The 43,704-nt window shown below is 71.1% G+C and carries 37 protein-coding genes; 1 reads left to right on the top strand and 36 read right to left on the bottom strand.

From position 1 onward, the window contains the following. Window positions 1–34: 34 nt before the first annotated feature. The 29 genes from sbnB to DMH12_RS16285 all read right to left on the bottom strand — a co-directional run bounded on the left by sbnB (window position 35) and on the right by DMH12_RS16285 (window position 30,424). A complete protein-coding gene (gene sbnB / locus DMH12_RS16145) occupies window positions 35–1,033 on the bottom strand; it encodes a 2,3-diaminopropionate biosynthesis protein SbnB (protein WP_125492274.1) in 999 nt (332 codons plus the stop codon). A 79-nt stretch (window positions 1,034–1,112) separates the two neighbouring features. Beyond that, window positions 1,113–1,907: an FkbM family methyltransferase gene (locus DMH12_RS16150; RefSeq protein WP_125492275.1), complete on the bottom strand. Its 795-nt coding sequence runs from the start codon at window positions 1,905–1,907 to the stop codon at window positions 1,113–1,115. A gap of 90 nt (window positions 1,908–1,997) precedes the next feature. Beyond that, complete coding sequence (locus DMH12_RS16155) at window positions 1,998–3,359, bottom strand: condensation domain-containing protein (RefSeq protein ID WP_125492276.1); 1,362 nt, start codon at window positions 3,357–3,359, stop codon at window positions 1,998–2,000. A 5-nt stretch (window positions 3,360–3,364) separates the two neighbouring features. Beyond that, window positions 3,365–4,348, bottom strand: coding sequence for a 2,3-diaminopropionate biosynthesis protein SbnA (sbnA, locus tag DMH12_RS16160; RefSeq protein WP_125492277.1), 984 nt, complete (start codon window positions 4,346–4,348; stop codon window positions 3,365–3,367). A 26-nt stretch (window positions 4,349–4,374) separates the two neighbouring features. Further along, window positions 4,375–4,665: an acyl carrier protein gene (locus tag DMH12_RS16165; RefSeq protein ID WP_125492278.1), complete on the bottom strand. Its 291-nt coding sequence runs from the start codon at window positions 4,663–4,665 to the stop codon at window positions 4,375–4,377. Then, window positions 4,662–6,467 (bottom strand): acyl-CoA dehydrogenase family protein, encoded by a 1,806-nt coding sequence (locus tag DMH12_RS16170; protein WP_185832347.1) that lies wholly within the window; start codon window positions 6,465–6,467, stop codon window positions 4,662–4,664. The genes DMH12_RS16165 and DMH12_RS16170 overlap by 4 nt, the downstream gene beginning before the upstream one ends. A gap of 50 nt (window positions 6,468–6,517) precedes the next feature. After that, complete coding sequence (locus DMH12_RS16175; protein WP_125492280.1) at window positions 6,518–10,108, bottom strand: AMP-binding protein; 3,591 nt, start codon at window positions 10,106–10,108, stop codon at window positions 6,518–6,520. A gap of 160 nt (window positions 10,109–10,268) precedes the next feature. Continuing rightward, window positions 10,269–10,982: a 2-hydroxychromene-2-carboxylate isomerase gene (locus DMH12_RS16180; RefSeq protein ID WP_125492281.1), complete on the bottom strand. Its 714-nt coding sequence runs from the start codon at window positions 10,980–10,982 to the stop codon at window positions 10,269–10,271. Continuing rightward, a complete protein-coding gene (gene fabG, locus DMH12_RS16185) occupies window positions 10,979–11,746 on the bottom strand; it encodes a 3-oxoacyl-[acyl-carrier-protein] reductase (protein WP_125492282.1) in 768 nt (255 codons plus the stop codon). Before fabG ends, DMH12_RS16180 begins: the two co-directional genes overlap by 4 nt. Window positions 11,747–11,758: 12 nt before the next feature. Then, a complete protein-coding gene (locus tag DMH12_RS16190) occupies window positions 11,759–12,256 on the bottom strand; it encodes a 3-hydroxyacyl-ACP dehydratase FabZ family protein (protein WP_125492283.1) in 498 nt (165 codons plus the stop codon). Next, on the bottom strand, window positions 12,253–12,720 hold the full coding sequence (locus DMH12_RS16195) for a 3-hydroxyacyl-ACP dehydratase FabZ family protein (RefSeq protein WP_125492284.1): 468 nt from the start codon (window positions 12,718–12,720) through the stop codon (window positions 12,253–12,255). Before DMH12_RS16195 ends, DMH12_RS16190 begins: the two co-directional genes overlap by 4 nt. Next, window positions 12,717–12,983, bottom strand: a complete 267-nt coding sequence (locus tag DMH12_RS16200) for an acyl carrier protein (RefSeq protein WP_125492285.1) — start codon at window positions 12,981–12,983, stop codon at window positions 12,717–12,719. Before DMH12_RS16200 ends, DMH12_RS16195 begins: the two co-directional genes overlap by 4 nt. A gap of 95 nt (window positions 12,984–13,078) precedes the next feature. Continuing rightward, window positions 13,079–14,194, bottom strand: coding sequence for a beta-ketoacyl synthase N-terminal-like domain-containing protein (locus tag DMH12_RS16205; protein WP_125492286.1), 1,116 nt, complete (start codon window positions 14,192–14,194; stop codon window positions 13,079–13,081). Window positions 14,195–14,237: 43 nt separating this feature from the next. After that, a complete protein-coding gene (locus tag DMH12_RS16210) occupies window positions 14,238–15,053 on the bottom strand; it encodes an SDR family NAD(P)-dependent oxidoreductase (protein ID WP_125492287.1) in 816 nt (271 codons plus the stop codon). Continuing rightward, on the bottom strand, window positions 15,037–16,125 hold the full coding sequence (locus DMH12_RS16215; protein WP_125492288.1) for a beta-ketoacyl synthase N-terminal-like domain-containing protein: 1,089 nt from the start codon (window positions 16,123–16,125) through the stop codon (window positions 15,037–15,039). The genes DMH12_RS16210 and DMH12_RS16215 overlap by 17 nt, the downstream gene beginning before the upstream one ends. Further along, entirely contained in the window at window positions 16,122–17,324 is a 1,203-nt protein-coding gene (locus DMH12_RS16220; RefSeq protein WP_125492289.1) for a beta-ketoacyl synthase N-terminal-like domain-containing protein, read from the bottom strand. The genes DMH12_RS16215 and DMH12_RS16220 overlap by 4 nt, the downstream gene beginning before the upstream one ends. Next, window positions 17,321–18,295 (bottom strand): thioesterase family protein, encoded by a 975-nt coding sequence (locus tag DMH12_RS16225; RefSeq protein ID WP_125492290.1) that lies wholly within the window; start codon window positions 18,293–18,295, stop codon window positions 17,321–17,323. Before DMH12_RS16225 ends, DMH12_RS16220 begins: the two co-directional genes overlap by 4 nt. After that, a complete protein-coding gene (locus DMH12_RS16230; protein ID WP_125492291.1) occupies window positions 18,292–19,185 on the bottom strand; it encodes an alpha/beta fold hydrolase in 894 nt (297 codons plus the stop codon). The genes DMH12_RS16225 and DMH12_RS16230 overlap by 4 nt, the downstream gene beginning before the upstream one ends. Next, on the bottom strand, window positions 19,182–20,249 hold the full coding sequence (locus DMH12_RS16235; RefSeq protein ID WP_125492292.1) for a beta-ketoacyl synthase N-terminal-like domain-containing protein: 1,068 nt from the start codon (window positions 20,247–20,249) through the stop codon (window positions 19,182–19,184). Before DMH12_RS16235 ends, DMH12_RS16230 begins: the two co-directional genes overlap by 4 nt. Continuing rightward, the gene (locus tag DMH12_RS16240; RefSeq protein WP_125492293.1) at window positions 20,246–21,418 is read right to left on the bottom strand and encodes a beta-ketoacyl synthase N-terminal-like domain-containing protein; all 1,173 of its coding nucleotides are present in this window, start codon (window positions 21,416–21,418) and stop codon (window positions 20,246–20,248) included. The genes DMH12_RS16235 and DMH12_RS16240 overlap by 4 nt, the downstream gene beginning before the upstream one ends. Next, window positions 21,415–22,689, bottom strand: coding sequence for a beta-ketoacyl synthase (locus DMH12_RS16245; protein WP_125492294.1), 1,275 nt, complete (start codon window positions 22,687–22,689; stop codon window positions 21,415–21,417). Before DMH12_RS16245 ends, DMH12_RS16240 begins: the two co-directional genes overlap by 4 nt. Window positions 22,690–22,767: 78 nt before the next feature. Beyond that, the gene (locus tag DMH12_RS16250; RefSeq protein ID WP_125492295.1) at window positions 22,768–23,037 is read right to left on the bottom strand and encodes an acyl carrier protein; all 270 of its coding nucleotides are present in this window, start codon (window positions 23,035–23,037) and stop codon (window positions 22,768–22,770) included. Window positions 23,038–23,126: 89 nt separating this feature from the next. Then, window positions 23,127–23,984, bottom strand: coding sequence for a helix-turn-helix transcriptional regulator (locus tag DMH12_RS16255; protein ID WP_260474224.1), 858 nt, complete (start codon window positions 23,982–23,984; stop codon window positions 23,127–23,129). Between the two features lie 352 nt (window positions 23,985–24,336). After that, window positions 24,337–24,522 carry a hypothetical protein gene (locus DMH12_RS16260; RefSeq protein ID WP_125492297.1) on the bottom strand — a complete coding sequence of 62 codons (186 nt, stop codon included), beginning with the start codon at window positions 24,520–24,522 and terminating at the stop codon, window positions 24,337–24,339. Between the two features lie 251 nt (window positions 24,523–24,773). Further along, window positions 24,774–25,967, bottom strand: a complete 1,194-nt coding sequence (gene tuf / locus DMH12_RS16265; RefSeq protein ID WP_125492298.1) for an elongation factor Tu — start codon at window positions 25,965–25,967, stop codon at window positions 24,774–24,776. A 169-nt stretch (window positions 25,968–26,136) separates the two neighbouring features. After that, window positions 26,137–28,263: an elongation factor G gene (gene fusA / locus DMH12_RS16270; RefSeq protein ID WP_125492299.1), complete on the bottom strand. Its 2,127-nt coding sequence runs from the start codon at window positions 28,261–28,263 to the stop codon at window positions 26,137–26,139. A 39-nt stretch (window positions 28,264–28,302) separates the two neighbouring features. Then, on the bottom strand, window positions 28,303–28,773 hold the full coding sequence (gene rpsG / locus DMH12_RS16275; protein ID WP_003974303.1) for a 30S ribosomal protein S7: 471 nt from the start codon (window positions 28,771–28,773) through the stop codon (window positions 28,303–28,305). A 2-nt stretch (window positions 28,774–28,775) separates the two neighbouring features. Further along, window positions 28,776–29,147 carry a 30S ribosomal protein S12 gene (rpsL, locus tag DMH12_RS16280; protein WP_003948652.1) on the bottom strand — a complete coding sequence of 124 codons (372 nt, stop codon included), beginning with the start codon at window positions 29,145–29,147 and terminating at the stop codon, window positions 28,776–28,778. A gap of 218 nt (window positions 29,148–29,365) precedes the next feature. After that, a complete protein-coding gene (locus DMH12_RS16285; RefSeq protein WP_260474225.1) occupies window positions 29,366–30,424 on the bottom strand; it encodes a glycosyltransferase family 2 protein in 1,059 nt (352 codons plus the stop codon). A gap of 101 nt (window positions 30,425–30,525) precedes the next feature. On the opposite strand from DMH12_RS16285, the gene DMH12_RS16290 reads away from it, so the two are divergent. Beyond that, on the top strand, window positions 30,526–31,818 hold the full coding sequence (locus tag DMH12_RS16290) for a hypothetical protein (protein WP_185832348.1): 1,293 nt from the start codon (window positions 30,526–30,528) through the stop codon (window positions 31,816–31,818). A 21-nt stretch (window positions 31,819–31,839) separates the two neighbouring features. On the opposite strand, the gene DMH12_RS16295 is transcribed toward DMH12_RS16290, so the two are convergent. The 7 genes from DMH12_RS16295 to DMH12_RS16330 form a co-directional block, all read right to left on the bottom strand. Continuing rightward, entirely contained in the window at window positions 31,840–32,241 is a 402-nt protein-coding gene (locus tag DMH12_RS16295; RefSeq protein WP_125492301.1) for a DUF3592 domain-containing protein, read from the bottom strand. A gap of 132 nt (window positions 32,242–32,373) precedes the next feature. Further along, window positions 32,374–36,273, bottom strand: a complete 3,900-nt coding sequence (locus DMH12_RS16300) for a DNA-directed RNA polymerase subunit beta' (RefSeq protein WP_125492302.1) — start codon at window positions 36,271–36,273, stop codon at window positions 32,374–32,376. A gap of 97 nt (window positions 36,274–36,370) precedes the next feature. Beyond that, window positions 36,371–39,856 carry a DNA-directed RNA polymerase subunit beta gene (gene rpoB, locus DMH12_RS16305; protein ID WP_125492303.1) on the bottom strand — a complete coding sequence of 1,162 codons (3,486 nt, stop codon included), beginning with the start codon at window positions 39,854–39,856 and terminating at the stop codon, window positions 36,371–36,373. 588 nt (window positions 39,857–40,444) lie between these two features. Beyond that, the gene (gene rplL / locus DMH12_RS16315; protein ID WP_125492304.1) at window positions 40,445–40,834 is read right to left on the bottom strand and encodes a 50S ribosomal protein L7/L12; all 390 of its coding nucleotides are present in this window, start codon (window positions 40,832–40,834) and stop codon (window positions 40,445–40,447) included. Between the two features lie 117 nt (window positions 40,835–40,951). Beyond that, the gene (gene rplJ, locus DMH12_RS16320) at window positions 40,952–41,482 is read right to left on the bottom strand and encodes a 50S ribosomal protein L10 (RefSeq protein ID WP_114533307.1); all 531 of its coding nucleotides are present in this window, start codon (window positions 41,480–41,482) and stop codon (window positions 40,952–40,954) included. Between the two features lie 295 nt (window positions 41,483–41,777). After that, entirely contained in the window at window positions 41,778–42,701 is a 924-nt protein-coding gene (locus DMH12_RS16325) for a DUF6612 family protein (protein WP_260474226.1), read from the bottom strand. Between the two features lie 141 nt (window positions 42,702–42,842). Continuing rightward, window positions 42,843–43,685, bottom strand: coding sequence for a hypothetical protein (locus DMH12_RS16330; RefSeq protein WP_125492306.1), 843 nt, complete (start codon window positions 43,683–43,685; stop codon window positions 42,843–42,845). Between the last annotated feature and the right edge of the window lie 19 nt (window positions 43,686–43,704).

Here is a 43,704-nt window from a genome sequence, read left to right on the forward strand (position 1 = left end):
GGGCGAAGGAGCCCGGGCGGTGGTGCGGGGGTGCTCAGGCGGGCAGGAAGTCCTCGACGCGGACGCCCCCACCGCGCCGCTCGGCCTCCGCCCGCACGAACTCGGCGAGCGCCACGTCCAGGACGCCCAGACCGAACGGCGAGAAGACGACGGGGCGTGCGGACTCCCGGCGCAGCGTCGCGGAGCCGCGCAGGAGGGCGCCGATCGAGGCGGTGACGAAGCCGCGGTCGCCGGTGAGCTGCTGAGCGAGGTCGAGCGAGGTCCGCTCGCGGCAGACGTGGTCGGCGTCGTCGACCACGTTGAGCGCGCCCAGGATCGCCGCGGGTGTCAGGTCCCGCAGCGAGACGTGCAGCACGGTGGTGTCCGGACCGCAGGCGGCCAGGTCCATGTGCGGGGCCGCGGCGGTGGTGGCGAGCGACACCAGGCGGTGCTCACCGAGCGCCGCGTCCAGGTCGGTCACGGCGTGAGCCTTCACCCCGGGCGCGGCCTCGGCACAGCGCTCCGCGAACGCCTCGGCGCGGGCGGGGTCGGTGTCGTACAGGGCGGCCTCGCGCAGCTGGGGCAGGGCGACGGCGAGGAAGCGGAGGATCTCCAGGCTGATCACGCCGCAGCCGATCAGCAGGACGGAGTGCGGCGGCCGCTCGGCGGTCAGCCGCGCCGCCGCGAGCGCGGCACTCGCCGCGGTCCGCCGCGCGGAGATGACGGCGCCCTCGACCAGTGCGACGGGGCGGCCGTCGGTCAAGGAGTTGAGCAGGAGGGCGGCGCTGGCCCGCTCGGTGCCGGCCGCGACGTTGCCGGGGAAGGACGCGATCCACTTCATCCCCGCGGCCGGCCGTTCGCCGCCGAGGTAGGCCGGCAGTCCGATGATCCGGTCGCGGGCGTGGTGCTCCTCGGGGAAGCGCAGGAACGTCGAGTGCGGCAGCGAGGTCAGCCCGGCGTCGTGCAGACGGTAGGTGTCGGCGACGAGGTCGATGATCTCCGCCTCCCGGCCGGACAGGATGTCCGTCACGTCGGTGCGTCGGAGGATCAGCATGGGTTTCCCTCTCTGCCGGGTCGGGTGGGTGGGGCCTGACGGTGATGGAGCGATGGTGGGTTCCGGTGCTATATGCGCCCTATACGTCCCGCACGGCCTCGACGTCGTACAGCGGGGTGCCCGCGAGCAGCGGGTCCTGACCGACGCGGACGTCGAACCCCTGCGCGCCCAGCAGGTCCCGTACGGCGTCCAGGCGCCCGCCCTCGTCGTGCACCTCGGCGACCACGGCGCCCACGAGCGGCCAGTGCTCCCGCTCCACACCGCGCAGCACGTCCAGTTCGGCGCGCTCCACGTCGACCTTGAGCAGGTCGACGCGGTCGACACGGTGGCGGCGCAGCAGTTCCGAGACGGTGACGACGGGCACGGTCAGCTCGACGCCCTCGTGCAGCCCGTCGAGCAGTTCGGCCGCGTCCTCGGCGTCGATGCCGCTGTTGCGCAGGAAGGCGAGGGTGATCCCGTCGTCGGCCTGCCGGTCCGCGTACAGGCCCGAGTTGCCGGGTGCCTGCGGGTAGTAGGTGAAGCTCAGGTGCCCGGCCCGGTCGCCGACCGCGGTGCGTTCCGCGCGCCACCGGGCGGTGCCGGCGTGTTCGGCGAGGTTGCGCTCCAGACAGGTGTGCAGGGCGGGCGCGGGCTCGGCGGCGATGATCCGCAGGCCGGGCCGGGCCCGCGCGCAGTGCAGGGAGAGCAGGCCGATGTTGGCGCCGACGTCGACGAGGGTGTCGCCCCCGCGCAGTCGCCGGGCCGCACGGTGGTACGTCCCGGGCGGGAGCATCTCCCGCCACATGGCCACGGCGGCCGGTCCGCTGGTGCACCACACCGACGGGCCGTCGGGCAGTTGCTGCCGTTCGGCGCCCGCCGCTGTCCGCTCGTCCATCTCTTCCCCCTCTCGGGGCCGGCGGCCCCATGGTCGTGCCCGGCTGCCGGCGTGCCGTCGGCACGGTGACCGGCCCGGCTCGGGCGCCGCTCAGGGCGCGTCGGTGCCCGGGGCCGAGCCCAGAGCCAGCAGAAAGTCGAGGTCGTCGCCGGCGACGAGCGCGACGTCGGCCGCGGGAGTGTCGGGCGCGTCGAGGGACGTCTCGACCAGGCGCCGCCAAGTGGCACCGAACCGTTCGACGGTCGCGGCGTCGAACAGGTCGGTGTTGTAGCGCAGTACGGCGCGGAAGCCGCGGGAGTCCTGCAGCACCTCGACGGTCAGGTCGAGCTGGCCCTCCTGCTGCGGCACGTCGCACAGCTCGGCGCGCAGCCCGCCCAGACGCACCGTTCCCGCGTACAGCCCCTCGACGGGCAGCCGGTCGGCGGCGACGAGCGTGCAGGAGATCCGGAACAGGGGTCCGCGCGCCGGGCCGCCGGGCAGCAGCTCGACCGGCAGCCGGACGTGGGCCAGGCCGGCGCGCAACTGTCGCCCGGCCGACTCGGCCGCCTCCAGGACGGTCGTCGTGGGGGTGAGGCGGGCGGCCACCGGCAGCGCGTTGACGTAGTAGCCGACGGCCTCCCTGGTCCCGGGCGTGAGGCGGGTGGTGGCCGGGCAGCCGATGAGGAAGCCGTCGCCCGCGCCGGAGCGGTAGAGGGCCGCCTGGAACGCGCCGAGCAGCCAGGCGAACGGTGTCAGACCCCGGCTCGCCGGGACCTGCCGCAGCCTCGCGGCCGTCTCCCCGTCCAGCACGAATTCGTGCGTGGCCCCGGTCAGGGTCCGCTGCGGGGGGCGGGGCCTGTCGGTGGGCAACTCCGCCGCCCGGAGGCCGGCGCACACCGACCTCCAGTGGGCCGCGGCCCGCCGTCCGCGCGCGGAGGCCACGAAGTCCCGTTCGGCGCGGACGTAGGCGTCCCAGTCTCCGGCCGATGCCGTCCCCACCGGCCCGCTCGCCCCGGTGCGGGCCCCGTACTCGGCGAACAGGTCCCGTACCAGCAGCCACTGCGAGGTGGCGTCGCTGACGATGTGGTGCGTGGTGGTGACGAGGACGGCGTCGGCGGCGGCGCGACGCAGCAGTACGGCCCGGAAGGCGCCCTCCTCGGCCAGCCGGAAGGGCTCTTCCCCAGCGAGCCGGGCGAGCCGGAACAGCTCCCGATCGTCGGCTTCCGGCGTCTCGCGCACCACCAGGCGCACCGACCCGGGCGGCAAGGTCTCCCGGGCGGGGCCTTCGCCGGTGGCGGGGAAGCGGGAGCGCAGCAGTTCGTGCCGGGCCGCGATCGCGGTGAGCGCGTCCTGGAGGACGTCGGTGCGCACCGGGTCGCGCAGCCGCACCGCGAGCACCACGTTGTACGCGGAGCTGTCCGGGTCCAGCTGGTGGGCGAGCCAGAGCGCTTCCTGCCCGGCGGAGAGCGTCATGAACGTCAGTCCTTCCACAGGTGTGAGACGTCGCCGAAGTTCTCCCGCACCCAGGAGTCGGAGTAGATGGTGTCGAGATAGCGGTCGCCGCCGTCGGGGAAGACGAGGACGCAGTTCGAGCCCTCGGGTATGCGATGCCGGATCTTCCACAACGCGGCCACGGTCGCCCCCGACGAACCTCCCGCGAGTACGGCCTCCCGCGCGATGAGGCGCCGGCAGGCGACCACACACTCCAGGTCGGAGATGTGCACGACCTCGTCGGCCGCCGAGGGTTCCAGCAGCGGGGGCACCACCGACGCGCCGTGCCCCGGGATGAGCCGCTGGGTGGACTCCAGCCCGAAGATGGCGCTCCCCAGGGCGTCGACCGCGACGACCTTGGTGTCCATACCCCGGGCGGCGATGTGGTCGCGGCAGCCGCGCAGGGTGCCGAAGGTGCTCACGGAGGCGAAGAGGTAGTCCACCCTGCCGTCGAGGCTCTCCTCGATCTCCCGCATCGTGGTCTCGTGCGCCTTGGGATTGAGCAGGCTGGCGTACTGGTTGGGCCAGTGGGCGTTGGGGGTCGAGGCCACCAGCTCCCGCACCCGGCGCAGCCGGTTCGGGAGGTACTCGCCGGTCACCGGGTCGCGTTGGGTGACCACTTCGACCTCGGCGCGGAACGCCCGCAGAATGGCCAGGTTCTGTTCGGTGGTCTTGCCGTCGACCACACAGATGAACCGCAGTCCGAAATAGCGGCAGATCTGGGCGAGTCCGACGGCCAGGTTCCCGGAGCTGGATTCGATGATGACGGACCGGCCGGGTTCCACCTCGCCGCTGCGGATCGCCGCGAGCAGCATGCCCAGGGCGGACCGGTCCTTGATGCTCCCGCCCGGATTGAATCTCTCGATCTTCCCGAAGACCCGGGAGCCGAAATCGGGCAGCAGCCTCTCGAGCTCCACGAGCGGGGTGTTTCCTACGGTCGACAGAATGCCTGGGAATACTTTCTCGGGCACGACTGCCCCTTCCCGGATAGTCACTGCTACGCCCGTCCGCCGGCGGCCAGTTCGGCCGCCAGGTGGGCCGTGATCGCGTCGACGGTCGGGTGGTCCCACGCCATGGTCGGCTCGACGACGAGGCCGAAGCGGTCCTCCACGTCGCCGCAGAGGGTGAGGGCGTAGACGGAGTCCAGCCCCATCTCGGCGAGGTCCGCGCCCTCGTCGACGTCGGACGGCGAGCGCTCCAGGTAGTAGGCGACGCGGTCGACGAGCCAGGCGCGGACCGCTTCGGGGGCGGTGCCGGCGTCGGTGGTGGTGGTGGTCGTGTCGGTCATGAGTCGACTCCTGTGTCTGGTGTCTCCCGGCGGGCGAGCCGGGTGCGGAACAGATCGAAGGTGCGGGCGTCCTCGTGGCGCGCGGCCAACTCGTCGTAGAGGGCGTCGGCGACCGGGGCGGCCGGCCCGCGGCCGGTGCCCAGCCGCTCGGTGAGCCGCCGCAGCGCCGCGGTGACCCACAGCGGATCGGCGAGGAAGGGGTCGGTGCCGGGATCGGCCGCGCGGTGCACTCCCAGGCAGGCGGCGGCCGCCAGCAGCAGGACGTACCGCTCGGCCAGGAGGAAGGCCCGGCGGCCCGCCACCGGCGTGCGGTCGCGCGGGGGGAGTTCGCACGCACGGCGGGCCAGGTCACCGAGCACGCCCACCACATCGTGTGCCAGTGCGGCGAGTTCGGTCAGTTCTGGGCGTTCCGCGGCTTCGGCGGCGAGTTCGGCGGCGAACACCGGGAGCCACGCGGTCAGCCCGTCGGTGCCGCGCGAGGTCAGTTCCAGGCGTCCGAGATCCAGAGCGGGCAGAGGATCGTGGAGCCGGAACAGCCCGTCCGGGGCCCTGTACGCGGCCGGGTCGCACTCCAGCGCCGGGCGCCAGGCACGCTCGGCCAGCCGGGGCAGCTGGGGCACGATGTTCGACAGGCAGACCGCCGCGCTCGCGTGGGCCAGGGCGACCACCGGCAGGTCCCGCGCCATCTTCTGGAACCCGGCGTACGGGCCCTCGCGCAGGAAGCTGCGGGCGCCCAGCAGCACGCCGAGCCGGTAGGAGCTGTCCTGGAGCAGCTTGGGGACGAGGTACTTCACGGCCGCCGAGCGGACGTTCGCCTCCTGCGGTTCCAGGTGCAGGGAGCGCGCGGCGACCATGGACAGCGCGTCGCAGACCAGGAGGTCGGCGAAGGCGCCGGCCAGGGTGGCGCGGGCCGGGGGCAGGGCGCTCACCGGGGCGCCGTACAGCCGGCGACGGCGGGCGAAGCCGAGCACCGTGCGCAGTTGGCTGTCGCCGACGCCGACCACCATGCCGGGCAGCACGCACCGGGTGACCTGGAAGACCTTGAGCACCGTCTCCATCGCGCCGCCCTCCCGGCCCAGCAGGGCGCCGGCCGGCACGGGGCAGGACTCGAGGGCGGCGCCGCCCAGCAGGCAGCCCCGGACCCCCGAGGTGGGGTACCGGGCGGAGCGGTCGATCCGGTCGGCGGGTGCCGCGTCGAGGTCCACCAGCAGGTGGGAGTGGCCTCGGCTGCCCGGCCGGTCGTCGGTGCGGGCGAACAGGACGGCGGCCTCGGCCCGGCCGATGTTGTTGACCAGCTGCTTGCCTCCGTCCAGGAGGTAGCCGCCGCCGGGCGCGGGCCGGGCGCTGAGGCCGTGCCGGGCGAAGTCGCTGCCGTGCTCCAGTTCCGTGTAGGCGGCGACGATCCGGCCGCCCCCGCCGAGCAGACCGGCGGCCCGGCGCCGCTGTTCGTCGCTGCCGTCCGCCCAGATCGGCAGCCCGGCGATGAAGCTGGTGACGCCGTATCCGATGCCCAGGGAGCAGTCCCGCCGGAAAAGGGTGCGCATCAGCAGCGCGAACCGGTCCGCGCGCTCCAGTCGCCCGCCGAGGGCGGCGGGCACGAACTCCGCTCCGAGCCCGAAGCCTGCCAGCGCCAGCTCCCCGTCGGCGAGCAGTTCGCCGCGCTCGTCGGCGGCGAGGACGGCCGCCGTGCCGAGCGGGTTGGCCGGGTCGTCGGGGTCGCCGAGCAGTGACTCCAGCTGCTCGGTCCGGCGCAGGGCGGCGTCGGGCGCCCCCCGCTCGCCGGGCGCCGGCAGGTCCGTCATGACCGCTCCTCGGTCGGGCCGCTGATCATCGGATGGCTGAGGGAACCGGGTCATGCCGCGCCCTTCGTGGTGCCGGTCGGGTCGGTGGCCGGCCGGTGGGACGGGGACGCGCTCTCGGCCAGCGGGCAGTGCAGGAGGGAGAACAGCAGGCCCTGGTCGGCCTGGTGGTTCAGCGCCGGCAGCAGCGCGTCCAGGGCCGGGCCGTCGGCGTCGTCGAGGTCGGGGCGCCCGTCGAGGCGCCGCAGCACGCGGGCCAGGACGGCGTCGAGCCAGGCCGCGTCCCGCCACAGCGGACCGTGCGCGCGGCCGGTTCCCTCGTTCGCCAGCCACAGGTGCAGGCTCGCGGCGCCCGCGTACACCAGGGCGTAGCGGCGCGCTGCCTCGAACGCGGTCTCCGGTACGGCCCGTGCGGTGTGCCGGTGCGCGGCCATCTCCTCGTGCAGCGCGTGGGCCACGGCGAGCAGTTGCCGGGCCCGGCCGGCCGTGGCGGGCGGCGCGGCGGCGGCGACCCGCCGTGCCGCCTCGGGCAGCGACTGCACGACACTGGCGCCGGACCTCGAGTAGAGGGTGAGCCGTTCGTGGTCGAGAGCGGGTGGGGGCCCGTCGAGCCGGGCGGCCGCGGCGACCGCACCGTGGTCTGCGAGCCCCTTGCGCCATCCCCGCGTCAGCACGGGGAACTGGTTGATCACGGAGCTGAGGTTGACGGCCGTGCTGCCGTCGAAGATGCCCACGACGCGGTGGTCGCGCTCCAGCTTCTGGAAGGCCCCGTCGGCGAAGTCCGCCGTCAGCATGGCGCGGGCGCCGAGCAGGGAGCGCAGCGCCGCGATCGCCTCGTCGCCGAGGGTGGGCACCAGGTACTTGACCACCGCCGACACCACGCTCTGCTCCTCGGTGAGGGTGTGCGTGGACCGGGTGGCGACCAGGCTCACCGCCTCCATGGCGAGCAGGTCGGCGTAGGACTCGGCGAGGGTGCGGGCGGCGTGCGGGAGCCCGTCCAGCGAGCGCCGGTACAGCCGGTGGCCTCGGGCGAAGCCGACGGCGACGCGCAGGGCGTGGTCGGTCATGCCGAGTGACATGGCGGAGCAGAGCGTGCGGGTGATCTGGAACCCCTTCAGGACGATCTCCAGCCCCGCACCCTCGGCCCCCACCAGCGCGTCCTCGGGCACCTCGGCCGCCGCGAACGCGATCCCGCTGATGTCCGCGCCCCGCACCCCGTGCGTGGGCACGTGCGGCAGCGCGCGCCGGCTGCCTTCCGGCAGGCTTCCGACGTCGACGAGGAAGAGGGAGAAGCCCCGGCTCCCGCCCTTGGGGGCGGTCCGCGCCAGGACGCACACCAGCTCCGCCCGCGAGGCGTTGTTGATGAGCCACTTCTCGCCGTCCAGGCGCCAGCCGCGCTCGGTGCGTTCGGCCGTGAGGCCGCCGGCCAGCAGGTCGCTGCCGTGCTCGCGTTCGGTGACGGCCAGGGACACGACGGCTCCGCGGGCGACCCGTCGGCCCAGGTCCCCGGCCTGCCCGGGCCGGCCCGCCACCCAGACGCAGACGGCACCCAGGTAGGTCTTGGCGTGGGCGAGCGCGGAGGTGAAGTCGCGCCGCGACAGAACCCGGATCAGCTGGAGCAGCTCCTCTCCGGAGCGCAGCTCGCCGCCGTACTCGGCGGGCGCGAACCAGCGGGGTACGCCGAGCAGGTCCAGTTCCCGGCAGATCTCCGCGGGGAAGGCCTCCGCACGGTCGAGTTCGGCGACCCGCCGGTAGGAGAACACCCGGTTCCCGTCCCGCGGGTCCCCGAGCCTCGTCTCCAGCTCGCGCGCCAGTGCCAGCGGGTCCCAGCCCTCCCCCGCCGCGGCGAGCGGCACGCTCATCCCGTGCTCGGTCCCCGAGGCGGGTCGGGGCGGACGCAGCGCGGCGCGCAGATCGGGGGACAACTCCTCGTGCAGAACGTCCAGCGCGCCGGTCTCGAAGAGGTGCCGCATCCGCGTCCGCTGGATCTTCCCGCTGGTGGTACGGCGGATCCGGCCGGGCTTGACCAGCACGACCGCGCCGATCCGCGCGCCCAGCAGCCGTCCGAGCCGGGCCCGCGCGGCACGGGCCAGACCGGCGAGTTCCCCCGCCGCGCGCCCCCTGCCGCGGACCTCTTGGACGGCGACGATCTCCTCCCCGCCGCCCACGGTGTCCGCCGCCCTGCAGCCGAACACGGCGGCGGGCAACTCCGCGAAGGCCGGGTCCAGTTCCCGCATCTCGCGCTCGATGTCGTGCGGGTAGAGGTTCCGGCCGTGCACGATGATCATTTCCTTCAGCCGGCCGGTGACGTACAGCTCGCCGGCGCGAAGCGCCCCGAGGTCGCCGGTGCGCAGGAAGGGGCCGTCACCGGCGGAGGTCGTGGCGCGGAAGGTCCGTTCGCTCTCCTCGGGCCGGTTCCAGTACCCGAGCGCGACGCTGCCGCCGCGGATCCAGATCTCCCCGACCCGGCCGGCGGACAGCTCGCGCCCGTCGGAGGGGTCCACCACCCGCACGTCGAGTCCCCGCACGATCCCGCTGCCGGCCAGCTCGCGCGCCGGGACGCCGGGTCCGGCCGCGCGCACCTCGCCGGCGGCCAGGGCGGCGGAATCGGCCCGCAGGACGGCCGGCGGCTCGTCGGCGGAGGTGCCGGAGACGAAGAGCGTGGCCTCGGCGAGTCCGTAGCCGGGCAGCAGTGCGGCAGGCGCGAACCCGGCGCCCGCGAAGCGGTCGGCGAACCGTCGCAGGGTCGCGGCGTCGACGGGCTCGGCTCCGTTGCAGGCGTAGCGCCAGCGCGAGAGGTCCAGCCCCGCGGTCTGCTCCTCGGTGAGGCGGCGCGCGCACAGGTCGTAGGCGAAGTTGGGCGCGCAGCTGATCTGCGCCCCGTGCCGGTCGATCAGCCTCAGCCAGGAGACGGGCCGCTTGAGGAACTCGGTGGAGGACATCAGTACGGCCGTGCCGCCCAGGTGGAGCGGGGCGAGCATCATGGCGATGAGGCCCATGTCGTGGTGGGCGGGCAGCCAGCTGCACCAGGTCATGCCGCCGTGCCAGCCGTGGCTGTCGCGCAGCAGCCGCAGGTTGTGGACCAGCGCGCCGTGCGGCACCATCACGCCCTTGGGGTCGCTGGTGGATCCGGAGGTGTACTGCAGGAAGCACAGATCGGTCCCCGTGACGGCGGCTTCCCGCCAGGTCCCGGCGTCGCCGTCCCGTTCGGCCGCCTCCACGGCGACTGCGGCCCGCCCCGGCAGGGCGTCCCGCTCACCGGCCAGCCAGCGGTGTACGGCGCCCAGCCCCGCCTCGTCGGTGAGGACGAGCCGGGCACCGGTGTCTTTCGCGATCGCGGTGGTGCGGGACTCCTGGCGACCGAACCCGCCGGGCAGGGGCACCGGGACGGGCACCGCACCGGCGTAGAGGCAGGCGAGGAAGGCCCGGATGAACCCGGTGCCCGGCGCGCAGGCCACCAGCACCCGGTCCCCGGCCCCGACCCGCTCCGCGACCCACTGGGCTCCGCTTCGGGCCCGGAGGTCGAGCTCTGCGTAGGTCAGCGCCTCCTCGTCCTCTCCGGCGCAGAACCGGACGGCGTCGTGCCGCGGGGCGGCGGCCGCCCGGCGGCGCAGCACACTGACGAAGCTCTCGAAACCGGTCACCCCAACTACTCACCCTCTGCGGCTGGTTGCGCCGCGCTCGCACAGCAGCGGTATCGAGGCCCAGCCAAGCGGGGAACGCTATGCCGTTCCTATACGGAATCCCGGGCCGGGACGGGCCGCGGGGCGCCGCCTGAGCACGACGGCGCGGCCGTGGAACGGCTCACCCGCACCCCCCGGCGTGGCCGTCGTCGACGGACACGACCGGCCGGGCGCCCTCGGCGGGCCCGGAGGACGCCGCGGACCCGGCGAGAGCCGTCAGGAAGGCCGGCAGCCGGTCGACGCCCCAGTACTTGTCGTAGTGGTCCACGAAGAACGGCACCCCGAACACCCCGTCCCGCTCGATGTCCAGGAGCACCCGCACGCCCTCCGCGCGCATCCGCGGATCGTCGGCCGCCGAGGCCAGCTCCTCCCCGTCCAGGCCCAGCTCGACGCCGAACGCCCGGATCACCTCGCGGTCGCAGATGTCCTGGCCCAGCTCCCACCGCGCCCGCGCGGCGAGCGCGATGTACTCCGGGCCGCGCCCGTACCGCGCGGCGACCAGGTAGCCGAGGTGCGGCACCTCCCACACGGGAGAGCGGTCCACGGGCCAGCCGAAGACGAGGCCTCGCTCACGGGCCAGCCGGCGTACGTCCTGGAGGATGTACCGGTGCTTGTGCGCCGACATCGGCGTGTACGGGAACGCCCCGCCGGCCTCCGCGAGCATCTTCAGACTCAGCTCGTCCGGTTCGAAGAACGGCACCCACTCCAGCGAGTCCGCCACACCCGGGTGGCCGTCCAGCAGGTCCCGGTACGCGAGCCAGGAGTAGGGGCTGCGCAGCGAGAAGTAGAAGCGGGGCGGCCGGCGCCGGCGCCGGCCGGTGACCGCGCCGCTCACAACGCGAGACCGCCGTCCACCTGGAACACCTGGCCCGTGATGTACGCGGCCTGGTCCGACACCAGGAAGGAGACCACGGAGGCGACGTCCTCGGGGGTACCGAACCGCTTCAGCGCGATCCGCCCGCGCATCTCCTTCGCCGTCTTCGCCGGCAGGTCGGACGTCATGTCGGTCTCGATGAAACCGGGCGCCACCGCGTTGGCCCGGATCCCGTGCCGCCCGGCCTCCTTCGCCAGGGACCGGGTGAACCCGATGATCCCGGCCTTGGACGCCGAGTAGTTGGTCTGGCCCGCGTTGCCGGCCACGCCCGCCACGGAGGACAGGGTGACCACCGCGCCGCCACCCCGCCTGATCATGGGGAAGGCGATCGCCCGGCACAGGTTGTAGGTGCCGTCGAGGTTGGTCCGCAGGACCGCGTCCCAGTCCTCGTCCGGCATCAGCACCAGGGGCTGGTCACGGGTGATGCCGGCCGAGGTGACCGCGGCCGAGGCCGGCCCCAGTTCCTCCTCGGCCGCGGTGACGAAGTCCCGTACCTGCGCACGGTCCGTCACGTCCACCCGCCGGGACAGCACCCGTCGTCCCAGCCTGCGTACCTCCTTCTCCACCAGGGCCGCGGCCTCGTGGTCGGCGCGGTAGCAGAAGGCGATGTCGTGGCCGTCCCGGGCAAGCCGTTCGACGACCGCGCGGCCGATGCCGCGCGACCCTCCGGTGATCACTGCGACCCGTTGGCCCGGGCCACCCGGGGCATCAGTCACTGCGGACATCACGTCGTCTCCTCACACGTTCAGCAGGGCGGGGGCGGGCAGCAGTTCGGTGACATCGCGCAGGGCCACCACGAACGAGCCGACGCGCAGCGCCTCACGGCCGCCGACGCATGTCTCGCCGGTCAGGATCGCCGTCTCGCCGACGGCCTTCACCAGGCGGACCCGGTGCTCCAGGACCTCCCCCGGGTGGGCGCGGACGCCGAAGACCACGTCGTTGATGGAACCCGCCAGTTCCACCTTTCCGGCCAGCACGTCGGGGTTGGGTGCCTCCCAGACCGAGAGCAGCACCGCGGACTGCGCCCACGACTCGACGACCAGGGAGGTCGGGTAGGCGTAGTCGGCGGGGGCGGCGTCCCGGCCGAGCGGGGCGTAGCAGGGCTCGTTGCCGGAGATCGCCTTGAGCGCCGTGAGGCGGCGGCCCGGTTCCACCTCCGTCACCCGGTCGACCAGGAGGAGTTCCCCCCGGTGCGGGATGGTGCTCTTGATCCGGTCGAGGCCGTGCGCGGTCACGAATCGCTCTCTTCCCGTACGGTTCCGTTCCCGGTGCCGTGGTCGTCCGCCGGGCCCCGGCGGTAGCGCAGGCGCAGATCGGCGACCTTGCCGCGGTTGGTGGCCACGGCCGCCCTGACCAGCAGCTCGGCCGCGGTCTCGGTGAGGCTGACGTCGGCGAGCACCCGGTCGCCGGGAAAGACCGGGCGGTGGAAGCGGCACCGGTCCATGGCGACGAGCGCGACGTCGGTGTCACCGTCGGCGACGGCCTCCCCGGCCTCCTCCGGCTCGGCGGGCCGCGTGCGGGCCCACTGCCGCACCGTGCGGTCGGCGGCCTCGATGAGGAGGACGCCGGGCAGTACGGGGAAACCCGGGTAGTGCCCGTCGACGACCGGGCCGTCGGTGGGGGCGTCGAAGACGGTGACGGCACCCTGCGGTCCGGTGCGGATCAGTTCCAGGTCGCCCAGCGGTGTGGCGGCGCTCATCGTGTCCCTCCGAGCTTGCCCTGCAGCAGGTCGTAGGTGCCCTGGAGCGTGGTGATCGCGGACAGCTCGTTCTCGGCGAGCCGGACGCCGTACTCCCTCTCCAGGCGCACGGTGATCTCCAGGGCCATGAGGGAGTCGACGTCCAGGTCGTCCACGAAGTGGGCGTCGTCGGTGACGTCGGCGACTTCGAGGTCCAGGACCTCGGCGACCAGGTCGCGCAGCTGTTCCTTGTCGAGCGCGGATGCGGTGCTGGTGTCGGTCATGGGGACACGCGTCCTTCCGGGTGGTGGTTGGCATACGAGAGGGGAGCGAGAAGACGACGTGGAGGCGGCGGACGCGTCACGCGGACGCGCCGCGCTCACCGGTCGCCGGTGCGCAGCACGGCCGCGCCCGCCTGGCCGTCCGGGTCGAGGGAGGTGACGAGCACCGGCCGGTCCGCTCCGGCGCCGAGGGCCGCGGCCAGCTGGAGCGACGCCGAGGCCGCGCCCAGGTCGCCGACCAGCCGGCGCAGCCGCAACCGGGGCGGCCGGTGCTCGCCGAAGAGGCCGGCGAGTGCCGCGTCCTCCCGGGCGCCGAGGGGACCGCCGGAGTCCGACGGCACCAGCAGTTCCACCTCCTCGGGCCGTACGTCCGCTTCCTTGAGCGCCTCGCTGACGGCCCGCGCGACCGCCTCGCCGGCGCGTTCGGGGTCGGAAAACGCCCGGAACCGGGCACCGAGGAAGGAGGCGAACGGAACGCGTCCGTGGGCCCGGGCGCGGGAGTCCGTCTCCAGCAGGAACAGCGCGCAGCCCTCACCGAGCGGTCCGACCGGCCGACCGTGGGGTCCGCCGGTGCGTGCCCGGTACTCCAGCCAGGCGCGCTCGGTGGAGAACTCCTCCACCGCCCCGCACAGGACGGCCTCGCAGTGCCGTTGCCGCAGCAGCCGGGCGGCGTAGTTCAGGGCCAGCAGGCCGGTCACCGCACCGCCCGCGACCGTGGTGTTCGGCCCGCGCAGGGTGTGCCAGATGGCGCTCTGGCCGGCGGCGCGGTTCATCACCGTGTTCGGGAAGAGGGCGGGGTCCACGTGGAAGGGCTTCTCGCCGGTCAGGGAGTCCCGGGTGAAGTCCATGATGCTCTGCACGCTGCCGTGCCCGGTGCCGAGCACCATGCCCACCGCCTCCGGGTCGTCCTGGGCCAGGCCCTCACCCGCCCGGTCCAGCAGCAGGCCGGCGGTGGCCACGGCGAGACCGGTGGCCCGGTCCATGGCGCGGGTGCCCTTGCGCCCCAGCACCGCGCGCGCATCGAAGTCCGGTACCAGACCGGCCCGTTCATAGGGGCCGAGGCTCGCCCCGCCGTCGGCGGCGCGCACCGCGTCGCGCGCACCGCGCACGCCCTCGGCGAAGGCCTCGGCACCGAGCCCGTACGGGGTGGCGGCGGACCAGCCGGAGACGACGAGGGTGTCCGGGGCCGCCTCGGTGGCAAGAGTGGCGCTCATCGCTGTCTGCTCCTGGATGTCGTAGGGAAGAACGGTCCGTGGTTCAGCCCCAGGCACCGGCGGCGGCGTGCAGTTCCGCCCCGTCGACGCCGATGGTGTTGCCGGTCAGCCACGAGGACTCGGTACGGGACAGCAGCGCGACCGCGTCCGCGACGTCCTCGGGACGGGTCAGGCGGCCGTGCGGGTTGTTCTGGGCGGCGCGCTCGACGTAGCCGGCGTGCTCGGGGATGCGCCGCAGGGCCGGGGTGACGGTCGTGCCCGCCCGCAGGGCGTTCACCGCGATGCCGCGCGGCGCCAGTTCGCAGGCGAGCTGGCGGACGTGCGACTCCAGGGCGCTCTTGGCCGCCGACACCGCGCCGTAGCTGGGCAGGTGCTGCGAGGTTCCGGCGCTGGTCATCGCGAACACCTTCGACCCGGCGCGCAGCAGGCCGGCTCCGACCAGGTCCTGCGTCCAGTAGGCGAGGCTGTGCGCCATGACGTCCAGGGTCATCTCCAGCTGCCGGGCGGTGAGCCGCTTGTCCCAGCCGGGCCGGGGGGTGAAGGGGACCAGGGAGCCGAAGGCCAGGGAGTGGACCAGGACCCGGATCCCGCCGGACGCGCCGGTGCGTTCGGTGAGTTCGGCAACGAGCTGGTCGCGGGTGGTCCGCGCGGCGGCGTTGGCGTTCACGAAGTGCGCTTCGACGCCCAGGCCGCGGATGTCGTCGGCCAGCCGGGCGACCTCGTCCGCGCGCGTCGCGGTGTCGAAGTGCACGCCGGCGACGTGCACGCCCTCACCGGCCAGCCCCAGGGCGATGGCGCGGCCGATCCCGCTGGAGGCCCCCAGGACCAGGCACCAGCTCCCCTCAAGCGACTTCAGCATGTTCCGACTCCTGTGAGTGGTGGGACGGTCCGGGGCTGACACGGACCAGGGCGACATGACCGGCGCCGCTCGCGCATACGACGAGCCGACGGCGGGTGTCCCGCGCACGGACGGCGCGGGCGACGGCGAGCGCGGGCCCCAGGCAGCCGGTCCGGCGACCCGGGTGCAGGGCACCGCCCGCGTGGCCGCCCTCCGAAGCGGAGGACCCGAGCCCGGCGACGGCCACGGCGACCGCCTCGGACACGGGTGAGTCGTCCAGATCCAGCCGGAGCAGCGGCGGCGCGGACCCGCCGGGGGCGGCCCCCTCCGGTGGGACGAGCAGTGCGGCGAGGGCGTCCGTGAGAACCCGCCCGGCCCGTGCCCTGCCCTCCGCGCGGTCCAGCGCGGAGGGGGGCAGGAACAGCGACCGGGCCCGCAACGTGGCCGCCACGGTGGCCCCGCGCGCCCGTGCTCCCGCGACGGACTCCAGGGTGAACACCCCGGCCCCCTGCTCACCGGGCCGGCCGGGGCCGGCCGCGGCGCGGGTCGGTGGCGGTTCCTCGACCGCGGCGAGGACCAGGCTGTCGCACCGGCCGGCCGCCAGGGCGAGCGCGCCGGCGGACAGGGCGTCCAGCGCGGCCGTGCGCGCGGTGGCGACGGTCAGCGCGAATCCCGTCAGCGACAGCTCCGCGGCGATCCGGTTGCCCAGTACGTTGACCGCGAAGTACGGCGCCGAGGCGGGGGAGATGCCGGCCGCGCCCTCCTCCAGCACCACCCCGTCCATGGCGTCGAGGAGTTCGGCCGGGCCCGCGTTGGTCGCGAGCAGCAGGGCACGCCGGTCGGCCGGCACCGCCTGCGGACGGCCGCCGTCGTCCAGGGCGGCCCGTGCCGCGGCCAGCGCGTACTGGGCCGCCGGCGGCAGATACCGGTACCCGCGGGGGCCGAGCCGCGCACGGTGGTCGAACCACTCGCAGGTCCCCGGCACGGCGGCACCGCGGGCATCGTCGGCCGCTTCGGGCGTGTCGCCCCAGGGAGAGACGATCCCGACCCCGGTGACGGCGAGTTCGGCCCCCGCCCGGCAGGACGTGTTCACCGCGGTTCACCTCCGTCCTCTCCGGTGGGCCCGGCCGCCAGTACGAGCGAGGAGTTGTTCCCGCCGAACCCGTAGGCGTTGACCAGCACCCGCCGCGCCGAGACCGGCAACGGCACCGCCGCACCCTGCGGCAGCGACACCCCGCACTCGGGGTCTTGCTCCTTCAGCGGCACGTTGGGGGGGATCTCGCCGTGCCGCAGCATCAGTGCCGCCGCCACGGCGGCGAGCGCGGCGGACGCCCCGCCCGTGTGACCGAGCAGCGCCTTGAGGCTGTAGAGCGGTACCCGGGCCGCGCGTTCGCCGAGGACCGTGTGGAGCGCGCGGCTCTCCAGGACGTCGCCCAGGCGGGTCCCGGTGCCGTGCGGGACGACGCAGCCGAGGCCGCCCGCCCCCCGGTCCCCGAGGGCTTCCCGCATGGCCCGCACGATCTGCTCGCCGTCGGCCCGGGGTGCGGTGGGATGCCCCGCGTCGCAGCTCCACGCGGCTCCTTCGAGCCGCAGCACGCCGCCCTCCCGGCCCGGCACCACCGCCGCACCGCGCCGCCTGGCGTGCGTCGCCGACTCGAGTACCACGACGCCGGCGCCCTCCGCGAACACCGTCCCGTCGCGGTCCGCCTCGAAGGGCCTGCACCGCTCGGGGTCGACCGCGCCCAGCCGGTTGAAACACCCGAGGGCCACCCGCGAGTACGCGTCGGAGCCCCCCGCGACGACGAGGTCCGCCTCCCCCGCGCGCACCAGGTCCGCCGCGAGGCCGAGCGCGTAGCCGGCCGCCGCGCAGGCGTTGGCGACGTCGTGGACGGCCGCGAACAGCCCCAGTTCGGCGGCGAGCGCGCCCGCGAGCCGGAACGGCGGCTGCCAGTGCGCACCGCCGCGCCCGCGTTCGTTCCCGCCCGGCTCACCCATGCAACTGCCCAGCACCACCGCGGTGCGGGCGGCGGCGAGCGAGTCGGCGTCGAGGCCCGCGTCGGCCAGGGCCTCGGCGGCGGCGAGCGAGGCGAACCGCGTCGCCCGCTCACCCGCCAGGTCGGGGTCGGGCACCAGGTTGATCAGCGGCAGGTCCATGCGCGCGTACGGGTCCGCCGGCCGGTCGGGCAGACGGGTTCCGGCCGCCGTCATGGCACGCCACAGCGTGTCCGCGCCGGTCCCGTGGCAGGTGACCGCGCCGACCCCGGCGACCAGGACCTCGACCTCCGCGCTCATGTCGCCCGACCCTCCAGGGCCGCGTTCATGCGGTCGTCGAAGGAGACCAGGGACCAGTCGCGACGGTTCTCGATCACGGCGTACCCGTGGGTGATACGGCCGGTCGCGGTCTGCACGAGCCGGCCGTCCCGGACCACGTACGTGTCCATGCGGGAGTCGTAGGTGAAGCCCTTGAAGACGCTCTCGACGGTGAGGACGACGTACAGGTCCTCCTCCATGCGCGCCTCGTCCAGGATGGTGATCCGTGAGTGCGGCACCACGGGGATCCAGTTCTGCTCGTCCAGCAGCGTCTTGATGGAGACACCGCGGTCGGCCACGAGCCGGTCCTTGGCCTCCTCCATGAGACGCAGGTAGCCGGACATCTGCTGGCGCTCGGTGAAGTGGCAGTACCAGTAGGGGATGCGGAACTTCCAGGCGTACGCGTTCCGGCCGGCCGTCAGCTCCTTGACCAGGTCGTCCGCGGCCAGGTCCACCTCGGCCGGCTCCGGTGTCCACCCGGGCGCGGCGGAGAGCCGGCCCACCGCGAACGGCGCGAGCGCCTCCGGAACCGGCTCCTCGCCGCCCCCGCGCGGATCGAGGCGGAGCTGGACCTTCACGGTCGAGGTGACGGCCTTGAGCAGCGTGTCCCGCCGCACGTGCAGCGTGACGGCGAACGTCAACTCCCCGTCCTTGGCCCTGCGATGCGGCCGGACCTCCGCCACGGCGGTGTCGTCGATGTGGAAGGCGTGCAGGATGCGGGTGTCGATGTCGACGATGTCCGTGCACAGCCCGTACACCTCGTACAGCGTGCCCGGGGCGGTCCCGGCCTGCCGCAGATGGTTCAGTACGGCTTCCTCGACGAGGTAGTTGACGTGCTTGAAACCGATCCAGGTGCAGATGTTGGAGCCCTCGTAGCGGGGGCGGATCTCCAGACGGCTGGGTTCCCTCAGCGCGAGGACCGAGGCGGCGAGGTCAGCGGGGTGGGTGGTCACGTCGACTCCGGTACGTAGAGGTTGGGTGCGAAAACTTGGAGGGTGGGGCGGGCACACGGGACGGTGTCGCCCGCCGGGGCACCGAGGCGTCCCGGGAAGACCTCGGCCAGGAGCCGGTGCACCGCTTCGGCGAAGCGCTCGGGCTGCTCGGCCATGGCGAAGTGACCGCACCCGTCGAACAGCCCGAGCCGTCCGTCGGGCAGCGCCCCGGCGAGCGCCCGCGCGTCCCGGACCGGCGCGGCGAAGTCGTCCGTGCCGGCCACGACGAGCACCGGCAGCCGCAGGGCGGCCACGTCGAGCCACGGACTGCGCAGGTACGCACCGAAGAACTGCTGCCAGCCGTACGGGCCGATCCGGTCCCGGACCCGCATCGCCATCGCACCGCGCAGATCGGGCGGCACCCGGTCCCCGACCCCGATCCGCAGCCCCTCTTCGAGGATGCGGTGGAAGCCGCCCAGGTAGTACTGGGCGTCGTCCCAGGTGAAGTCGTCGGGGTCGCTCCGGTGGAAGGGTGCGACCACCACGGCGGTGCGGGGTCCGGGCCGGTCCCCGCCCCGGGCGAGCGCCTCCAGGGCGGGGCCCGCGGCGAAGGAATGCGCGACCAGGGCGTCCGCCCCGCCGGGCACGCCCTCCAGGGCCTGTTCGACGTGGTCGGCGGGGTCGCCGTGCAGACTCCACCCGGGGTCGCCCTCGGCGCCCCAGGGCAGGACGGCCTCCCAGAGTTCGACGCCGTCAGCCGCCAGCGCTGCGTAGGCACCCCACACGGAGGTGCTGCCGGCCAGCCCGTGCAGGAGCAGCACCCGAACCGGGGTGTCCGTGCCGCGCGCCCGGCGCCGCAGGCGCACCACGGTCCGGCGGTGCCCGCCCGGGCCGAGCGGCCCGCCGGTCATCGCGTGCTCCCCGCGAGCGGGGACACGACGGGCCGGGGCGCGGTCAGGATCAGCGCGGCGGCGGCGTCGTCGCCCCCGCCGTCCCCGGTGCCCGCGCTGACCAGCACCACGTCGTCGGCGGGACGGCCGCCGTCGCCCGACCGGTCCGCCAGCCACACCGAGGCGGCCGCGGCCTGGAGGACGCCGAGCGCACCCGAGCAGGGTCCGTACCGCGCCGACAGGTCGTGGACGGGCGCCGTGCCCGCCGCCGCGCCGAGCCCGGGGGCCGGGGCGCGGACCCCCGCGGGGTGTTCGGGAACGCACCACAGTCCGACCGGGCCGGGGCTCAGCGTCCGCACCTCGGCGACGGCGTCCGCGTGCCGGCCGCGCCGGGCGTAGGGGCCCACGGCGGCTCGGGCCCGCGCTCCGCGTGCCCCGGCCGATACGGCCGACTCGACCACCAGCGCGACGGCACCGTCGAAGAGGCCGGGCTCGTCCGGGTCCGCGTCCGGCGTGCCGGTGACGTGCCGGACCGCCGCGTTGTCCGGCTCGACCCCGACGACCAGGACCCGCTCCGCCCGCCGTGCCGCGACGAGCAACCCGGCCCAGTGGACCGCGTCCAGCCCGGAGGTCGGCCCGTTGCACAGGGTCAGGTTGGCCCCGCGCAGGCCGTGGGTGATCGCGACCCAGGAGGCCACGACGTTGCTGGAGGTGGCGGGCAGCATCATCGGGCTGGTCGCCAGGTAGGTGTCGTCGGCGATGGTGCGGACCGTCTCGCAGACCGTGTCGACGTTGCCGTAGTTGGTGCTGGTGACGACCCCCACGCTCTCGCCGGGCACCGTGAGGTTTCCGGCCTCGTCGGTCAGCCCGGCGTCGTGCAGCGCGTCCCGCGCCGCGACCATCGCGAGCCTGGTGGCGCGGTCCTTGTAGCGGACGCCTCGTCCGGTGAGCCGGGAGGCCGGGTCCGGCGCCTCGCGGTGCCCGACCGGCCGGGGGCCGCAGAGCCCCTCGGGTCCGGCCAGGCCGCGCACGGCCGTCCCCAGCCCGGTGATCACGGCGGTGGCCACGGTGCCGGCGTCGTTCATCGGTCCGCTCCCTGGACGTCGTCGGAGATGTCGACCACCGCAACCGCGTTCAGCCCGCCGAACCCGAACGAGTCGACCTGCGCCAGCCGCAGCGGCTGTCGGGGCCGCTCGGCGGCGCCCCGCACCAGCCGGAAGCCCGCCACGGCGTCCACCGGGTCGTCCAGGTAGAGGGTGGGCGGGACGGTCCCGGTGCGCAGCGCGTCGACGGCGGCGACCAGGCTGTGCAGCCCCGAGGCTCCCGCGGTGTGCCCGGTCATCGACTTGATGGCGGTCATGTAGGGCGACTGGGCCAGCCCCGCGAACACGGTGCCTAGCGCGGCGGACTCCGCCTCGTCGTTCAGGGGGGTCCCGGTGCCGTGCAGCATCACCAGGTCGATGTCCGCGGGGTGCACCCCGGCCCGGCGGTGCGCCTCGGTGACGGCCGCGGCGATGGACTTCGCGTCCGGCGCCGAGGGGTGGTAGGCGTCGCAGTTGACCGCGACCCCCCGCACCCGGGCGTGTGCCCGCGCTCCGGGACCGGGCCCGTCGGCCTCCCGCCGCAGCACGACGGCCACCGCGCCCTCGCCCTGGAGCATGCCGCGCCTGGCCCGGTCGAACGGCCGCACCCGGTCGGGAGCTTCGGGGTAGCAGCGGTCCAGCAGCCCGTAGGTGCTCTCCGTGATGGTGTCGACCCCGGCGACGACGACGGTGTCCGCCGCCCCCAGGTCGAGCAGGTCGGTGCCCATCGCCAGCGCGTACAGCGAGGCCGAGCACGCGTTGGCGACCGTGTGCGTGTCGGCGGCACCGAAGCGCCGGCGGAGCATGGTGCCGAAGTGCAGGTCGGCGGCGTCGAAGGGGACCGCGTCCCGCCAGGACAGCTCCACCGAGCGCAGTTCGCGCAGGGTGGTGCCCACCAGCACCGGCACGCCCGACAGGTCGTCGCCGAGCCCGGCGTCCGCCGCGGCCGCCGCGACGGCCCGCTCCAGCCAACGGGTGGCCCGCAGCGGCACGTCCGCTCCGGGCACCGGCCGGTCGTCGATCTCGTAGGCCACCTGGGCGCGGAACTTCTCCCGGTCGTAGCCGCGCAGCGGGCCGAGACCGCTGCGCCCCTCGACCAGCGAGGCGAAGATCTCCTCGACACTGTCGCCGATGCTGGCGACGGCGCCCCTTCCGGTCACGATCCAGCTCATGTCGCACTCCGGCCGACTCGTTCGGCGGGCCGGCCCTCGCCCCGGTAGGCGCCCAGGATCAGTACGGCGTTGTTGCCGCCGAACGCCAGGGCGTTGTTCTGGACGACGCTCAGTTCCGCCTCCACGGCCGCGTTGGGGACGCAGTCGACGGCGCACTCGGGGTCGGTCTCGCGGTGGTTGATGGTCGGCGGGATGAACCCCTCGGTGATCGCCAGCGCGCACGCCGCCGCGGCGACCGCGCTGGCCGCACCCATGCTGTGGCCGATCATCGACTTGATGGAGACGGTCCGCGGCATCGCGTCCGCGCCGAAGACCTGGCGGATGGCGCCGGCCTCGGTGATGTCGTTGGCCTTCGTTCCGGTGCCGTGCGCCGAGACGAAGTCGACCTGGTCCGGGGTGACGCCCGCGTTGCGGTGGGCGATCTCCATGGTCCGCGCGATGCTGTCGCGGTCCGGGGCGACGGGGTGCAGGGCGTCGCAGGCCAGCCCGTAGCCCAGGACCTCGGCGTAGATGCGTGCGCCGCGGGCGAGCGCGGAGTCGAGGCTCTCCATCAGCAGGATGCCGGCGCCCTCGCCGGTCAGGATGCCTTCGCGGTCCTTGTCGAAGGGCCGGCACACCTCGGGGGCGACCGTGCCCAGCCGGTAGAAACCGGTGAAGGTCTTGCGACACGCGGCGTCGGCCCCACCGCACAGGGCGATGTCGACGTCGCCGCTGCGCAGGGCGTCGTAGCCGTAACCGACCGCGTAGTTGCCGGCGGCGCACGCGGTGGGGAGCGTCACGGCCTCCACGTCCTCCAGGCCGAGTTCGCGGACGATGCCCGCGGACAGCCGTCCGGCCGGGACCCGCCGTGCCACCGAGGGGTCGTACTCCTGCGGGCCTTTCGTCATGCCGGCGGCCACCAACTGGTCCAGGTCGCGGGACTCGCCGTCCGTGGTGCCCACCGAGACCAGTGCGCGCCGGGCCCGCACGTCCCGCGGCTCCAGTCCGGCGTCCTGGACCGCCATCCGGGCGGCGGCGACCGAGAACTGGCTGGCCCGGCCCAGTTCCTCCGGCCGTTGCCGGGTGATCCAGCGCTCCGGCGCGAAGTCGGTGACCTCGCAGCCGTTGGCGTGGGCGAACCCGGTCGTGTCGAACGCGGTGATCGGCTTGACGCCGTTGCGTCCGCCGCGGAGTCCGGAGGTGAAGGCCTCGACCCCGATGCCGATGCTGGTGACCACGCCCAGTCCGGTGATCACCACTCGGCGTCCGGCGGCCCCGGGGCGCGGACCCATGAGTCCGGCACTACCTCGCGCGTCCGTCCCTGTCGAAGCATTCATCGAAGCTCACCCATCTGGCGGTCGGGACGGGGGTCAGCGCCGGGCGGCTTCGGCCACCACCGCGTACACGCCCTCCAGGTTGACCATGCGGCTCAGTTCGGCCTGGTCGATGGTCACGCGCTGGGTCCGCTCCAGAGCGGCGAGGATCTCGATGGCGCGGAGCGAGTCCGCGTCGTGCTCCTCCTTGAAGAGGCTGGTCTCGGTGACCTCGTCCTCTTCGATCTCGAGAATGTCGCAGACGATCTCCTTGATCTCCTGCTTGCGGGCAGCGTCAAGGCCGTTCGAGAGGCTCGCGTTGGTCATCTCGACTCCAATGGTGGATCGGTACCGGAATCGGGCGGCTCCGGCATCCAGGTGATGAGTCGAGAGTGGGATCGACCGCTATATGCGGCCTATACGTCCTCCGCCGCCACGGCCGCCGCGTCCTGCGCCGGTGCCTCGTCCGTACCGGCGAGCCAGCCCAGTTGAGCCGCCCGCAGCCCGGCCTGGAAGCGGCTGCGGGCACCGAGCCGGCTCATCAGCTCGGCGGTGATCCGGCGTCCGGTGCGCACCGAGACGCCCAGTTTGCGGGCCACCACCTCGTCGGTGAGCCCTTCGGCGAGGAGCCTGAGCACCGCGTGCTCCTGCGCGGTCAGCTCACCGCCACCCCGCTCGCGGCGCTGCGGCCGGCCGCCGGCGAAGGGGAGGGCGTTCTCCCACACCCGCTCGAACAGCTCGTACAGGGCGACGATGACGCCCCGGCCATGCAGGACGAGGGCTCCGGCGGCCGTGTCGTCGGGGTCGGTCGGCAGTACCGCGTGGGCCCGGTCGAAGACCAGCATCCGGCAGGGCAGCGAGGCCGTGGTGCGGACGTGGTCGCCGTGGATGTGCAGCCAGCGCAGGTGCTCCACGGTCGCCGGGTCGTTGTGCACACTGTCCAGGTAGACGCTGCGCATGGCCACGCCGCGGCGGGCCAGTGCCTCGCACAGCGGCTGGCTCGCCCGCCGACTGGCCTGGCTGTGCGGGCCGCCGCTGGCGAAGGTCAGCAGCTCCGCGGCGCACTTGTGCGTCAGTTCCTCAATTCGGAAACGTATCTCTTCAAGGCCTTCGAGCCGTTCCATGACGGCGCCGTGCAACTCCTGCTGCGCGGCCTTGTGCTCGTCGATGAACCGCGCCATTCCGTTTCGCGCGTCCGCCAGTCGCCGTTGCCGGTCGAGGAGCGCGTTCTCCTGATCGGTGATGAGTGCTTGGAGGGCGATATCGGGACTCACCGCACGGAGCCTTCCCGGCTCATTCCAGGAGGGTTTTACGAGGGAAAGCCGAAGGCATTCGTCCAGCACCGAACGGACCTGCTCCGGCCGCCACTCCAGGACGGCCGCCAGCTCTTCGACCCCGAGGCCGGGATTTCTCAGTACAGATATGTAGACTTCGGACACATGAGGCGAAAGCCCCAACGGGTCCAGCATCGGTACCCCTCCCCCATGACCTCACAAGACGTCCCTCGCATTATGTTGAGACCGCGGATAATCTGCAACGAAAAGGTGAGGGCACGGCGGTGCCTGCCGGAACATGACGAAGGGCCCACTCGTCGAGTGGGCCCTTTTCGGACAGGATGTCCTGGCGTCAGTCCCAGATGGGATCCGGGACGGCACTGAAGCCCTGAGCCGGCGCGACGTCCCAGATCGGGTCCTGCGTGATGGCGACCCCCGCACCCGCCATGGTCCCGGCCGACGCGTGCGCGACTCCCGCTCCCGTCCCGACGGCGAGCATCAGCGTGACGACGGCGGCGCGAAGCAGGCTCTTACCCATGAAGAATTTCCCCCTCGGAAACCTGAATCCATTCGGATTCACAGCCGACCCCCGCCGGCTGACGTTCCGATCTTCGCCGAGTGGACGCAACACTCACCACAGAAAAAGAATGCAGGGACCTGCACTGGCAGCGTACTGACAGCGGAATCGGAAGTGCCGATTCATGCGAAAGGGCCCGTACGACGGGAGTCGTACGGGCCCTTTCAGGCATCAGCCCATGTCAGGTCGGTGGACCGACAAGCAAGCGGTGCTTACTTGTTGATCTTGGTGACCTGGCCGGCGCCCACGGTCCGGCCACCCTCACGGATGGCGAACTTCAGGCCCTCTTCCATGGCGACGGGCTGGATGAGCTCCACCTTCATCTCGGTGTTGTCACCCGGCATGACCATCTCGGTGCCCTCGGGGAGGGTCACGACGCCGGTCACGTCCGTCGTACGGAAGTAGAACTGCGGACGGTAGTTGTTGAAGAACGGCGTGTGGCGGCCACCCTCGTCCTTGGACAGGATGTAGGCCTGCGCCTCGAACTCGGTGTGCGGGGTGACCGAGCCCGGCTTGATGATGACCTGGCCGCGCTCGACGTCCTCGCGCTTGATGCCGCGGAGCAGGAGGCCGACGTTCTCACCGGCCTGGCCCTCGTCGAGCAGCTTGCGGAACATCTCGATGCCGGTGACCGTGGTGGTGGTCTTCTCGGTCTTGATGCCGATGATGTCGACGGTCTCGTTGACCTTGAGGATGCCGCGCTCGATACGACCGGTGACGACGGTGCCACGACCGGTGATCGTGAAGACGTCCTCGATCGGCATCAGGAACGGCTTGTCGACGTCGCGCTCGGGCTCCGGGATGGCCTCGTCCACGGCCTTCATGAGCTCCAGGACCGAGTTGCCCCACTCCTTGTCGCCCTCGAGGGCCTTCAGAGCGGAGACCTTGACGACCGGAACGTCGTCGCCCGGGAACTCGTACTCGGAGAGGAGCTCACGCACCTCGAGCTCGACGAGCTCCAGGATCTCCTCGTCGTCCACCATGTCGGCCTTGTTCAGGGCGACGACGATGTACGGAACGCCGACCTGGCGGGCCAGGAGCACGTGCTCCTTGGTCTGCGGCATCGGGCCGTCGGTCGCGGCGACCACGAGGATGGCGCCGTCCATCTGCGCCGCACCCGTGATCATGTTCTTGATGTAGTCCGCGTGACCGGGGCAGTCGACGTGCGCGTAGTGGCGCGTCTCGGTCTGGTACTCGACGTGCGCGATGGAGATGGTGATACCGCGCTGGCGCTCCTCGGGAGCCTTGTCGATCTGGTCGAAGGCCGAGGCCTCGTTCAGCTCGGGGTACGCGTCGTGCAGCACCTTGGTAATGGCGGCCGTGAGGGTCGTCTTACCGTGGTCGATGTGACCGATGGTGCCGATGTTGACGTGCGGCTTAGTCCGCTCGAACTTCGCCTTCGCCACTGGGGTCCTCCTGTGGAGTGGTTCTGTACGCCTTACTCATCGGCGCCAGGTGATCTTTGCTGGAAAGCCCGGGTGCCGGGGGCACTCCGCCGGTTTGCGGCGGAATGCCCCATGCAGGCTCCGGGGTCAAGCCTAAAGCGTGTGCACGGAGTCCGTTGAACGGAGTCCGCTACTCGCCCTTGGCCTTCGCGATGATCTCCTCGGCGACGTTCCGGGGAACCTCGGCGTAGGAGTCGAACTGCATCGAGTAGCTTGCGCGACCCGACGTCTTGCTGCGGAGGTCTCCGACGTAGCCGAACATCTCCGACAGCGGCACGAGGCCCTTCACGACGCGGGCACCCATCCGCTCCTCCATGGCCTGGATCTGGCCACGGCGGGAGTTGATGTCACCGATGACGTCGCCCATGTAGTCCTCGGGCGTGGTGACCTCGACGGCCATCATCGGCTCGAGGAGCACGGGCGAAGCCTTGCGCGCGGCCTCCTTGAAGGCCTGCGAACCGGCGATCTTGAAGGCGAGCTCGGAGGAGTCGACCTCGTGGTAGCCACCGTCGATGAGCGTGACGCGGACGCCCGTCATCTCGTAGCCGGCCAGGATGCCGAACTGCATGGCCTCCTGAGCACCGGCGTCCACCGAAGGGATGTACTCCTTCGGGATGCGGCCACCGGTCACCTTGTTCACGAACTCGTACGAGGCGTCGCCGCCCTCGATCGGCTCGATCGCGATCTGCACCTTGGCGAACTGACCGGTACCACCGGTCTGCTTCTTGTGGGTGTAGTCCACGCGCTCGACGGCCTTGCGGATCGTCTCGCGGTACGCGACCTGCGGCTTGCCGACGTTGGCCTCGACCTTGAACTCACGGCGCATGCGGTCGACCAGCACCTCGAGGTGCAGCTCGCCCATACCGCCGATGATGGTCTGGCCGGTCTCCTCGTCCGAGTGGACCTGGAAGGAGGGGTCCTCCTCCGCGAGGCGCTGGATCGCGACGCCGAGCTTCTCCTGGTCGCCCTTCGACTTGGGCTCGATGGCGACCTGGATGACCGGCGCCGGGAAGTCCATGGACTCCAGGATGACCGGGCTCTTGTCGTCGGACAGCGTCTCACCGGTGGTGGTCTGCTTCAGGCCCATGACGGCGACGATGTCGCCGGCGCCCACCGACTCGATCTCCTCACGCTTGTTCGCGTGCATGCGGTAGATCTTGCCGATGCGCTCCTTCTTGCCCTTGACGGAGTTCAGCACCGCGGTGCCGGACTGCAGGCGGCCCGAGTAGACCCGGACGAAGGTGAGCTTGCCGAGGTGCGGGTCGCTCATGATCTTGAACGCGAGCGCGGCCAGCGGCTCTTCCTCGGACGGCTTGCGCTTGACGACGACCTCGGGGTCCTTGACGTCGTGGCCCTCGATGGCCTCGACGTCGAGCGGGGTCGGCAGGTAGCGCACGACCGCGTCGAGCAGGGGCTGGACGCCCTTGTTCTTGAACGCGGTGCCGCAGAACACCGGGGTGACCGTGGTGTCGCTGGACTTGCCGGAGGCGATGGTGACACGACGGATCGCGGCGTACAGCTGCTCCTCGGTGGGCTCCTGGCCCTCGAGGAACATCTCCATGATCTCTTCGTCGTTCTCCGCGACGGCCTCGACCAGCTTGCCGCGCCACTCCTCGGCGGCCTCGGCGTGCGTGGCCGGGATGTCGACGGTGTCGTACATCTCGCCCTTGGCGGCCTCGGCGGACCACACGAGCGCCTTCATGCGGACCAGGTCCACGACGCCCTTGAAGTCGGCCTCGGCACCGATCGGGAGCTGCATGACGAGCGGCTGGGCGCCCAGGCGGTCCGAGATCATCTCCACGCAGCGGTGGAACTCGGCGCCGGTGCGGTCCAGCTTGTTCACGAAGCAGATGCGGGGCACGCCGTAGCGGTCGGCCTGACGCCACACCGTCTCGGACTGGGGCTCGACACCGGCGACACCGTCGAACACGGTCACGGCACCGTCGAGCACACGCAGGGAACGCTCCACCTCGACGGTGAAGTCGACGTGCCCCGGGGTGTCGATGATGTTGATCGTGTAGTCGTTGTCCTCGAGCGGCCAGTGACAGGTGGTCGCAGCAGACGTGATCGTGATGCCACGCTCCTGCTCCTGCTCCATCCAGTCCATCGTGGCGGCGCCGTCGTGGACCTCACCGATCTTGTACGACACACCGGTGTAGAACAGGATCCGCTCGGTGGTGGTCGTCTTGCCCGCGTCGATGTGGGCCATGATCCCGATGTTGCGGACCTTGGCCAGGTCAAGTGAAGTGGTAGCCATAAGGCTTCAGTCTTCTCTCGGTCTCGATGGGGGTAGCGACTACCAGCGGTAGTGCGCGAAGGCCTTGTTGGACTCGGCCATCTTGTGCGTGTCCTCGCGCTTCTTCACAGCGGCACCGAGGCCGTTGGAGGCGTCGAGGAGCTCGTTGAGCAGACGCTCGGTCATGGTCTTCTCGCGACGGGCGCGCGAGTAACCGACGAGCCAGCGCAGCGCGAGGGTGTTGGCGCGACCGGGCTTGACCTCGATCGGCACCTGGTACGTCGCACCACCGACACGGCGGGACTTGACCTCGAGGGTCGGCTTGATGTTCTCGAGAGCGCGCTTCAGCGTGATGACCGGGTCGTTGCCGGTCTTCTCGCGCAGGCCCTCCATGGCGCCGTAGACGATGCGCTCGGCGGTGGAGCGCTTGCCGTTCAGCAGCACCTTGTTGATCAGGGAGGTCACCAGAGGAGAACCGTAGACCGGGTCGATGATGACCGGGCGCTTCGGGGCGGGGCCCTTACGAGGCATTCTTACTTCTCCTTCTTGGCGCCGTAGCGGCTGCGGGCCTGCTTGCGGTTCTTGACACCCTGGGTGTCGAGCGAACCGCGGATGATCTTGTAGCGAACACCCGGCAGGTCCTTCACACGGCCGCCGCGCACGAGCACGATGGAGTGCTCCTGCAGGTTGTGCCCCTCACCCGGAATGTAAGCGGTGACCTCGATCCCGCTGGTCAGACGCACACGCGCGACCTTACGCAGGGCCGAGTTCGGCTTCTTCGGGGTGGTCGTGAACACACGCGTGCAGACGCCACGGCGCTGAGGGGAACCCTCGAGTGCGGGCGTCTTGTTCTTCTCGACCTTGTCCTGCCGGCCCTTCCGGACCAGCTGCTGGATCGTAGGCACTACTTCTCCGGTTTCTGTGTGCCGAATGGTGAAGCTAACCCGGAACGTCGCCGACCCACGCGGTCGGGTGTGTCGAAGCCGCGAACCCCTGCCGACAAGCGGGAGAGAGCGCGGATTGCGGTGGCCGGTCACGACCCTCACCGCGGTTGAAGACACGCACGAGGGCCAGGGCACACCCCAGGCACAAGGTCTGAGCGTACCTACCGCATTCGCTGCGGTCAAAACAAATGGGCGGCGCGGGCATCCGTACCCGATTCGTCACGCTGTGTCCCGATCGTTCCGTCGCCGGGCACCGGTGCGGGTGCCGGTACGGGCGGGGGCGCCGCGGTGTCGTCCCGGACGAAGTACGTCGGCCGGTTCTGCACCGCCGTGTAGATGCGCCCGACGTACTCACCGAGCAGACCGACGCAGATCAGCTGCACCCCGCCGATGAACACGATGCCGGTGAAGAGCGAGGTCCAGCCGGGGACCGTGCGGCCCAGCGCGAAGGCGGTCAGCGTGTAGACCAGCAGCCCCAGGCAGACGACGAAGGCGCCGGCGCCCAGCCAGGTGGCGATGCGCAGCGGGGCCGCCGAGAAGCCGGTCACGCTGTCGACGGCGAGGCGGATCATCCGGCCCAGCGGGTACTTGGTGCGGCCGGCGGTGCGCGGCGCCCGCTCGTAGGTCACCGAACCGCTCGGGAAGCCCAGCCACGGCACGAGGAGCCGGTAGACGCGCTGCTGGTCCGGCAGGGCCTTCAGCGCGTCCACGGCGGCCCGGCTGAGCAGCCGGAAGTCGCCGGCCTGCGCGAGCACGGACGGACCCGCCAGGCGCCGCATCAGGCGGTAGTAGACGCCCGCCGACCACCGCTTGAACCCGGAGTCGCTGCTGCGGTCGGCGCGCACGCCGTAGACGATGTCCAGGCCCTGCGCACGGGCCAGCTCCAGCATCTCCGGGATCTTCTCCGGCGGGTCCTGGAGGTCGGCGTCGAGACTGACGACGTAGGCGCCCACGGCCCGGTCGAGGCCCGCGGTGAGGGCCGCCTGGTGTCCGGAGTTGCGCCGCAACGCGACCACGCGCAGCTCCGGCCAGCCCAGCCGGAAGGCGGCCAGCAGCTCCGCCGTGCGGTCGCCGCTGCCGTCGTCCACCACGACGACCTCGTGCCGCACGCCCAGCTCCGTCAGGACCGGGCGCAACCTGCTGACCAGCGCGGGCAGGACCTCTTCCTCGTTGTACATGGGTATGACGACCGACAGCACGACGGGTTCGTGCTGCTCCGCGTCCGGTTCCTCGGGCACCGCGCCTCCCCTCTCCCCGACACTGAGCACAGATGTGCGACTCTTGTGCGATCTTATGGCAGCAAGTGACGGTTGAGGGTGGCCCGAGGGGGATGACAGCCATGGACACGGCTGCCGACGACGCGGTGACCGACGGGTCGGACGGCGCGCGCACGGCACGGCCCGACGGGCCCCGGGAACGCCCCTGGGCGACCTGGCCGCCCCGGCTGCCGGACGGCGCCCGGCCCTATCTGGCCCCGCTCCTCCTGTACGGCGTCACCAAGCTGGTCGGCCTCGGCGTCTTCGCCACGCTGCTGACGTACGCCGGGGACTTCCGCGAGAAGAACCCGCGCTTCGGCGGTGGCGCCCACTGGTGGGACGTCCTGGCCACCTGGGACGGCTGGTGGTACCTCCAGGTCGCCGAACACGGCTACCACCCCTCCCTGGTCCGGCTCGACTCCGACGGCCTGTTCACGGTCCAGCAGAACTCGGTGGCGTTCTTCCCCCTCTACCCGGCCCTGATCCGCATGGTCTCGGAGTCCACCGGCCTCGGCCTGTACGGCTCCGGGATCCTGGTCTCGGTCGTCTCGTCGTTCATCGCGGCGGCGGGCATCTACGCGGTGATCTCGCTGCTCGCGGGTGCCCGCGCGGGCACCATCGCGGCCGGCCTGTGGGCCGTGGCCCCCGGAGCGGGCGTCGAATGGGCCGTCTACTCCGAGTCCCTGTTCGTCGCCATCGCCGCCTGGGCCTGCTACGCCGTGATGACCCGGCGCTGGGTGGTGGCCGGGCTGCTCGCCTTCACCGCCGGCCTGAACCGCCCCACCTCCGCCGTGCTGATCGGCGCCGTGGGACTCGCCGCCCTGGTGACGCTGGCCCGCCCCGAGTCCCGGCGCGAACACGGGATACGCGGCCCGGTGTACGCCATGCTCGTCGCCCCGCTCGGCCTGCTCGGCTACATCGCCTGGGTCGGCTGGAGCACGGGCGAGGCCACCGCGTACTTCACCCTCCAGCGCGAGGGCTGGGCCCACTTCTTCGACTACGGCGCCTACACCCTGGACGTGCTGCGCAACCTCACCGTGGGCAAGGGCGACTACCACTTCGCCTTCTCCACCCCGGACCTGCTCTCCCTCCAGCTGGTCCTGGCGCTGCCCTTCCTGATCGCCCTGATGCTGCGCAAGCGGCCCCCGCTGGTCCTGGTCGCCTACACCCTGGCCTCGATCATCACGGTCCTGGGCACCCAGCAGATGTTCGGCAACACCATGCGCTACCTGCTCCCCGCCTTCCCCCTGCTCCTGGCCCCGGCCGCGGCCCTGAGCCGCCTGAAGCTCCCGAGCCTGATCGTCTTCTTCACCACGGCGGCCCTCGCCTCCGGCTGGTACGCCCACTACGTGATCTTCGAACTGGGCGTGCCGTAGCCACCGTGCCGTGCGGCGTCCTCACAGCATGAAGAGCAGCCCCGTCACCGCCGCCACCCACAACGCGCCCATGACGGCCGTCAGGGCCGTGTCGTACCCCACCCGCCGGGTCGCCTCGAACAGCAGCATCGCGCGCTCCGGCCGCCCCGGCTCGTGGACGACCTCCACCACGTCGCCCACCTCCACCGGGGGGACGGAGTACCGCGACGAGCGGACCGTGAGCTCCTGCCCGGCTCCGGCGGAGTACGTGCAGACGGCGCCCACGTAGCCGCCGCTCGGCCAGTAGTGGCTGACGCATTCGCCCTCGACGCGGGTGCCCGCGGACTCGAGTCGCCCCGCCTTGCGCAGGGCGTACAGGTTGGTGCCCAGCACCAACGACGAGCCGCACACCAGGACGACGAGGACGATTCCTATCGCGAGCACGACAACTCCCGGGCCGGAGGGCGGATGGTGCGAAGATCGGACGACGCACGTGATTCTGCCCCACGTCCGTGCACGCCGAAGGGCGGCCACCCACTCGGGGTGACCGCCCTTCGGTCGTATCAAGCTGCCCGCTTACTGGTTGTACGGACCGTAGTCGTAGTCCTCCAGCGGAACGGCCTGGCCGGAGCCCGTGCCGAACGGCGAGTAGTCGATGTCGTCGTAGCCGACGGCCGAGTACATCGCGGCCTTGGCCTCCTCGGTCGGCTCGACCCGGATGTTGCGGTAGCGGGACAGACCCGTACCGGCCGGGATGAGCTTACCGATGATGACGTTCTCCTTGAGGCCGATGAGGCTGTCGGACTTGGCGTTGATCGCCGCGTCCGTCAGGACCCTCGTCGTCTCCTGGAAGGAGGCGGCCGACAGCCAGGACTCCGTCGCCAGCGAGGCCTTGGTGATACCCATCAGCTGCGGACGGCCGGAGGCCGGGTGACCGCCCTCCTGGACCACACGACGGTTCTCGGTCTCGAACTTCGTGCGCTCGACCAGCTCGCCGGGCAGCAGCTCCGCGTCGCCCGACTCGATGATCGTCACGCGGCGCAGCATCTGCCGGATGATGATCTCGATGTGCTTGTCGTGGATCGACACACCCTGCGAGTTGTAGACCTTCTGGACCTCGCCGACCAGGTGGACCTGGACGGCACGCTGACCCAGGATGCGCAGCACGTCGTGCGGGTTGGTGGCACCCACGGTGAGCTTCTGGCCCACCTCGACGTGGTCGCCCTCGCCCACGAGCAGACGGGCACGCTTCGAGATCGGGAACGCCGTCTCGTCGCTGCCGTCGTCCGGGGTGACGACGATCTTCTTCGTCTTCTCGGTCTCCTCGATCCGGACGCGGCCGGAGGCCTCGGAGATCGGGGCGACACCCTTCGGGGTACGGGCCTCGAAGAGCTCGACGACACGCGGCAGACCCTGGGTGATGTCGTCACCGGCCACACCACCGGTGTGGAAGGTACGCATCGTCAGCTGGGTGCCGGGCTCACCGATGGACTGGGCGGCGATGATGCCGACCGCCTCACCGATGTCGACCAGCTTGCCGGTGGCCAGCGAGCGGCCGTAGCACATGGCGCAGGTGCCGACCTGGGACTCGCAGGTCAGGATCGAACGGGTCTTGACCTCCTCGACGCCGTGGGCGACCAGGGCGTCGATCAGGACGTCACCGAGGTCGACGTTGGCCGGCGCGATCACCTTGCCGTCGATGACGACGTCCTCGGCGAGCATGCGGGCGTAGACGCTGGTCTCGACGTCCTCGGCCTTGCGCAGCGTCCCGTCCGCGTCACGCGTGGCGATCGGCAGCTTGAGACCGCGCTCGGTGCCGCAGTCCTCCTCGCGAATGATGACGTCCTGGGAGACGTCGACCAGACGACGCGTGAGGTAACCCGAGTCGGCGGTACGCAGGGCGGTGTCCGCCAGACCCTTACGGGCACCGTGCGTGGAGATGAAGTACTCCAGCACGGACAGGCCCTCACGGAACGAGGCCTTGATCGGACGCGGAATCGTCTCGTTCTTGGCGTTCGACACCAGACCACGCATACCGGCGATCTGACGCATCTGCATCATGTTGCCTCGTGCACCCGAGTTCACCATCATGAAGATCGGGTTGGTCTTCGGGAAGTTCTCGTTCATCGCCTCGGCGACCTCGTTGGTCGCCTTGGTCCAGATCGCGATGAGTTCCTGCGTGCGCTCGTCCTTGGTGATCAGACCGCGCTCGTACTGCTTCTGGACCTTCTCGTCCTGCGCCTCGTAGCCCTTGACGATCTCCTTCTTCGCCTCGGGAACGACGACGTCGGAGATGGCCACGGTGACGCCGGAACGGGTCGCCCAGAAGAAGCCGGCCGCCTTCAGGTTGTCGAGCGTCGCCGCCACGATGACCTTCGGGTAGCGCTCGGCGAGGTCGTTGACGATCTCGGAGAGCTGCTTCTTGCCGACCTCGTAGTCGACGAACGGGTAGTCCTCGGGCAGCAGCTCGTTGAAGAGCGCGCGGCCCAGCGTGGTCTTCAGGGTGAAGGTGTCACCCTGCTGCCACTCCGGCTCACCCTCCTCGCGGGCCGGGGGCTCCCAGCCGCGGGGCGGGATGGTGCCCACCGGGAAGCGGATGTCGACCTTCGACTGGAGCGACAGGTCGCCCGCGTCGAACGCCATGATCGCCTCGGCGGCGGAACCGAACGCACGGCCCTCGCCCTTGAGGTCCCGGCCCTCGCCGTCGGTGGTGAGGAAGAACAGACCGAGGACCATGTCCTGGGTCGGCATCGTCACCGGACGGCCGTCGGCCGGCTTGAGGATGTTGTTCGAGGACAGCATCAGGATGCGGGCCTCGGCCTGCGCCTCCGCGGAGAGCGGCAGGTGGACGGCCATCTGGTCACCGTCGAAGTCCGCGTTGAACGCGGTGCAGACGAGCGGGTGGATCTGGATGGCCTTGCCCTCGACCAGCTGCGGCTCGAAGGCCTGGATGCCGAGGCGGTGCAGGGTGGGCGCACGGTTCAGCAGAACCGGGTGCTCCGCGATGACCTCTTCCAGCACGTCGTACACGACCGTGCGGCCGCGCTCGACCATGCGCTTGGCGCTCTTGATGTTCTGCGCGTGGTTCAGGTCGACCAGGCGCTTCATCACGAACGGCTTGAAGAGCTCCAGCGCCATGGCCTTCGGGAGACCGCACTGGTGCAGCTTCAGCTGCGGGCCGACGACGATGACGGAACGCGCCGAGTAGTCGACTCGCTTGCCGAGCAGGTTCTGACGGAAGCGGCCCTGCTTGCCCTTGAGCATGTCGGACAGCGACTTCAGCGGACGGTTGCCGGGGCCCGTCACCGGGCGGCCGCGACGGCCGTTGTCGAAGAGCGCGTCGACGGCCTCCTGGAGCATGCGCTTCTCGTTGTTCACGATGATCTCGGGCGCGCCGAGGTCGAGAAGCCGCTTCAGGCGGTTGTTGCGGTTGATGACGCGGCGGTACAGGTCGTTCAGGTCGGAGGTCGCGAAGCGGCCACCGTCCAGCTGCACCATCGGACGCAGGTCCGGCGGGATGACCGGCACGCAGTCCAGCACCATGCCCTTGGGGCTGTTGCTGGTCTGCAGGAACGCGGAGACGACCTTGAGGCGCTTGAGCGCACGGGTCTTCTTCTGGCCCTTGCCGGTGCGGATGATCTCGCGGAGGCGCTCGGCCTCCTCGTCGAGGTCGAAGGACTCCAGGCGCTTCTGCAGCGCGGCGGCGCCCATCGAGCCGTCGAAGTAGGTGCCGAAGCGGTCGCGCAGCTCGCGGTAGAGCAGCTCGTCGCCCTCCAGGTCCTGGACCTTGAGGTTCTTGAACCGGTTCCACACCTCGTCGAGGCGGTCGATCTCGCGCTGCGCACGGTCGCGCAGCTGCTTCATCTCACGCTCGGCACCCTCGCGCACCTTGCGGCGCACGTCGGCCTTGGCACCCTCGGCCTCCAGCTCGGCCAGGTCGGTCTCGAGCTTCTTGGCGCGGGCCTCGAGGTCGGCGTCGCGGCGCTGCTCGATCTGCTGGCGCTCGACGGAGACGTGGGCCTCCAGCGACGGCAGGTCGCGCGTACGGCGCTCCTCGTCCACGAACGTGATCATGTACGCGGCGAAGTAGATGACCTTCTCGAGGTCCTTCGGCGCCAGGTCCAGCAGGTAGCCCAGGCGCGACGGGACGCCCTTGAAGTACCAGATGTGGGTGACGGGAGCGGCCAGCTCGATGTGGCCCATCCGCTCACGGCGCACCTTGGCGCGGGTGACCTCGACGCCACAGCGCTCGCAGATGATGCCCTTGAAGCGGACGCGCTTGTACTTGCCGCAGTAGCACTCCCAGTCCCGGGTCGGACCGAAGATCTTCTCGCAGAAGAGTCCGTCCTTCTCGGGCTTGAGGGTGCGGTAGTTGATGGTCTCGGGCTTCTTGACCTCGCCGTGGCTCCACTGACGGATGTCGTCAGCGGTGGCCAGACCGATCCGGAGCTCGTCGAAGAAGTTGACGTCGAGCACTATGCGTCAATCCCTCTCAGGGTTGTAAGTCTGTGGTCTGAAACGGGGGTCGCGGGATCGGCGGGGCCTGTGCGGAACAGGCCCCGCCTGACTCCCGTCAGACCTCTTCGACGCTGCTCGGCTCGCGCCGCGACAGGTCGATGCCGAGCTCCTCCGCTGCGCGGAAGACGTCCTCGTCGGTGTCACGCATCTCGATGGACATGCCGTCCGAGGACAGCACCTCCACGTTGAGGCACAGGGACTGCATCTCCTTGATGAGCACCTTGAAGGACTCGGGGATGCCGGGCTCAGGGATGTTCTCGCCCTTGACGATGGCCTCGTAGACCTTCACGCGGCCGGTCACGTCGTCGGACTTGATCGTCAGCAGCTCCTGGAGGGCGTACGCGGCGCCGTAAGCCTCCAGCGCCCACACCTCCATCTCACCGAAGCGCTGGCCACCGAACTGGGCCTTACCACCCAGCGGCTGCTGGGTGATCATCGAGTACGGGCCGGTCGACCGGGCGTGCAGCTTGTCGTCGACCAGGTGGTGCAGCTTGAGGATGTACATGTACCCGACCGAGATCGGGTCCGGGAACGGCTCACCGCTGCGGCCGTCGAACAGCCGCGCCTTGCCGGTCGGGAGCACCATGCGCTCGCCGTCCCGGTTCGGGATGGTGTGCTGGAGCAGGCCGGCCAGCTCGTCCTCGCGCGCACCGTCGAAGACCGGGGTGGCGACGTTGGTGCCGGGCTCGACCTTGTCGGCGCCGATGGCCTGGAGGCGCTGCGCCCACTCCTCCGCGAGGCCGGAGACGTCCCAGCCGCGGCTGGCGAGCCAGCCGAGGTGGATCTCCAGGACCTGTCCCGGGTTCATTCGGGACGGGACACCCAGCGGGTTCAGGATGATGTCGACGGGCGTGCCGTCCTCCAGGAACGGCATGTCCTCGATCGGGTTGATCTTGGAGATGACGCCCTTGTTGCCGTGACGGCCGGCGAGCTTGTCACCGTCGGTGATCTTGCGCTTCTGCGCCACGTACACGCGCACCAGCTGGTTCACACCGGGGGGAAGCTCGTCGCCCTCCTCGCGGTCGAAGACGCGGACGCCGATGACCTTGCCGATCTCGCCGTGCGGCACCTTCAGGGAGGTGTCGCGCACCTCGCGCGCCTTCTCACCGAAGATCGCGCGGAGCAGGCGCTCCTCCGGGGTCAGCTCGGTCTCGCCCTTGGGCGTGACCTTGCCGACGAGGATGTCGCCGGCGACGACCTCGGCACCGATGCGGATGATGCCGCGCTCGTCGAGGTCGGCGAGGACCTCCTCGGAGACGTTCGGGATGTCCCGGGTGATCTCCTCGGGGCCGAGCTTGGTGTCACGGGCGTCGACCTCGTGCTCCTCGATGTGGATCGAGGAGAGGACGTCGTCCTGCACGAGGCGCTGCGACAGGATGATCGCGTCCTCGTAGTTGTGACCCTCCCACGGCATGAACGCGACCAGCAGGTTCTTGCCGAGCGCCATCTCGCCGTTCTCGGTGGCCGGACCGTCGGCCAGGACCTGGCCCTCGATGATCCGGTCGCCCTCGGCGACGATGACCTTCTGGTTGACCGAGGTGCCCTGGTTGGACCGGGAGAACTTGGCCAGGCGGTACGTGATGTACGTGCCGTCGTCGTTGGTGGTGGTGATGTAGTCCGCGGAGACCTCCTGGACCACACCCGCCTTCTCGGCCTTGACCACGTCACCGGCGTCGGCGGCGGAGCGGTACTCCATGCCGGTGCCGACCAGCGGGGACTCGCTCTTGATGAGCGGCACCGCCTGACGCATCATGTTCGCGCCCATGAGGGCACGGTTGGCGTCGTCGTGCTCGAGGAACGGGATCATCGCGGTCGCGACCGACACCATCTGGCGCGGCGAGACGTCCATGTAGTCGACGTCGTCACCGGGGACGTAGTCGACCTCGCCGCCACGACGGCGGACCAGGACGCGGGCCTCGGAGAAGCGCATGTCGTCGTTGAGCGTGGCGTTGGCCTGCGCGATGACGAAGCGGTCCTCCTCGTCGGCGGTCAGGTAGTCCACCTCGTCGGTGACCTGGCCGTCGACGACCTTGCGGTACGGCGTCTCGATGAAACCGAACGGGTTGATCCGGCCGTACGAGGCGAGCGAACCGATCAGACCGATGTTCGGGCCTTCGGGCGTCTCGATCGGGCACATGCGGCCGTAGTGCGACGGGTGAACGTCACGGACCTCGAAGCCGGCCCGCTCACGGGAGAGACCACCCGGGCCGAGGGCGTTCAGACGACGCTTGTGCGTCAGCCCCGACAGCGGGTTGTTCTGGTCCATGAACTGGGACAGCTGGCTGGTGCCGAAGAACTCCTTGATGGAGGCGACGACCGGCCGGATGTTGATCAGGGTCTGCGGCGTGATCGCCTCGACGTCCTGGGTGGTCATGCGCTCGCGCACGACGCGCTCCATACGGGCGAGACCCGTACGGACCTGGTTCTGGATCAGCTCGCCGACGTTGCGGATGCGGCGGTTGCCGAAGTGGTCGATGTCGTCGGTCTCGACGACGATCTCCCGGCCCGACTCGCCGACCGTCTCGGTCTCACCGGCGTGCAGCTTCACCAGGTACTTGATGGTGGCGATGACGTCGTCGGTGGTGAGCACGCCGGCGTCCAGCGGCTCGTCCGCGCCGAGCTTCTTGTTGACCTTGTAGCGGCCGACCTTGGCGAGGTCGTAGCGCTTCGGGTTGAAGTACAGGTTCTCCAGAAGCGTCTGCGCGGCCTCACGGGTGGGGGGCTCGCCCGGACGCAGCTTGCGGTAGATGTCGAGCAGCGCGTCGTCCTGGCCCTGGGTGTGATCCTTCTCCAGGGTGGCGCGCATGGACTCGTACTCGCCGAACTCCTCGAGGATCTGCTCGGTGGTCCAACCGAGCGCCTTGAGCAGGACGGTCACGGACTGCTTGCGCTTGCGGTCGATGCGCACACCGACCATGTCGCGCTTGTCGATCTCCATCTCCAGCCAGGCACCCCGGGACGGGATGATCTTGGCGGAGAAGATGTCCTTGTCGGACGTCTTGTCGATGGAGGAGTCGAAGTAGACGCCGGGCGAACGGACCAGCTGCGAGACCACGACACGCTCGGTGCCGTTGATGACGAAGGTGCCCTTGTTGGTCATGAGCGGGAAGTCGCCCATGAAGACCGTCTGGGACTTGATCTCGCCGGTCTCGTTGTTGGTGAACTCGGCGGTGACGAAGAGCGGGGCCGCGTACGTGAAGTCACGGTCCTTGCACTCGTCGATGCTGTTCTTCGGAGGCTCGAAACGGTGGTCGCGGAACGTCAGCGACATCGACCCGGAGAAGTCCTCGATCGGCGAGATCTCCTCGAAGATCTCCTCCAGACCGGACTTGGTGGGGACGTCCTGACCGGACTCCAGAGCCGACTCGACGCGAGCCTTCCAGGCGTCGTTGCCGAGGAGCCAGTCGAAGCTCTCGGTTTGCAGCGCGAGAAGGTTCGGAACCTCGAGGGGCTCCTTGATCTTTGCAAAGGAGATGCGCAGCGGGGCGGTGCTGGCAGCGTTGTTCGTATTCGCGGTCGAGGCATTGCGCGAGGCGGCCAAGAGGGGGTCCTTCCGAGGGCTCGGACTCACTACGCGCGTACCGGTCCCTCTTCCGTGCACTAAGACAGGGGGTGCCAGATGTGGCTAAAGAGCCAGGTCAGGCATGCTCTGGTCGTCAGTGCTCGGGCGAGGGCAGACCCCTGGTGACGGGCAGGGGGCAGCTAACAGGCAGCGCAAAGGGTCAGTGTAGCCACTTGGCACACTGATGTCCAGTGCGGTTCTCGGGGACCGTGTTCGCTCCTCGTTGTTCTCACCACCTGTGCGGCAAGGCCTCGCCCTCAACGCACCCAGATACTGCCCTCTTCGCCGTCGATCCATGCCTCGGATTCGGATCCTTGTGACGACGCCCTGAGAATTGCGCGCTGCGTGCGGTTCGTCAAGGCCCCCCTTGCCCAAACCGGTTGCCGCCAGGGGCTCTCAGGGCCCCGGCGACGGCACAACGAAGATCACCATACTCTCCGCCGTCACGCGTGCAAGGCAGCCGCCGCCGGACCTCCGATACGCCGAAGAGCGACCACCCGGATGGATGATCGCTCTTCGGTGCTACGGCGTTACAGATCCTGACGGATCCGTGGTGCCTTCGTGGTCTTACTTGACCTCGACGGAGGCGCCGGCGCCCTCGAGGGACTCCTTGGCCTTGTCCGCGGCGTCCTTGGCGACCTTCTCGAGGACGGGCTTCGGGGCGCCGTCCACGAGGTCCTTGGCCTCCTTCAGACCCAGGGAGGTCAGCTCGCGCACGACCTTGATGACCTGGATCTTCTTGTCGCCGGCACCCGTGAGGATGACGTCGAACTCGTCCTGCTCGGCCTCGGCCTCGGCAGCGGCGCCACCAGCGGCACCACCGGCGACGACGACCGGCGCGGCAGCGGCGGCGGTGACGTCGAACTTCTCCTCGAAGGCCTTCACGAACTCGGAGAGCTCGATGAGGGTCATCTCCTCGAACTGGGCGAGCAGGTCGTCCTGGCTGAGCTTCGCCATGATGGCGGTCCTTCCACTAATTCGGCAGGTGCCGGATGTACGGGGTGAGGCGGGCGTACGTCGGCCCGCTGCGATCCGTGCCGCGCTCAGGCGGCCCGGATCAGAAAGCGAGCCGAGTTACTCGGCACCGCCCTGCTCGTCCTGCTTGGCACGGAGCGCGTCCACGGTGCGGACGAGCTTCGAGGGCAGCGCCTGGAAGACGGAGGCAGCCTGGGACTGCTTCGCCTTGAAGGCACCGGCCAGCTTGGAGAGCAGAACCTCGCGGGACTCGAGGTCCGCAAGCTTCTTGATCTCGTCGGCGGACAGCGCCTTGCCGTCAAGGACACCGCCCTTGATGACGAGGTTGGGGTTGTCCTTGGCGAAGTCGCGCAGACCCTTCGCCGACTCCACCGGGTCACCGGTGACGAAGGCGACGGCCGTCGGACCAGCGAAGAGCTGGTCGTCGAGCGTGATCCCGGCCTCGTTGGCCGCAATCTTGGTCAGCGTGTTCTTCACCACGGCGTACTGGGCGTTCTCACCGAGCGACCGGCGCAGCGTCTTGAGCTGCGCCACGGTGAGACCGCGGTACTCGGTCAGCACGGCGGCGTTGGAGCTGCGGAACTTGTCCGTCAGCTCGGCAACCGCGGCAGCCTTCTCGGGCGTCGCCATAGAGCCTCGGCCTCCTTCCGGGTGATTCGGACCGCGCGGACCCGAAGGAGGACTGGGGAAAACGAAACGCCCCGGCGCAGGCGCACGGGGCGTGGCTCGACCGTCGCTCACGCGCACGAGGCGCGGACTCCGGGAGCTCATCCACAGTCACCTGCGCGGGTCGTCCGCAGTTCAGCGGATCCTTCGGCCACCGTGTCCTCTTTCGAACACACGGCAACGACCAGCGGTCTTTGGCTTCTGAAGAAAGGTACCCGACCGCACCAGCGGCGGGCAAATCCGCCCCCGGAGCGGGGGGTCAGGTCGAGGAACCGAGGTCCAGCGCTTCCAGTTCGGCCAGCTCCTCGGCGTCGAGTCCCCCCGCCTCCGTGCCGTCACCGGCCAGGTCCTCCAGCTGCTTGAGCATCTCCATCATGTCGAAGGTGTCGGCCGCGGGCGGTACCTCGACCTGGGCCTTGGCGCCGTAGTCCGACAGCTTCATGCTCATGTCGACGTCGCCCTGCGGAGTGTTCATCACGACGTCCATGCGCACGGGCAGGTCTGCGTCGTTCACCCAGACGTCGGTGTCGTAGCCCTTGATGCCGGACTTCTCGATGTTCGCCAGCAGTTCCTTGCGCTCCGCGGGCTTCAGCGTGTCCAGGCTCTCGTTGCTCTCCATCATCTCCTTGACGGTGAGCGTGCCCTTGTAGTGCTGAGCCGTGACTCCGTAGACCTTCTCCTCACCGACGTGCTTGATGTTCGGCGACTCCAGGAGGAGGGCGAGCTGCTCGGTCGGGTCCTGGTTCATGTTCTCGACGCCGGACAGCGCCTGACCGGCTTCCGCGCCCGCGGACTCGGCAGCGGCCTTGAGGTCCAGCTTCATCCAGCGCTTGCCGTCCATGTCCTTGGCGGCGGCCCCGCCCATGTCCATGTACATCACGTTGTCCCGCCAGACCATCCGGACCTGCTCCGGGGAGCCGGGCTCGGCGGTCAGCATGGAGCCCTTCATGGTCACGTCCATGACCGTCGGGTCCCAGCCCATGACGCCGTTCATCTGCGCGTCGCCCCCGCCGTCCAGCGCGGCCGGCATCGACATGGTCATCTCGACCTTGGCGGACTTCGCCTCGGCGGTCTTCTCGTACGCAGCGGTGAGCACCTGCTGGACGGACCGCTCGCCACCAGAGGCAGCCCCGTCGTCCCCACCGCATCCGACGGCACCGCCGGCCAGCACCAGAGCCGCCACACCAGCGAGCTTCGCCCCACCCCGGGCGTGCAGGTAATTCCCCATCGTCCCCCCCAAGGAACGTGCCAACAGAGAGTTGGCCACAAGAAGTTCAATTATGAAGGCTCTGTGAGCTTAGCCCACGGCAATTTCACGCCTCCCTCATTGATCCGCTGCCGACTCCCCCAGCAGCTCCCTGAAGTCGGCCGTGTCCGCGGCCGCAGGACGCTCGGCGGAGACCTCGACGCCGTAGTCGCTGTAGTACGCGCTCTGAGTCAGCTCCCCGGTCTTCGTCCGCCCCCGCTCGACCTTCTTGACCAGCAGGTTCCGGTCGTCGACCCAGATGTCGACGGTCTGGGCGGTGGGCCCGCCGACGGTGCCGGACCAGTGGGTGGCGCGTCGGCCGCGCGTCTTCTCCTCGCCCACCTTGCGCACGTCCTTGGCGGTCAGCAGCAGCTTCACCGCCTGGTGGGGCGTGGTGTTGCGCATCTGGTCCGCGAACCCGGCGCCCGCGCCGCCGCCGAGGTCCTCCAGGTCGGCGTAGTCGTACTTGATCCAGTGCCGGCCGCCGACCCGGGCGGCGAACTCGTCGCCCATGCGGGCGTAGTAGGCGTCCGCCAGGTACCGGGCCTCCATCGCGGTGGTGCCCAGCCTGCGCATCGTCTCGGCGGTGGTGCCGCCGGTGTACGTGATCATGAGGGTGCCGGTGAGGCCGTCGTGCCAGCCGAGGGCGCCGGTGGCCTCCAGGGACAGCTCGCCGCCCATCACCGTCGTGGACTCCACCCGCGCCGAACCCGCCCGACCGGTCGCCCGCTCGACGGCACGCAGGGCGTCGGCCGAAGGGCCGGTGAGGGCCGGAGGACCGGAGGACGCCGGCGCGGAGGACCGCGGGGCGGAGGACGGCGAGGCGGCGGGCTCCCCGGAGGACGTACAGGCCGTGACGCCCGCCAGCATGACCGACAGCGCTACCGAGACGACCGTACGGCGTACCGTCGTGCCCCTCATCCGCCCACCCCCTGTGCCC

The organism is Streptomyces sp. WAC 04229 (assembly GCF_003947455.1).
Classification (GTDB): Bacteria; Actinomycetota; Actinomycetes; order Streptomycetales; family Streptomycetaceae; genus Streptomyces.

What these genes read in the sequence shown, in the direction of transcription:
- DMH12_RS16290 (WP_185832348.1), top strand. Translation starts at nt 30,526, where the DNA reads ATGGACACGGCTGCCGACGACGCGGTGACCGACGGGTCGGACGGCGCG.
- DMH12_RS16245 (WP_125492294.1), bottom strand. Translation starts at nt 22,689, where the DNA reads ATGGGTCCGCGCCCCGGGGCCGCCGGACGCCGAGTGGTGATCACCGGA.
- rpsG (WP_003974303.1), bottom strand. Translation starts at nt 28,773, where the DNA reads ATGCCTCGTAAGGGCCCCGCCCCGAAGCGCCCGGTCATCATCGACCCG.
- DMH12_RS16330 (WP_125492306.1), bottom strand. Translation starts at nt 43,685, where the DNA reads ATGAGGGGCACGACGGTACGCCGTACGGTCGTCTCGGTAGCGCTGTCG.
- DMH12_RS16165 (WP_125492278.1), bottom strand. Translation starts at nt 4,665, where the DNA reads ATGACCGACACGACCACCACCACCACCGACGCCGGCACCGCCCCCGAA.
- DMH12_RS16250 (WP_125492295.1), bottom strand. Translation starts at nt 23,037, where the DNA reads ATGACCAACGCGAGCCTCTCGAACGGCCTTGACGCTGCCCGCAAGCAG.
- DMH12_RS16150 (WP_125492275.1), bottom strand. Translation starts at nt 1,907, where the DNA reads ATGGACGAGCGGACAGCGGCGGGCGCCGAACGGCAGCAACTGCCCGAC.
- DMH12_RS16195 (WP_125492284.1), bottom strand. Translation starts at nt 12,720, where the DNA reads ATGAGCGCCGCCACACCGCTGGGCGACCTGGAACTGATCCGCACCGGA.
- DMH12_RS16170 (WP_185832347.1), bottom strand. Translation starts at nt 6,467, where the DNA reads ATGACGGACCTGCCGGCGCCCGGCGAGCGGGGGGCGCCCGACGCCGCC.
- rplL (WP_125492304.1), bottom strand. Translation starts at nt 40,834, where the DNA reads ATGGCGAAGCTCAGCCAGGACGACCTGCTCGCCCAGTTCGAGGAGATG.
- sbnB (WP_125492274.1), bottom strand. Translation starts at nt 1,033, where the DNA reads ATGCTGATCCTCCGACGCACCGACGTGACGGACATCCTGTCCGGCCGG.
- DMH12_RS16155 (WP_125492276.1), bottom strand. Translation starts at nt 3,359, where the DNA reads ATGACGCTCTCCGCCGGGCAGGAAGCGCTCTGGCTCGCCCACCAGCTG.
- DMH12_RS16220 (WP_125492289.1), bottom strand. Translation starts at nt 17,324, where the DNA reads ATGAGCGCGGAGGTCGAGGTCCTGGTCGCCGGGGTCGGCGCGGTCACC.
- DMH12_RS16230 (WP_125492291.1), bottom strand. Translation starts at nt 19,185, where the DNA reads ATGACCGGCGGGCCGCTCGGCCCGGGCGGGCACCGCCGGACCGTGGTG.
- fusA (WP_125492299.1), bottom strand. Translation starts at nt 28,263, where the DNA reads ATGGCTACCACTTCACTTGACCTGGCCAAGGTCCGCAACATCGGGATC.
- DMH12_RS16235 (WP_125492292.1), bottom strand. Translation starts at nt 20,249, where the DNA reads ATGAACGACGCCGGCACCGTGGCCACCGCCGTGATCACCGGGCTGGGG.
- DMH12_RS16240 (WP_125492293.1), bottom strand. Translation starts at nt 21,418, where the DNA reads ATGAGCTGGATCGTGACCGGAAGGGGCGCCGTCGCCAGCATCGGCGAC.
- rplJ (WP_114533307.1), bottom strand. Translation starts at nt 41,482, where the DNA reads ATGGCGACGCCCGAGAAGGCTGCCGCGGTTGCCGAGCTGACGGACAAG.
- DMH12_RS16260 (WP_125492297.1), bottom strand. Translation starts at nt 24,522, where the DNA reads ATGGGTAAGAGCCTGCTTCGCGCCGCCGTCGTCACGCTGATGCTCGCC.
- DMH12_RS16205 (WP_125492286.1), bottom strand. Translation starts at nt 14,194, where the DNA reads ATGAGCGCCACTCTTGCCACCGAGGCGGCCCCGGACACCCTCGTCGTC.
- fabG (WP_125492282.1), bottom strand. Translation starts at nt 11,746, where the DNA reads ATGTCCGCAGTGACTGATGCCCCGGGTGGCCCGGGCCAACGGGTCGCA.
- DMH12_RS16210 (WP_125492287.1), bottom strand. Translation starts at nt 15,053, where the DNA reads ATGCTGAAGTCGCTTGAGGGGAGCTGGTGCCTGGTCCTGGGGGCCTCC.
- DMH12_RS16200 (WP_125492285.1), bottom strand. Translation starts at nt 12,983, where the DNA reads ATGACCGACACCAGCACCGCATCCGCGCTCGACAAGGAACAGCTGCGC.